Source organism: Ruixingdingia sedimenti (genome assembly GCF_031432425.1).
Lineage (GTDB): Bacteria > Pseudomonadota > Alphaproteobacteria > Rhodobacterales > Rhodobacteraceae > Ruixingdingia > Ruixingdingia sedimenti.
In genome coordinates, this window is record NZ_JAVKPH010000012.1 from 57,672 (window position 1) to 113,962 (window position 56,291).

At 68.2% G+C, this 56,291-nt stretch carries 52 protein-coding genes (1 of these 52 only partly in view); 22 read left to right on the plus strand and 30 right to left on the minus strand.

Features of this window, described 5'->3' with window-relative positions; genetic code table 11:
* The 9 genes from RGD00_RS11795 to RGD00_RS11835 all read left to right on the plus strand — a co-directional run.
* A protein-coding gene (locus tag RGD00_RS11795) for an MmgE/PrpD family protein (RefSeq protein WP_310457582.1) crosses the window boundary here: on the plus strand, positions 1–864 show its 3' portion. Its footprint begins 573 nt before the window's first position; 864 of the gene's 1,437 nt are visible here — the last part of the coding sequence; the start codon falls outside the window, past its left edge; the stop codon is at positions 862–864.
* Positions 865–917: 53 nt separating this feature from the next.
* The gene (locus RGD00_RS11800; protein WP_310457529.1) at positions 918–2,846 is read left to right on the plus strand and encodes an AMP-binding protein; all 1,929 of its coding nucleotides are present in this window, start codon (positions 918–920) and stop codon (positions 2,844–2,846) included.
* Between the two features lie 10 nt (positions 2,847–2,856).
* Positions 2,857–3,654, plus strand: a complete 798-nt coding sequence (locus tag RGD00_RS11805) for an enoyl-CoA hydratase/isomerase family protein (protein ID WP_310457530.1) — start codon at positions 2,857–2,859, stop codon at positions 3,652–3,654.
* Between the two features lie 12 nt (positions 3,655–3,666).
* A complete protein-coding gene (locus tag RGD00_RS11810; RefSeq protein ID WP_310457531.1) occupies positions 3,667–5,061 on the plus strand; it encodes an MmgE/PrpD family protein in 1,395 nt (464 codons plus the stop codon).
* Between the two features lie 263 nt (positions 5,062–5,324).
* A complete protein-coding gene (locus RGD00_RS11815) occupies positions 5,325–6,194 on the plus strand; it encodes a MaoC/PaaZ C-terminal domain-containing protein (protein WP_310457532.1) in 870 nt (289 codons plus the stop codon).
* 14 nt (positions 6,195–6,208) lie between these two features.
* On the plus strand, positions 6,209–7,261 hold the full coding sequence (locus RGD00_RS11820) for an acyl-CoA dehydrogenase family protein (protein WP_310457533.1): 1,053 nt from the start codon (positions 6,209–6,211) through the stop codon (positions 7,259–7,261).
* A 1-nt stretch (position 7,262) separates the two neighbouring features.
* The gene (locus RGD00_RS11825; RefSeq protein WP_310457534.1) at positions 7,263–8,426 is read left to right on the plus strand and encodes an acyl-CoA dehydrogenase family protein; all 1,164 of its coding nucleotides are present in this window, start codon (positions 7,263–7,265) and stop codon (positions 8,424–8,426) included.
* Positions 8,427–8,444: 18 nt separating this feature from the next.
* Positions 8,445–9,359, plus strand: coding sequence for an SDR family NAD(P)-dependent oxidoreductase (locus RGD00_RS11830; RefSeq protein WP_310457535.1), 915 nt, complete (start codon positions 8,445–8,447; stop codon positions 9,357–9,359).
* 34 nt (positions 9,360–9,393) lie between these two features.
* Positions 9,394–10,590: an acetyl-CoA C-acetyltransferase gene (locus RGD00_RS11835; RefSeq protein WP_310457536.1), complete on the plus strand. Its 1,197-nt coding sequence runs from the start codon at positions 9,394–9,396 to the stop codon at positions 10,588–10,590.
* Between the two features lie 19 nt (positions 10,591–10,609).
* Here the strand turns inward: RGD00_RS11835 and RGD00_RS11840 are convergent, their stop codons facing one another.
* From RGD00_RS11840 to RGD00_RS11895, 12 genes are all read right to left on the minus strand, one after another.
* Positions 10,610–11,854 carry an acetyl-CoA hydrolase/transferase family protein gene (locus RGD00_RS11840; protein WP_310457537.1) on the minus strand — a complete coding sequence of 415 codons (1,245 nt, stop codon included), beginning with the start codon at positions 11,852–11,854 and terminating at the stop codon, positions 10,610–10,612.
* 185 nt (positions 11,855–12,039) lie between these two features.
* The gene (locus tag RGD00_RS11845; protein ID WP_310457538.1) at positions 12,040–12,825 is read right to left on the minus strand and encodes an SDR family NAD(P)-dependent oxidoreductase; all 786 of its coding nucleotides are present in this window, start codon (positions 12,823–12,825) and stop codon (positions 12,040–12,042) included.
* Between the two features lie 7 nt (positions 12,826–12,832).
* Complete coding sequence (locus RGD00_RS11850) at positions 12,833–14,332, minus strand: aldehyde dehydrogenase family protein (RefSeq protein WP_310457539.1); 1,500 nt, start codon at positions 14,330–14,332, stop codon at positions 12,833–12,835.
* A 328-nt stretch (positions 14,333–14,660) separates the two neighbouring features.
* Positions 14,661–16,211: a sugar ABC transporter ATP-binding protein gene (locus RGD00_RS11855; protein WP_310457540.1), complete on the minus strand. Its 1,551-nt coding sequence runs from the start codon at positions 16,209–16,211 to the stop codon at positions 14,661–14,663.
* Positions 16,208–17,287 (minus strand): NHL repeat-containing protein, encoded by a 1,080-nt coding sequence (locus RGD00_RS11860; RefSeq protein WP_310457541.1) that lies wholly within the window; start codon positions 17,285–17,287, stop codon positions 16,208–16,210. The genes RGD00_RS11855 and RGD00_RS11860 overlap by 4 nt, the downstream gene beginning before the upstream one ends.
* Positions 17,284–19,434, minus strand: a complete 2,151-nt coding sequence (locus RGD00_RS11865; protein WP_310457542.1) for an ABC transporter permease — start codon at positions 19,432–19,434, stop codon at positions 17,284–17,286. The genes RGD00_RS11860 and RGD00_RS11865 overlap by 4 nt, the downstream gene beginning before the upstream one ends.
* Before the next feature lie 61 nt (positions 19,435–19,495).
* Positions 19,496–20,524, minus strand: a complete 1,029-nt coding sequence (locus RGD00_RS11870) for a sugar ABC transporter substrate-binding protein (protein WP_310457543.1) — start codon at positions 20,522–20,524, stop codon at positions 19,496–19,498.
* 44 nt (positions 20,525–20,568) lie between these two features.
* Positions 20,569–21,552 (minus strand): ABC transporter permease, encoded by a 984-nt coding sequence (locus RGD00_RS11875; RefSeq protein WP_310457544.1) that lies wholly within the window; start codon positions 21,550–21,552, stop codon positions 20,569–20,571.
* Positions 21,553–21,877: 325 nt separating this feature from the next.
* A complete protein-coding gene (dctP, locus tag RGD00_RS11880; RefSeq protein WP_310457545.1) occupies positions 21,878–22,945 on the minus strand; it encodes a TRAP transporter substrate-binding protein DctP in 1,068 nt (355 codons plus the stop codon).
* Positions 22,946–23,101: 156 nt separating this feature from the next.
* Entirely contained in the window at positions 23,102–23,719 is a 618-nt protein-coding gene (locus RGD00_RS11885; protein ID WP_310457546.1) for an ATP-binding cassette domain-containing protein, read from the minus strand.
* A gap of 32 nt (positions 23,720–23,751) precedes the next feature.
* Positions 23,752–24,132 (minus strand): hypothetical protein, encoded by a 381-nt coding sequence (locus RGD00_RS11890; protein ID WP_310457547.1) that lies wholly within the window; start codon positions 24,130–24,132, stop codon positions 23,752–23,754.
* A 423-nt stretch (positions 24,133–24,555) separates the two neighbouring features.
* On the minus strand, positions 24,556–25,548 hold the full coding sequence (locus tag RGD00_RS11895) for a LysR family transcriptional regulator (RefSeq protein WP_310457548.1): 993 nt from the start codon (positions 25,546–25,548) through the stop codon (positions 24,556–24,558).
* 479 nt (positions 25,549–26,027) lie between these two features.
* On the opposite strand from RGD00_RS11895, the gene RGD00_RS11900 reads away from it, so the two are divergent.
* The 5 genes from RGD00_RS11900 (at position 26,028) to ettA (ending at position 31,845) form a co-directional block, all read left to right on the plus strand.
* Positions 26,028–27,197 carry an acyl-CoA dehydrogenase family protein gene (locus RGD00_RS11900; protein ID WP_310457549.1) on the plus strand — a complete coding sequence of 390 codons (1,170 nt, stop codon included), beginning with the start codon at positions 26,028–26,030 and terminating at the stop codon, positions 27,195–27,197.
* A gap of 17 nt (positions 27,198–27,214) precedes the next feature.
* Complete coding sequence (locus tag RGD00_RS11905) at positions 27,215–28,090, plus strand: HpcH/HpaI aldolase/citrate lyase family protein (RefSeq protein ID WP_310457550.1); 876 nt, start codon at positions 27,215–27,217, stop codon at positions 28,088–28,090.
* A 70-nt stretch (positions 28,091–28,160) separates the two neighbouring features.
* The gene (locus RGD00_RS11910) at positions 28,161–29,414 is read left to right on the plus strand and encodes a CaiB/BaiF CoA transferase family protein (protein WP_310457551.1); all 1,254 of its coding nucleotides are present in this window, start codon (positions 28,161–28,163) and stop codon (positions 29,412–29,414) included.
* A gap of 42 nt (positions 29,415–29,456) precedes the next feature.
* A complete protein-coding gene (locus RGD00_RS11915) occupies positions 29,457–29,942 on the plus strand; it encodes a MaoC family dehydratase (RefSeq protein ID WP_310457552.1) in 486 nt (161 codons plus the stop codon).
* Between the two features lie 247 nt (positions 29,943–30,189).
* Positions 30,190–31,845 (plus strand): energy-dependent translational throttle protein EttA, encoded by a 1,656-nt coding sequence (gene ettA, locus RGD00_RS11920; protein WP_310457553.1) that lies wholly within the window; start codon positions 30,190–30,192, stop codon positions 31,843–31,845.
* Here ettA and RGD00_RS11925 read toward each other — a convergent pair.
* Positions 31,842–32,990 (minus strand): MFS transporter, encoded by a 1,149-nt coding sequence (locus tag RGD00_RS11925; protein ID WP_310457554.1) that lies wholly within the window; start codon positions 32,988–32,990, stop codon positions 31,842–31,844. The two genes, ettA and RGD00_RS11925, sit on opposite strands and share 4 nt — an antisense overlap.
* A gap of 118 nt (positions 32,991–33,108) precedes the next feature.
* Between RGD00_RS11925 and RGD00_RS11930 the strand changes: the two genes are divergently transcribed.
* On the plus strand, positions 33,109–33,705 hold the full coding sequence (locus tag RGD00_RS11930; protein ID WP_310457555.1) for a 50S ribosomal protein L25/general stress protein Ctc: 597 nt from the start codon (positions 33,109–33,111) through the stop codon (positions 33,703–33,705).
* A 91-nt stretch (positions 33,706–33,796) separates the two neighbouring features.
* Here RGD00_RS11930 and hmuQ read toward each other — a convergent pair whose 3' ends face one another.
* The gene (gene hmuQ, locus RGD00_RS11935) at positions 33,797–34,111 is read right to left on the minus strand and encodes a heme-degrading protein HmuQ (protein WP_310457556.1); all 315 of its coding nucleotides are present in this window, start codon (positions 34,109–34,111) and stop codon (positions 33,797–33,799) included.
* A gap of 120 nt (positions 34,112–34,231) precedes the next feature.
* Between hmuQ and pth the strand changes: the two genes are divergently transcribed.
* Positions 34,232–34,906 (plus strand): aminoacyl-tRNA hydrolase, encoded by a 675-nt coding sequence (gene pth, locus RGD00_RS11940; RefSeq protein ID WP_310457557.1) that lies wholly within the window; start codon positions 34,232–34,234, stop codon positions 34,904–34,906.
* A 65-nt stretch (positions 34,907–34,971) separates the two neighbouring features.
* Positions 34,972–35,343 carry a DUF2237 family protein gene (locus tag RGD00_RS11945; RefSeq protein ID WP_310457558.1) on the plus strand — a complete coding sequence of 124 codons (372 nt, stop codon included), beginning with the start codon at positions 34,972–34,974 and terminating at the stop codon, positions 35,341–35,343.
* Here RGD00_RS11945 and trpB read toward each other — a convergent pair.
* The 9 genes from trpB to ppk2 form a co-directional block, all read right to left on the minus strand.
* The gene (gene trpB / locus RGD00_RS11950; protein ID WP_310457559.1) at positions 35,340–36,572 is read right to left on the minus strand and encodes a tryptophan synthase subunit beta; all 1,233 of its coding nucleotides are present in this window, start codon (positions 36,570–36,572) and stop codon (positions 35,340–35,342) included. The genes RGD00_RS11945 and trpB overlap by 4 nt on opposite strands.
* 226 nt (positions 36,573–36,798) lie before the next feature.
* Positions 36,799–37,494: a phosphoribosylanthranilate isomerase gene (locus RGD00_RS11955; RefSeq protein WP_310457560.1), complete on the minus strand. Its 696-nt coding sequence runs from the start codon at positions 37,492–37,494 to the stop codon at positions 36,799–36,801.
* A gap of 3 nt (positions 37,495–37,497) precedes the next feature.
* Positions 37,498–37,857, minus strand: coding sequence for a lipopolysaccharide assembly protein LapA domain-containing protein (locus RGD00_RS11960; protein WP_310457561.1), 360 nt, complete (start codon positions 37,855–37,857; stop codon positions 37,498–37,500).
* A gap of 6 nt (positions 37,858–37,863) precedes the next feature.
* Positions 37,864–38,190 (minus strand): integration host factor subunit beta, encoded by a 327-nt coding sequence (gene ihfB, locus RGD00_RS11965; RefSeq protein ID WP_310457562.1) that lies wholly within the window; start codon positions 38,188–38,190, stop codon positions 37,864–37,866.
* A gap of 158 nt (positions 38,191–38,348) precedes the next feature.
* Entirely contained in the window at positions 38,349–40,031 is a 1,683-nt protein-coding gene (gene rpsA, locus RGD00_RS11970) for a 30S ribosomal protein S1 (RefSeq protein WP_310457563.1), read from the minus strand.
* 331 nt (positions 40,032–40,362) lie between these two features.
* Positions 40,363–40,971, minus strand: coding sequence for a (d)CMP kinase (locus RGD00_RS11975; protein ID WP_310457564.1), 609 nt, complete (start codon positions 40,969–40,971; stop codon positions 40,363–40,365).
* Complete coding sequence (gene aroA, locus RGD00_RS11980) at positions 40,968–42,317, minus strand: 3-phosphoshikimate 1-carboxyvinyltransferase (protein WP_310457565.1); 1,350 nt, start codon at positions 42,315–42,317, stop codon at positions 40,968–40,970. Before aroA ends, RGD00_RS11975 begins: the two co-directional genes overlap by 4 nt.
* A gap of 244 nt (positions 42,318–42,561) precedes the next feature.
* Entirely contained in the window at positions 42,562–43,164 is a 603-nt protein-coding gene (locus RGD00_RS11985) for a class I SAM-dependent methyltransferase (protein WP_310457566.1), read from the minus strand.
* A complete protein-coding gene (gene ppk2 / locus RGD00_RS11990) occupies positions 43,161–44,216 on the minus strand; it encodes a polyphosphate kinase 2 (protein ID WP_310457567.1) in 1,056 nt (351 codons plus the stop codon). The genes RGD00_RS11985 and ppk2 overlap by 4 nt, the downstream gene beginning before the upstream one ends.
* Before the next feature lie 179 nt (positions 44,217–44,395).
* Between ppk2 and RGD00_RS11995 the strand changes: the two genes are divergently transcribed.
* Both RGD00_RS11995 and parE read left to right on the plus strand, forming a co-directional pair.
* Positions 44,396–45,028, plus strand: coding sequence for a glutathione S-transferase family protein (locus RGD00_RS11995; protein WP_310457568.1), 633 nt, complete (start codon positions 44,396–44,398; stop codon positions 45,026–45,028).
* 91 nt (positions 45,029–45,119) lie between these two features.
* A complete protein-coding gene (gene parE / locus RGD00_RS12000) occupies positions 45,120–47,075 on the plus strand; it encodes a DNA topoisomerase IV subunit B (protein ID WP_310457569.1) in 1,956 nt (651 codons plus the stop codon).
* 7 nt (positions 47,076–47,082) lie between these two features.
* Here the strand turns inward: parE and RGD00_RS12005 are convergent, their stop codons facing one another.
* Complete coding sequence (locus RGD00_RS12005; RefSeq protein WP_310457570.1) at positions 47,083–47,304, minus strand: hypothetical protein; 222 nt, start codon at positions 47,302–47,304, stop codon at positions 47,083–47,085.
* Between the two features lie 224 nt (positions 47,305–47,528).
* On the opposite strand from RGD00_RS12005, the gene pgsA reads away from it, so the two are divergent.
* The 3 genes from pgsA to RGD00_RS12020 are packed head-to-tail and all read left to right on the plus strand — an operon-like array spanning position 47,529 to position 48,851.
* Positions 47,529–48,155: a CDP-diacylglycerol--glycerol-3-phosphate 3-phosphatidyltransferase gene (gene pgsA / locus RGD00_RS12010; protein WP_310457571.1), complete on the plus strand. Its 627-nt coding sequence runs from the start codon at positions 47,529–47,531 to the stop codon at positions 48,153–48,155.
* A 5-nt stretch (positions 48,156–48,160) separates the two neighbouring features.
* Entirely contained in the window at positions 48,161–48,406 is a 246-nt protein-coding gene (gene moaD / locus RGD00_RS12015; RefSeq protein ID WP_310457583.1) for a molybdopterin converting factor subunit 1, read from the plus strand.
* Between the two features lies 1 nt (position 48,407).
* Positions 48,408–48,851, plus strand: a complete 444-nt coding sequence (locus RGD00_RS12020) for a molybdenum cofactor biosynthesis protein MoaE (protein ID WP_310457572.1) — start codon at positions 48,408–48,410, stop codon at positions 48,849–48,851.
* A 17-nt stretch (positions 48,852–48,868) separates the two neighbouring features.
* Here the strand turns inward: RGD00_RS12020 and RGD00_RS12025 are convergent, their stop codons facing one another.
* From RGD00_RS12025 to RGD00_RS12050, 6 genes are all read right to left on the minus strand, one after another.
* On the minus strand, positions 48,869–50,065 hold the full coding sequence (locus tag RGD00_RS12025) for a UbiH/UbiF family hydroxylase (protein ID WP_310457584.1): 1,197 nt from the start codon (positions 50,063–50,065) through the stop codon (positions 48,869–48,871).
* Between the two features lie 154 nt (positions 50,066–50,219).
* Positions 50,220–51,278 (minus strand): hypothetical protein, encoded by a 1,059-nt coding sequence (locus RGD00_RS12030; protein ID WP_310457573.1) that lies wholly within the window; start codon positions 51,276–51,278, stop codon positions 50,220–50,222.
* A gap of 269 nt (positions 51,279–51,547) precedes the next feature.
* Positions 51,548–52,348 (minus strand): trypsin-like serine peptidase, encoded by an 801-nt coding sequence (locus tag RGD00_RS12035; RefSeq protein ID WP_310457574.1) that lies wholly within the window; start codon positions 52,346–52,348, stop codon positions 51,548–51,550.
* 51 nt (positions 52,349–52,399) lie between these two features.
* Positions 52,400–53,695 carry a glycolate oxidase subunit GlcF gene (glcF, locus tag RGD00_RS12040; protein WP_310457575.1) on the minus strand — a complete coding sequence of 432 codons (1,296 nt, stop codon included), beginning with the start codon at positions 53,693–53,695 and terminating at the stop codon, positions 52,400–52,402.
* 4 nt (positions 53,696–53,699) lie between these two features.
* Positions 53,700–54,857, minus strand: a complete 1,158-nt coding sequence (locus RGD00_RS12045; RefSeq protein WP_310457585.1) for an FAD-binding protein — start codon at positions 54,855–54,857, stop codon at positions 53,700–53,702.
* Positions 54,857–56,287, minus strand: a complete 1,431-nt coding sequence (locus tag RGD00_RS12050; RefSeq protein ID WP_310457576.1) for an FAD-linked oxidase C-terminal domain-containing protein — start codon at positions 56,285–56,287, stop codon at positions 54,857–54,859. The genes RGD00_RS12045 and RGD00_RS12050 overlap by 1 nt, the downstream gene beginning before the upstream one ends.
* Between the last annotated feature and the right edge of the window lie 4 nt (positions 56,288–56,291).

The following is a 56,291-nucleotide window of genomic DNA, read 5'->3' on the forward strand; positions in this document are numbered from 1 at the left end:
TCGCCGGTCAATTCGCAGGTGGCGTGGTTCCAGCATGCGCCGTCCTCGACGATCAAGTACCTGCATGCGGGCGTGCTGACCCAATCGGCCTTCACCGCGGCCTATGCGGCGGAACTGGGCCATCGCGGCGACATCCAGATCCTCGACGACGCGGAATTCGGCTATCGCCGCTTCATCGGCACGCGGCGCTGGTTCGCCGACAGGATGGTGGAAAACCTCGGCGAGGAATGGCGCTTCGTCCAGCTGTCGACCTTCAAGCCCTACCCGCATTGCCGCATCCTGCACGCGCTGATCGACGAGATGACCGAGATGCTCGACACCAACCGGATCGGGGTCGAGGAGATCGAGGGCATCAAGGTCTTTGTCGAGGGGATGGTGGAACAGCCCGTCTGGCTGAACCGCGAAATCCTGACCCCGCACGACGCGCAGTTTTCCATCGCCCACGGCATCGCGGTGGGCGCCCATCGCGTGCCCCCGGGGCGCGCGTGGATGGACCCCGGCCTGATCTTCGGCGACTCGGTGATGAACCTGATGAAGAAGGTCACGCACGAGGTGCACCCCGATTACGTCAAGCTGCTGACCGGCAATGCCGCCAGCCGCCCGGCGAAACTGGAAATCAGGGCGCGCGGCCAGATCTTCACCGGCGAACGGCGCTATCCCAAGGGGTCCAAATCCCCCGACCCGGCCAGCTTCATGACCGACGGGGAACTGATCGCCAAATTCCTGAACAACGTCGACGGCATCCTGCCCCGGGCGAATGCGGAACGGATCGTCGATCTGGCGATGAACCTCGCCAAGGTCGAGGACATGGGCGAGATCATGCGCCTGACCGCACCCACCCCGGGCACGGCCGCCGCCGCCTGACCTGACCCAAGGCGCGGCCCCGCCGAAGGGGCCCGCGCAACCGGAGACCCTGCATGAACGCGAGCCAATCCTGGATCCCGCAACAGCGCCATTTCGAAAAGGCCCATGTCCTCAGGCTGGCCGAAAGGCTCGGCGTGGCGGATTATGACGCGCTTCTGGCGCTGTCGGTCGAAAAGCCCGATGTCTACTGGCGGGCGGCCATCGACTTTCTGGGCATCCGGTGGAACCGCGCGCCCGATGATTATGTCGATCTGTCGCGCGGCAGGGAATTTCCGCGCTGGTTTCCGGGCGGGCGGCTGAACTGGGTCGATACCGTTCTGGCCCATGCCGAAACCGCCCCGGACCGCATCGCCGTGATCGACGAGGCAGAGGACGGTTCCGTCCGCCGCCTGACCTTTGCCGAACTTGCCGTCATGATCCGCCGCTTTGCCGCCGGGCTGCGGGCCGAAGGCATCGGGCGGGGCGACCGGGTGGGCCTGCTGTGCGACAACGGGATAGAGGCCACCGTTTCCCTGCTGGCGCTGGCCCATATGGGCGCGATCGTGGTGCCGCTTTTTTCCGGTTTCGGGGCAGAGGCCGTGGTGTCGCGGCTGGAACCGAGCGCGGCCAGGGCGGTGATCGCCACCACCGGCTTTTTCCGGCGCGGGAAATATGTGGACATGCAGCCGGTGATCCAGACCGCGCGGGGGCAACTGCCCTCGGTGCAGAAGGTGATCTGGAAATGTGCCCCGGGCGTGGCCGCGCCCCAGGGGGATCTGGACTGGACGGCCGTCGCCGCCACGGCGGACGACAACCGCCCGGCCGAGGTGATGGACCCGATGGATCCGTTCATGGTCATCTACACCTCGGGCACCACCGGCAAGCCCAAGGGGCCGGTGCATACCCATGGCGGCTTTCCGCTGCGCATCGCGCATGATTCCGCGGTGCATTTCAACGTGGGGCCGGGCGACGTGTTCTGCTGGCCCGCCGACATGGGCTGGATCGCGGGTACGCTGGTGCTGGCCACGGCGCTGCTGCGCGGGGCGACGCTGGTGCTCTATTCCGGCGCGCCGGATTTCCCCGACTGGTCGCGCATGGGCAAGCTGATCGCGGATCACCGCATCACGCATTACGGATCGGCCCCCACGCTGATCCGGGGCTTGGCCGCGAACGAGGCGCTGGCGCTGCGACACGACCGGTCCGGCCTGCAACTGCTGATCACCGCGGGCGAGGTCATCGACGCCGAACATTTCCTGTGGTTCCAGAACGTGTTCGCCGCCAACGGCAGCCCGCTGATCAACTATACCGGCGGGACCGAGGTGTCGGGCGCGCTGCTGTCCAGCGTGCAGGTGAAACCCATCGCGCCGGGCGGGTTCAACACCGCATCCCCCGGCATCGACGTGACCGTGACCGACGCCACCGGCAGGCCCGTCATGGGCGAAGTCGGCGAACTGGTGATCCGCGGCCCCTTCGTCGGCATGACGGCCAGTTTCTGGCAGGACGACGCGCGCTATCTCGACAGCTACTGGACCACGATCCCCGGCCTTTGGGTGCATGGCGATCTGGCGGTGAAAACGCCGGACGGCGGCTTTGTGATGATGGGCCGGTCGGACGATACGCTCAAGGTCGCGGGCAAGCGGCTCGGCCCGGCAGAGGTCGAGGAGGTCGTGCTGGAAATGTCCGAGATTTCAGAGGCCGCGGCGGTCGGCATCAGCGATGCGGTCAAGGGGCAGAAGCTGATCGTGTTCGTGCTGCCCATGCCCGGTTTCGCGGGCGACCGCGACGATCTGGCGAAACGGGCGGCCGATGCGGTGGGCGACCGCCTCGGCAAGCCCTTCAAGCCCGCGAAGGTGCATGTGGTGACGCAACTGCCCAAGACCCGTTCGGGCAAGATCATGCGCCGGTTGATCCGGCAGGCCTATGGCGGGGAAAAACTGGGCGACCTGTCCTCGCTCGACAATCCCGCGGCGCTGGACGAAATCGCCGCGCTCGGCACGCATTAAGGAGAGACCGATGGACGGCTATACCCATTTCACCGCGTTCCGCGCCGACATGCCCCATGACGGCGTGCTGCGCCTGACGCTGAACCGGCCCGAGACGCTGAACACCCTCGACAAGCGCGGCCATCAGGAAATCGCGGATGTGTGGAAACAGATCCACAAGGACGCCCGGGTGCGTTCCGTCCTGCTGTGTTCCGAGGGCCGGGCGTTTTCCGCGGGGGGCGACTTTTCGCTGGTGCAGGAACTGACCGAGGATTTCCAGGCCCGCGTACGCATGTGGCACGAGGCGCGCGAACTGGTGCACAACATCCTCGACTGCGAAAAGCCCATCGTCTCGGCCATCCAGGGGCCGGCGGTGGGGGCCGGGCTGGTGGCGGCGCTGCTGGCGGATATTTCCATCGCGTCGAAAACGGCACGCATCGTCGATGGCCACACCCGGCTCGGCGTCGCGGCGGGCGATCATGCGGCGATCATCTGGCCGCTGCTCTGCGGGATCGCCAAGGCGAAATACTACCTGATGCTGTGCGAACCGATGAGCGGGGAAGAGGCCGAACGCATCGGCCTGATCTCGCTCGCCGTGGAACCCGAGGAGTTGCAGGACCGCGCGCTGTCCGTCGCCGTGCGGCTGGCCGAAGGCGCGCCGACCGCGATCCGCTGGACCAAGCATTCGCTCAACAACTGGCTGCGCAGCGCCGGGCCCGCCTTCGACGCCTCGCTGGCGCTGGAGCTTCTGGGTTTCGGCGGGCCCGAGGTGAAAGAGGGGCTGGCCTCGTACCTCGAAAAACGCGCGCCGGATTTCAAATCGTTCTGATCCGAGGATCCCATGTCGAACATTCCCCCGCTTGAAGAGGCCGTGGCCCGGCTGGTCGTGGATCTGAGCCATGACAAGCTGCCGCCCGAGGCGCTGAACGGCGCGCGCCGCCTGATGCAGGACCAGCTGGCCGTGCAGATCGGCTGCGAAAGCCTGCCGTGGAGCCAGACGATCCTCAACCTCACCCGCCGCGCGCATGTGCCGGGCAAGGCGCAGGTCACGATGTCGCCCGACCGGATGAGCGCGGCCGACGCCGCCTTCGTCAACGGCACCTTCGGCCACGGGTTCGAATACGACGACGCCCACCGCGCCAGTTCCAGCCACCCGGGCAGCTGCGTGGTGCCCGCCGCGCTGGCCGTGGGCGAGGAAATGGGCGCGACCATGCGCGAGGTGCTGGAAGGCATCGTCGCGGGATACGAGGTCTACACCCGCATCGGCATCCTCGCCGCGCCGGAACTGCTGGAACGCGGTTTCCATCCCCATGCGGTCCTGTCGAACTTCGGCGCCGCCGCCGTGGTCGCCAGAATGCGCCGCTTCAGCCTGGAACGCACGGTCCACGCGCTGGCCATCGCGATGAGCCATTGTTCGGGCACCACCGAATACACGTCCTCCGGCGGGTCGGTGAAGCGCGTGCATGCCGGGATCGGCACCCGCAACGGCATCCGCGCCGCCGAAATGGCAGAGGCCGGGATCACCGGGCCCTTCGCCTTCCTGTCGGGCGCCAAGGGCTTCTTCCGTACCTTCATCGGCCGCCCGCCGGCCGCCAACGGCGCCGATGCCTTCGGCGCGGGCGCGCAATACGAGGTCGGGCGGCTCTGGATCAAGCCCTATTGCTGCTGCGGCATCAACCACGCCTATGTCGACGGCGCGCGGCAACTGGGCAACCGCGCGGGGCAGATCGCGGGGGTGGAACTGGGTATCCAGACCGGCGGCGACATCATCGTCGGCAATGCCAACATCAACGCCTATGCGCCGCAGCGGATCGAACATCTGCAATACAGCCTGCCCTTCCAGTTCGCGCTGTCGCTTCTGGGCAAGGGCAACGGGTTCGAGACGCATCAGGACTTCATGGAAGGGCGGCTCGACCTGTCGGAAGACAGCCCCGTGGCGCAGCTTGCGCGCAAGGTGAAGATCGTCAGGCGGCCGGAACTCGACACCAGCCATGCCGGGAAATGGGTCGGTGCCGTCGCCGTGCGGTACGAGGACGGCAGCACCGAGGATCTGTTCATCGCCGACCCTCTGGGCACCGCGGAAAACCCGATGTCGCAGGCGGATCTGGACGCCAAGTTCCACGACCTGACGGTCAGGCGGATGGGGGCGGAACGGTCCGCCGCGCTGCTGGCGGCGATCACCGCCTGCCCGCCCGGGATGCGTGCGGCGGATATGGCGGCGCTGTTGCGGGCGTGACGCGGCGCCGGGGGCGGGCGGGGCAAAGCCATAGGCTTTTCCTCTGCCACCTCAATGACTTCCTGCACGGCGATTCGCTGGCAAGCCCCCCGGCGGCATGACAACAAGACAGTACGGCCCGCGGCGGTCTGCGCCGCGGAAGCCATGGACGAAGATGGCCGCGCCCCTGCGGCCGCGAACAGAGGACATGTCGACGCGCCAGACGGGCCGGCCCCGACAGGCGGCCCCGCACCACCCCCGGCCCCGCGCGGACAGGAGAGACCATGCCCATCGACATCGACAAGCTGATGGCCTTCCGCATCCCCGAGATGCGCCAGATGCTGCGCCCCGACGACCTCGCCTTCTATGCGCTGTCCATCGGCATGGGGCGCGACCCGCTGGACACCCGGCAACTGGCCTATGTCGATCCGTTGCAGGGGCCCGTGGTCATGCCGGCGATGGTGCTGGTGATGGCGCATCCCGGCTTCTGGCTGGGCGATCCGCAATCGGGGGTGGACCCGACGGCGGTGCTGCATGCCGCGCAGGGGTTCGAGATCCTGGGCCCCATCCCCGCGCAGGGCGCGGTGGGCAGCCGCACCCGGGTGGTCGAGGTGCTGGACAAGGGCCCGGGCAAGGCCGGGCTGATCCTGTCGCAGACGGAACTGTCCGACGATACCGGCCGCATCTTCGCGCGGCTGGACCGGACGACCTTCATCCGCGACGGCGGCGGTTTCGGCGGCAGCGCCGAATCCGGCGGCCCCGCCGCCACCGCCAGCCCCCCCGACGGCCCGCCCGACCTGACCGTCGATCTGGCCACCGGGGCGGAACAGGCGCTGCTCTACCGTCTCAACGGCGATCTCAACCCGCTGCACAGCGACCCGGCGCTGGCGCGCAAACTGGGGTTCGAGCGGCCGATCCTGCACGGGCTTTGCACGATGGGGGTGGTGGCGCATGCGCTGCTGCGGGGCCTGTGCGATTACCGCGCCGGCGACCTGCGCGGGATGCAGTTGCGGTTTTCCAGACCCGTCTACCCGGGCGAGACGATCCGCACCGAAATCTGGACCGACGGCAGCTTCCGGGCCCTTGTCCCCGAACGCGGCGCGGTCGTGATCGAGGGCGGCATGGCCACGGTCGGCCTGCCCTGCCAAGCGTGAACGGAGCCGAGATGATGGACGCCGAAACCCTTTCCTCGCTGGAGATGATCCGCGACAGCGCGCGCGGCATCGTCAGCCGCGGCGACCTGTCGCGCATCCGCAAGCTGCGCTACACCACCCCCGGCTTCGACCGCGCGGTCTGGGCGGACATGTGCACCATGGGCTGGCCCGCCCTGCGCCTGCCCGAGGATCGCGGCGGCGTGGGTCTGGGGATGCAGGCCTATTGCGTGCTGGCCGAGGAACTGGGCCATGGTCTGGTGCCCGAACCGCTGATCCCGGCGGTGCTGGCCGCGCAACTGCTGGACGACGCCGCGCTGGACGGCCACCTGACCGGCGCGCGGCTGGTGATCCCGGCCTGGGCCGATGCGCGCGACACGCTCGGCCCGCAGGGGCCGCTGGCGGTGGCGGGCGGCAGGGTGACGGGGCGAAAGCTCTATGTGCCGATGGCGGCGGGGGCGGATGCGTTCCTGGTCCTGGGCAGCACCGGCGCGATGCTGGTGGACGCGGACGCCCCGGGCGTGGGCATCGAGACGTTCGAGACGCAGGACGGCGGTCATTTCGCCACCCTGACCCTCGACGCCGCCCACGGCACCCCGATCGCCGCCGACCCCACCCCCGCGCTGGCAGAGGCGACGCTGGCGACCGCCGCCTATATGCTGGGAATGATGGACGCGGCGCTGGACATGACGGTCGTCTATCTCAAGACCCGGGTGCAGTTCGGCAAGGCCATCGGCAGCTTCCAGATCCTCCAGCACATGGCGGTGGACCTGAAGCTGGAGATCGAGCTGACCCGCGCCAGCGTCTGGAACACCGCGCGGCTGTGGGACGAACAGGGCGACACCCGCGCCACCCGGGCGGCGGTGTCGCGCAGCAAGGCGCGCGCCTCTGCCGCGGCGCTGAAGGTGGGGCGCGACTGCATCCAGCTGCACGGCGGCATCGGGTTCACCGACGAACACGACATCGGCCTTTACCTGCGCAAGGCCATCGTCACCGCCACCCAGTTCGGCAGCGCCGGCCGGCACCGCGCCAATTTCGCCCGCCTGATGCCGCTGAAAGAGGAAGCCTGAGATGGCCTATGAAGAATTCCGGCGGGATGACTACAACGCGCTGACGGACGACGATTTCCGCGCGCTGGTGCGCCGTTTCCTGCACGAGAACCACCCGCCCGAGATCCGCCACCCGGCCAAGCGCCTGCACTGGGACGACGCCGGGCCCTGGTACATGATCCTGTCGGCGGCGGGCTGGCTGGCCCCCGCCTGGCCGCGCCGATACGGCGGCATGGGCCTGAGCCCCGCCAAGCACCTGATCTATGTCGAGGAATTCGAGCAGTTCGGCGCCGCACGCACCCCCGACCACGGGATGATGCTTCTGGGCCCGTTGCTGATCAACTACGGCTCCGAGGAACAGAAGGCCCATTTCCTGCCCAAGATCCTGTCGGGCGAACATATCTGGTGTCAGGGCTATTCCGAACCCGGCGCCGGGTCCGACCTTGCCAACCTGCGGACCGAGGCGGTGCTGGACGGCGACGAATGGGTGGTGAACGGGCAAAAGATCTGGACGACGCTCGCGGGCGATGCCGACTGGATCTTCTGCCTCGTGCGCACCGACAGGTCGGGCAAGAAACAGGAAGGGATCAGCTTCCTTCTGATCCCGCTCGACACGCCCGGCATCACCATCCGCCCGATCATCAACCTCGAACTCGACGACGAGTTTTCCGAGGTGTTCTTCGACAACGTGCGCGTGCCCGGGGGCAATATCGTGGGCGAGGTCAACAAGGGCTGGACGATGGCCAAGAACCTTCTGGGGTTCGAACGCATCTTCCTCGGCGGCCCGCGGCAGGCGGCGAACGCGCTGGCCAAACTGCGCCGGTTGGGCGAGGTCTATGGCCTGCTGGACGATGCCGCCTTCGTGGACCGCTACACCGGCTTCCTGATGGAGCTGGAGGACCATAAGTGCCTGTTCGAGGGCATCGCCGACAAGCTGCGCCGGGGCGAACACCTGGGCCCCGAGGTGTCTTTCCTCAAGCTCAACCAGACCGGGCTTTACCAGCGGATCACCGAATACGGGCTCGACCTCATGGCAGAGGACGGCGGGCTTCTGCATCCGCTGAACGGCAACCGCGACCTGGCGATGACGACGCAGTTCCTCAACGCCCGCGCTACGACGATCTACGGCGGCACCACGCAGGTGCAGAAGAACATCCTGGCCAAGGCCGTTCTGGACCTGCCCTGACAACGCGAAGGAGCGAAGATGACGAACATTCTCGAAGGCAAGGTCGCTCTGGTCACGGGCGCGGGCGGCGGCATCGGCAAGGCGATCGTGACCGCGATGGCCCGGGCCGGCGCGGCGGTGGTGATCAACGACATCGGCGTCTCGCTGTCGGGCGAGGGCGGATCGGCCAGCCCCGCCGAGGAAACCAGGGCGGAAATCGAGGGCTTCGGCGGCCGCGCCGTGATCAGCACCGATTCCGTATCGGACTGGGACGCGGCGCAGCGCATGGTGGCGCTGGCCAGGGACACCTTCGGCCGGCTCGACATCGTGGTCAACAACGCCGGCATCCTGCGCGACGCGATGTTTCACAAGATGTCGCCGGAACAATGGCTGTCGGTGCTGAACGTGCACCTGAACGGCGCCTTCTTCGTCAGCCGGGCGGCGGCCGAGGTGTTCCGCGAACAGGAAACCGGCGCCTTCGTGCACATGACCTCGACCTCGGGGCTGATCGGCAATATCGGGCAGGCGAACTATTCGGCGGCCAAGATGGCGGTCATCGGGTTGTCGAAATCCATCGCGCTGGACATGAAACGCTACAACGTGCGGTCCAACTGCATCGCGCCCTTCGCCTGGGGCCGGATGACCGGCAACATCCCGGCGGAAACGCCCGACCAGATCGCACGGGTGGAAAACCTCAAGAAGATGACGCCGGAAAAGAACGCGCCGCTGGCGGTGTTCCTCGGGTCCGACGCAGCGAAGGATGTGACCGGACAGGTCTTTGCCGTGCGCCGGAACGAGATCTTCCTGATGGGGCAGAGCCGCCCGATCCGGTCCGTCCATACCGGCGGCGACTGGACGCCCGAAACCGTGCGCGACCACGCCATCCCCGCGCTGCGCCCGTCGTTCTACCCGCTGGACCGCAGCCAGGACGTGTTCAGCTGGGACCCCTGCTGAGCCCCTGCCCTTCCCTGTCGTCAAGGAGTTTCCCATGCGCCGCGCCGCCATCGTCAGCCCGCTTCGCACCGCCGTCGGCGCCTTCGGCGGCGCCCTGCGCCCCGTCCCGGTAGAGGTTCTGGGCGGCACCGTCACCAAGGCGGTGCTGGAAAAGACCGGCCTCGACCCTGCGCTGATCGAGGATGTGGTCTTTGCCCAGTCTTATGCCAATTCCGAAACCCCCTGCGTCGGCCGCTGGATCGCGCTGGACGCCGGACTGCCGGTCGAGGTGCCGGGCCTGCAGACCGACCGGCGCTGCGGCGGGGGGCTTCAGGCGCTGGTGACGGCGGCGATGATGGTGCAGACCGGCGCCTGCGACGTGGTGCTGGCGGGCGGCGTGGAATCGATGTCGAACATCGAATATTACACCACCGACATGCGGTGGGGCGCGCGCGCGGGCACCACCAAGTTCTACGACCGGCTGGACCGGGGCCGCGAACGGTCGCAGCCGGTGCATCGGTTCGGCTATATCTCGGGCATGATCGAGACGGCCGAAAACCTTGCAAAGGATTACGGCATCACCCGCGAAGAGGCCGACGCCTATGCCGCCGAAAGCCACCGCCGCGCCGCCGCCGCCTGGGATGACGGCCGTTTCGCCGCCGAGGTCGTGCCCGTCGCCGTGCCGCAGCGCAAGGGCGACCCGGTATCCTTCGCCCGCGACGAGGGCATCCGCCCCGACACCACCCCGGATTCGCTGGCGAAACTGCGCGTGATCCAGAAGGACGGCACCGTGACCGCCGGCAACGCCGCGCAGCAGAACGACGCCGCCGCCGCCTGCCTGATCGTGGCAGAGGACCGGCTGGCCGACCTGGGCCTGACGCCCATCGCCTTTCTGAACGGCTGGTCCGCCGTGGGGTGCGACCCCTCGCGCATGGGGATCGGGCCGGTGCCCGCCACCGCCAAGGTGCTGAAGAAAACCGGGCTGAAAATGGCCGACATGGGGCTGGTGGAAATCAACGAGGCGTTTGCGGCGCAGGTTCTGGCCTGCCTCAAGGGCATGGACTGGGACGACCGCGCGCGGCTGAACGTCAACGGCTCGGGTATTTCCCTGGGCCATCCCATCGGCGCCACGGGCGTGCGCATCATGACCACGCTGGTGCACGAGATGCAGCGCCGCGGCGTCCGCTATGGGCTGGAAACCATGTGCATCGGCGGCGGTCAGGGCATGGCGGCGGTGTTCGAACGCGCCTGAGCGACCCCGGGGGCGGGGTTCACCCCCCCTGCCCGTGGGCGGCACGGGCCAGCGCCTCGCGGTGGTCGGGATGGGCCACGGCGATCATGCGCGGGATGCGTTCGGCCAGCGTCAGCCCGCGCAGATCGGCCACGCCGTATTCGGTGACGATCACGCAGGCGTCGCTGCGCGGCACCGTCACCGGGCCGGTCAACCGCGGCACGATGCGGCTGGCCGCCCCGGCGGTGGCGGGCAGCGCGACGATGGGCACGCCGCCATCGCTGAACCCCGCCGCGCGCAGGAAATCGACGATGCCGCCGACGCCCCCCACATAGGTGCCGCCCGCGACTTCGGAATTGATCTGGCCGGTCAGGTCCACCTCGACCGCGGAATTGAGCGCGACGAAGTTGCTGATCTGCGCCAGAACGCGCGGGTCGTGGGTGTATTCCGTCCCCCGCATCTCGACCGCCGGGTTGCGGTGGACGAAGCGGCGCAGGACCGATCCGCCCAGCAACACGCCGCCGATGGTGACGCCGGGGTCGATGCTCTTGCGGGCATTGGTGATGACGCCGGCCGCCTGCAACCGGGCAACCCCGTCGCCGATGCTGCCCGAATGCACGCCAAGGTCGCGCCGGTCCGCCAGTTGCGCCAGCGCCGCATCGGGCACCGCGCCGACCCCGGTCTGGATCGTCGCGCCATCCTCGACCAGGGCGGCGACATGGCGGCCGATCGCCTCTTCCACCGGGCCGATGCGGACGGGGGCGTCGGCGGGGGTGGCGGCGTCCGAATCCACCAGCAGCGCGAAATCCTCGCGCCGCAGGTAGGGGCCGCCGTGGGTCCAGGGCACGTCGGGATGCACCTCGCCGATGACCACCCGGGCGCGCGACAGCGGTTCCACCAGATATTCCCGCGCCATGCCCAGGCTGTAGCGCCCCTGATCGTCGGGGGGCGACACCTGCAACAGCAGCACATCCACCCGCAGCGCCCCCGCCCGCACCAGCCGCGGCAGTTGCGCGTAATGCACCGGCAGGATGTCCAGCACCCCGGCCCTGGCCAGCGCCCGGCTGGTGCCGCCGCCGCAGTAGGAAAAGAAGTCGATGGCATCGGCATGTTCGGGCCGCATCAGGCCCGACAGACCGATGCCGGTGAAGGCGCGCACCCGGGCGAAGGCATGGCGCTGTTCGGCCAGCAGGCGCAGCAGCATCTGCGGTTCCGCCTGCGACTGGCCCCACATCAGCGTGTCGCCCGGCCGGATCAGCCGCGAAAGATCAACCTGCTGCGCCATGCCCGGCCCTCCCTGTCCCGTCCCGCCGCTTTACCGCAGCGGCGGGGCAAGGGAAATCCCGCCGCGCCAAGGGAAGGCGGGGCGTCCTATAGGAAAGCCCTATGTTATGGGGTGGATCGGCTTCACTCCGCCGCCGATCCTCATCGCTCCGGCTGGCGAAGGACAGGACGGACAGCCGATCCGCCCTACCCCTCCACCGAGGAATGCGAATTGCGGTGCAGCGTCAGCCCGCCATCCACCGGCAGCACCACGCCGCTGACGAATTCCGACATGTCCGAGGCCAGGAACAGCGCCGCATCGGCGATATAGCGCGGGTTCCCGGCTATGGGCAGCGGCTGCATCCGGGCGAAGTTGTCCGCCGCCATCATCCCCTGCCCCAGATCGTGCTTTTCCCACAGCGCGGTCTTGAACGCGCCCGGCACGATGGTGTTCACCCGGATGTTGTGCCGGCCCAGCTTCAGCGCCGCATAGCGCCCCATCATGCAGACCGACGACTTGGCGATGGTATAGGCATAGGGCCCCGACCCGCCGAGCGCCACCCCCGCGGCCGAGGAGGTGAGGATGATCGACCCCTTGCCCCGCGCCTTCATCGGCGCCACCGCGACCTTGATCGCGATCATCGTCGCGGTCTGCAACATCTCCATCGCGGCGTTCCAGTCCTCGACGGAAATCTCGTCCACGCCCCCGGCGCTGCCGACGGTGCCCGCGTTGTGATACATCACGTCGAGCCCGCCGAACTGCGTCACCGCCACGTCCACCGCCGCGCGCATGTCCGCCTCGCGCCGCACATCGGCGCGCACGAAGCGGACGGCACCGCCCAGTTCGGCCTCGACCGCGCGGCCGGCATCCTCGTGGATGTCCACCACCACGACCCTCGCCCCGTTGGCGACGAATTTCCGTGCCGATTCCAGGCCGAAGCCCGCCGCGCCGCCGGTGATGACGGCGACCTTTCCCTGCATCAGGTCAGACATGTTTCCCTCAGGCATCCAGATTGATGTTGATGGTCTTGAGCTCGGTGAAGGCCTCGATCGTGGGCCAGCCGCCTTCGCGCCCGATGCCCGACCGCTTGATGCCGCCCATCGGCGCATTCGGCACGCTGGCATAGTTGTTGATGCCGATGGACCCCGACCGCACCGCCCGCGCCACGCGGAAGGCGCGGCTGATGTCGGTGGTGTAGATCGCGCCGGCCAGCCCGTAGTCGCTGTCGTTGGCGATGGCGATCGCCTCTTCCTCGGTCTCGAAGGGGATCACGCTCAGGACCGGGCCGAAGAATTCCTGCCGGGCGATGGTCATGTCGTTGCGCACATCGGTGAACAGCGCCGGGTTGATCCAGTTGCCGCTCGCCAGATCGCCGCCCGGCTGATCGCCGCCGAACCGCAGGGTCGCGCCCTCGCCCACGCCCTTGGCGATCAGGCCCAGAACCTTGTCCACCTGCCGCCTGGAAATCATCGGCGCGGCATTGGTCGCCGGGTCGAACGGGTTGCCGAAGCGCACGGCCTTGACCTGCGCGCTGGCATGTTCGACGAATTCGTCGAGGATCGAACGGTGCACGATGGCGCGGCTCGGCGTCGAACAGACCTGCCCCGACAGGAAGGTGGAACAGAGCCCCATCAGCGTCGCCGCCGTGGTCGCCACGTTGCGCGTGTCGGGGAACACGATCCCCGCGCTCTTGCCGCCCAGTTCCAGCGACAGCCGCTTCATCGTGCTGGCACCCGCGGCATAGACCCGCTCGCCCACATCGGAACTGCCGGTGATGCTGACCTTGTCGATGCCCGGATGCGCCGACAGCGGCCCGCCGGTTTCGCCCGCACCTGTGACCATGTTGAACACGCCCGGGGGCAGGTCGGCCTCGGCAAAGATCTCGGCCATGCGCTGCGCGCAGAGGTTGGTGTATTCCGAAGGCTTCACCACCACCGTGCAGCCGCAGGACAGCGCCGCGCCCACCTTGGTGCCGAAGGTGAACAGCGGCCCGTTGTAGGGCAGGATCGCGCCCACCACGCCCACGGGTTCGCGGAAGGTCATGTACTGCATGTTCGAGGCGGCAGAGAACACCGGATAGGTCTCGCCGTTGATCTTGTCGATCCAGCCCGCGTAATGGTCGAAGATGTCGGCCGCCGCCTTGGCGCCCACGCGGGTGCCGCGCGACATGTGGTAGGGCATGCCGTTGTCGAGGCATTGCAGGCGGTGCATTTCCTCCTCGGCGGCATAGATCCCGTCGATGACGCGCTGCATCACCCGCTTGCGGTCCTGCGCGCGCATCCGCGGCCAGGGGCCCTCGTCGAAGGCGCGCCGCGCGGCGGCCACCGCCATGTCCACGCCGCGCTGCCCGGCGACGGGAAAGCTGCCCATCACCTCGTTGGTGGCGGGGCTCAGCTGCTCGAACCGCTCGCCGTCCCAGTCGATCCACCGGCCGTCGATGTAAAGCCGCCCCGGGCGCGGGTTGAGCGCGGCAAGCTCGGGCAAAAGGCTGAAGGACATGTTCATCTCCATATATGACCGGCCCGCCGGGGACGGCAGGCGCACAGGTTTGGCGCCAGTCTGCGCCCGCGGGGGCGGCGGTGGTATATAGGAAATTCCTGCACCCCGCCCCGCCCGCCCCTATGGCGGCGGCGCAGGCCCCCCCTCGGGCGCCGGGATGGCACGGATCGTCCCCGCAAGCCGCACCGCTCTTTCCCAGGAAAGACACCCGTCTTTCACCGTGAAAGAAATATCCCGGGCGCGCAGGGTGGTGCGCCACTGGTTCGAGAACCAGCCGGCGCGGGGCTGGCCCCCGGCGCGGCCCTATCCACCCGCACCACGGGCGGCCTCAGTGCACCGCCGCGAACATGATTTCCTTCTCGCTCGCCCCCGCGTCGAATTCCGCCGCCACGCGCCCGGCCTGCGTCACCAGGATCCGGTCGGACAGGTTGATGATTTCCGGCAGGTAGGACGAAATCACCACCACCGCCATGCCGTCGTCGGCCAGCCGGTTGATCAACTGGTGGATTTCCGCAATCGCGCCCACGTCCACGCCGCGCGTGGGTTCGTCGAAGATGATCAGCTTGGGCCGCTGCAACAGCGCCTTGGCGATCACCACCTTCTGCTGGTTGCCGCCCGACAGTTCGATCACCTTCACCTCGTCGTTCAGCGCCCGGATCGACAGTTGTTTCTGCCAGACCTCGTACAATTGCCGCGCCTCGCCCATGCGCAGGATCGGCACCGCATGCCGCGCGGCCGCCAGATGCGCGATCAGCAGGTTTTCCCCGATCGACATCGTGTCGAAGAAACCTTCCAGCTTGCGGTCCTCGGTCACGTAGATGATGCCGTCGCGCACCGCCTGCCGGGGCACGCGGTAGCGGATCGGGCGGCCCTCCAGCAGGATCTCGCCGCCATAGAAGAAGTCGCGCTTCAGGATCCCGGCGATGACCTTGGCGGTTTCCGTCCGGCCCGATCCGATCAGGCCGAAGATGCCGGTGATCTGCCCGCGCGCGACGGTGAACGATGTGTTGCGCACCGCCTTGCCCATCGACAGGTTTTCCACGCTCAGCACCACCGGCCCGCGCTTGCGCGCCTGCGCCCTGCCATGCGCGCCATGGATTTCTTCCGACAACTGCCGGCCCACCATCGCCGCCACGATCCGGTCGCGGTCGAAACTGGCCGCGTCATCCGTCACCACCAGTTCGCCGTCGCGCAGGATGGTGATCCGGTCGGCCACGTCCAGCGCCTCTTCCAGCGCGTGGCTGATGAAGATGATCGACACGCCCGCGCCGCGCAACCGGCGGACGAGGGCGAAGAAATGCTGCTTTTCCTCGGGCGTCAGGGTGGCGGTCGGTTCGTCGAAGATGATGACGCGGGCGTTCTGGCGCACGGCGCGGGCGATCTCGATCATCTGTTTCTTCGCCGCGCCGAGCGTCGCCACCTGCGCCCAGGGATCCACGTCGAAGTTGAGCGAACTGAAGAACACCTGCGCCTCGACGTAAAGCGGGCGGAGGCGGTTGAAACCCTTTTCGTCGCCCAGAAACAGGTTCTGCGCCACGGTCATCGAGGGCACGAGGCTGGTTTCCTGAAACACCATCGCCACGCCCAGATCGCGCGCGGCGACGGGCGAGGGGATCTCGACCAGCCGGCCGTCGATCTCTATCTCGCCGCTGGTGGGCTGCATGGCGCCCGCCAGCAGCTTGGTCAGCGTCGACTTGCCGGCGCCGTTTTCACCCAGAAGCGCATGGACCTCGCCCTTGCGCAGGGTGAAATCGACCGATTTCAGCGCCGGTACGCCGTGGAATTCCTTGGTCACGCCGCGCATGATCAGGAATTCCGACCCCGGGGCGGGGGTGGTGGCGGCGGCGGGCGTGGCGGGGGTTGGGGCCTGAATGTTCATCGCTGATCCACGGGAAGGCTGACGACAAAGCCGCAATGGCTGGTGGCAAGCAACCGGCCGTCATGTTCGGCGGCGCTGGTGAAGCCGTGGCGCTTGCCGTTGGCGCGGCTGTGGTGGCTGAAGTCGGGCACGAAATCCGCCCCGATCCGCGCCACCAGCCCCCAGGACAGCGAGCTTCCCCAGGGCTTGGGCTCGGACCCGCTGACGCGCTGCACGCCCTTCAGCATCGGGTCCAGCGGCTGGTCGGACGGGCGCAGCATCGGCGCGATCCAGTATTCGGGATCAAGTTCCGCGACCATCCGGCCGCGGAAGGCGCGGTCGCGCAGCACCAGTTCGATCAACTGGTTGCGGGGCGCAAGGAAGGCCACCCAGCAGCCGCCCCCCGTCGCGGGCGCGATGCGCCAGGGATAGGCCGGCAGGCCCGACAGCACCGGCGCGGGCGCCCCCTGCCCCACCGTCACCAGACGGCTGGCCCAGGTTTCCGACACCACGAACCGCCCCGGCCCGGCGGGCGCGATGCCGCCGGCGTAACGCAGCCCCTCGGCCAGCCGTTGCGGCGCGGCCCCCGACAGGGGCGCAAGCCAGACCGAGCCGCTTTGGCCCGGATGCATCAGGTCGTGCCGCCAGTCCGCCGCGCGGAACCGCGCCGACCCCACGGCCAGCGCCAGCGCGCCGTCATCGGCAAAGGCCATGGCGGTGATGTCGGCCATGCCCGCGCCATAGATACGCCCCGCGCCGCGGCCCTGCGGGTCCACCGCCAGCACCGCGCCCGCACCCGACCGCGCCACCGCCAGCGTGCCGTCGGGCAGGCCCGCCATGGCGGTCACGGGGGCGTCGCCATCCGCCGCCACCTCTGCCGTGCCCGGCCCGGTCAGCGCCAGCACCCGCGCACCCGAGGACAGGTAGACCCGCCCGCCCGCCACGGTCACGTTGTCGGGCCGGTCGCAGGCCAGCGCCACGGGCGCCTCTTCGAGGTTCTGGTTCGGACGGAACGCCCCGTCCATCGAGGGCACGGACAGCGCCGCCGCCCCCGCCCCGCGGAAATCGTCCCAGAGGGACCGGATCGCCTGGATCATTTCTGCCCCCAATAGTCGTTCCAGCCGCTCCAGCCCGGATCGGCGCCCGGCAGGTCGAACACGCCCACGCGATCGTTGTGGAACCCGCCCAGATACATCTTGCCCTTGTGTTCGCGCACCGAGGTGATCTGCGGATGATCGCCCCCCTGCCGGTCCCACAGCACGTCGATGATCCGGCCATCGGCGTCGAACTTCACCAGACAGCCCATCAGCGCGTTGGGGTAAAGCCAGCTGTCGGGTGCGACGCGATCCACCATCTTCTTGCGGAAGGCGGGCATCGCCAGCGCCAGGTCGAAGGCCGGGGACCGCATGCCGACAAGCGCGGCCCAGTAATAGCCATCGGAACTGCGGTTGATGTTGTCAGGATAGCCGGGCAGATCCTCGATCAGCATTTCCAGCTGGCCCTTCTTGGGCCCCGCGATCCAGTACTTGCGGATCCGCGCCGACCAGGTTTCGGCCACCAGGATCGCCTGCCCGTCGCGGGTGACGCAGATGCCGTTCGGGAAGGTCAGGCCCTTGATCGCGGTATGCGACCTGCCGGTCGCCGGATCATAGCAGATCACCCGCCCGTCGCCGCGGTTTTCCAGCGCCACGGTCAGCCATTCGCTGACCTCGTAGCGCGTCGTCGGGTCCGAGAAATAGATCTTGCCGTCCGGCGCGATGTCGCAGTCGTCGGCCAGCCGCACGCGGCTGTCGTCGATCACCGACAGGCCCCGGTTGGTCTGGGTGGACAGCGGGATCACCTGCCGGTCCATCGTCAGCCGGTAAAGCCCCATCCCCGCGATGCAGACGACCAGCGATCCGTCGCGGTCCAGCGCAAAGCCCAGGGGGCGGCCCCCGGTATGGGCAAAGACCTCGTGGCGCGTGTAGTCGGGCGCGAAGAAGCGGTAGACGTCGCCCGTGCGCGTGCCGCAATAGAGGTTGTCGTCCTCGTCGAGGATCATGTCCTCGGGCCCGTCCACGATGCCGAGGCCGATGGGCCGGGTTTCCGCGATGCGGTCGTTGCGCGCATAGGGCGAGGCCGAGCCCCGTTCGATCGACACGCGGGGCGGCATTTCCACCAGCGCGGGCGAGACATAGGCGCGGTTCAGCAGCTTGTGGCGGTTCTTGTTCCAGCGGATGTCGAACACCACCGCCGCCAGCAGGATCAGCCCCAGCATGATCGAGCTTGCACCCGATTCCAGCCCCATCCGCAGCATGCCGTTGTAGATGCACATCACGATCAGGATGCCCAGAACCGCCTTGGTCACGGTGCCGCGCCCGCCGCCCAGGCTGATCCCGCCCAGAACCACGCCGGTGATCACGATCAGTTCCATCCCCAGGCCCGTGGTCGCCCCCGCAGAGGTCAGCCGCGCGGCGTAGAAATAGGCCGCCGCCCCCGCCAGCGCGCCCGAGATGGCATAGGTCAGGAACACCGTCCGCCGCAGGTTGATGCCGGCGGAAAACGCCGACCGGCGCGAGCCGCCGACCGCGATGATATGCCAGCCGAGCCGCATCCGGGTGAGCAGGATGTAGAACAGCACGCTCGTCCCGATGGCGAAGATGAAGCTGGCGGGCAGGCCGAACAGGTCGCCGTCGCCCATGAAGGTCAGGATGTCCTCGCCATGCACGGCATAGTCGCCCAGAAGCCGCGCGCCGTAGTTGGTCGAGATCAGGTTGGCGATGGACCGGAAGATGATCAGCGTCACCAGCGTGGTCAGAAACGCCCGCAGCCGCAGATAGCCGATCAGCACCCCGTTGACCGCCCCGAGCGCCGCGCCGGCCACGATGGTCAGCACCATCGCCAGCAGCACCGGCACCTTCAGCGTGAACATCAGCCACAGTGCGAAGAAGTTGCACAGCGCGAACATCGACCCCACGCTGAGGTCGATCCCGCCGCCGATGATGACCACCGCCTGGCCGATGCCCAGAAGGATGTATTCCCCCGTCACCCGCGCCAGCGGCGACAGGCTGGCCGGGGAAAAGAACCCCGGCAGGATCACGGCAAAGACCGCCAGCACCACGGCCAGCAGCACCGCCGGGATCGCGGTGTCGATCCAGGATTTCGCAAGAACCTCGCCCAGCATATGCGTGGGCAGGTATTTATAGCGAAGCGCGGTCCAGAAACCGGCGCGCTGCGCGGGCGGGGGGGTGTCGGTCGCAGCCATCAATCCGTTCCGTCAGGGAAAGGGGCGGCCGGGGATCCGGCCGCCGTTGTGCAGGGGCGGCTCAGTAGACGCGCTGGCCGACCTCGGCCACGGACCAGCAATGCGTCTGGGCCACGGTGTCGGGCGTGATGACGCGCATGTTGACATAGGCCGCAAAGGGCTTTTCGCCCGCCGGGGGTCTGGTTTGCAGCAACTGGACGATGGCGGTGTTCAGCGCCACCACCTGCGCGCCGATGTCATGGCTGATATAGGCGTGGTACGACCCGTCCTCGACCTTGGCGCAGGCGGTTTCATGCGAGCCGCCGCCCGAGGTGATCACCGCCACCTTGCCCTTGAGCCCGGCATCGGCCACCGCGGGCGGGATGCCGATATCCTCGCCGTCCCACTGGCCGATGATGGCGCAGAGGTCAGGATGCTGTTTCAGCACCGTGTCGGAAATGGACTTGGCCTTGTTGGCGTCGGCCTCGGCGCTCTGTTCCGCGACCAGTTGCAGTTCGGGATGGTCCAGCAGCCCGTCCTTGATGCCCGCCGCGCTGGCCAGGATCGCCTGGTTGTTCGACGGCCCCGCGACCATGGCGATCTTCTTGACCTCGCGGTCGGCGCAGTATTGCGCAGCGATCTCGACCTTGGTGCGGCCCACCTGATAGTGGTCGGCACCGACGAACACGTCGCCGCTCGGCCCGCCCTTGATATTGGCCCAGAGCCAGTAGATGCCCTCGTCCTGCGCCTTCTTGACCAGACGGTTCATCGCCTGCGCATCCAGCGGGTGGGCCACGATCACATCCACCTTTTCCGCGATCAGCTGCTGCACCGCCTGCACGCCCTGTTCCACGCTCCAGTTCGGGTCGCGGACGACGAGTTCGTAGCCGATCTTGTCGGCCTGCGCCTGAAGCCCGGCGACATAGGCCTGCGCGATGTCGAAGCTCATCGCGATGGGCACGATGCCGACCTTCTTGCCCTGAAGCGCATCGCGGTACTGTTCGCGCATGCCGTCGGTATAGCCCGACTGCTGCGCCATGGCAGGCGCGGCCGCCAGTACGCCGGCCATGGCGCCGGCCGCCAGCGCGGCCCTGAACAGGCTGTGGATCATGTCGTTCCTCCCTTGGTTGCGGGTGCACGCGGCCCCGCGGTTCTTCAGATGTCGCCCTGTTGCGAGGTCAGTTCGTCGCGGGGGTTCAGCATGCTGTCGGCGATGATCGCCGCCAGAAGGATGCCGGCCTTGATCAGGCTCTGGACCTCGATCGACAGGTTGAGGATGGTCATGCCGTTGGTCATGATCCCGATCAGGATCGTGCCGACCAGCACGTTGGACACGCTGCCCTTGCCGCCGCCGAGGCCCACGCCCCCCAGCACCACGACAAGGATCACGTCGTAGATCATGGTCGAGTTGAACAGCCGCGTATTCACGCTTTCGACCGAGGCCGACAGCACCACCCCCGCGGCAAAGGCGGCCAGCGCGCTGATGACATATTGCAGCACGAGGATCGGCCGCGACGGCACGCCGGTGGCGCGCGCCGCCATCGGGTTGTCGCCGATGGCATAGACATAGCGCCCCCAGACGGTGAACCGCAGGAACAGCCAGCACACCAGCGCCACCAGCAGCAGGAACAGCACGATATTGGGAATGCCGAACGTCCCGCCCTGCACCAGCGCGATGAAGCCCTCCAGCCGTTTCGGCAGCGGGATCACATCGTTGGACACCGCCAGATACTGCATGGTGCCGTACATCAGCGTGCCCGTGGCCAGCGTCGCAAAGATCGCCGGCACCTCGACATAGGCGACCAGCCAGCCGTTCAGCACGCCGAGCGCGATGGCGGCGAGCCCGGCATAGGCCGCCGCCTCTGCCATCGGCACCCCGGCCTGGATCTGGTACATCATCCATGCGGGCGGCATGACCAGCACCGCGATCTGCGACAGGTCGATGCCGCGCCCGATGATGACGATGGCCATGCCGATCCCCAGCACCCCGATGGTCGCCACCGCCTGCAACAGCGACAGCGCGTTGGACGCGGTGGCAAAGCCCGGCAGCGTGAACGCGAACACGAGGCACAGCACGACGGCCAGCGCGAAGATGATCTTCTGCTGGTCGATGATCCTGCCGGACGAGGATTTCGCCATGATGCGGCTTTCCTTCTGATGAACGCCCCTGCGCCGGGCAAGACGATCCCGCCCCGCCCGGCGCAGGGAACGGGCGGCCTGAAACGGCGTGCTGTGGATGGATGCCTGCGCCGGTTCCGCCGGCGCGCGGGTCGCTATCCTTCGGTAAACACCGGAACCGTCATCTGCATGCTCCCTGCGTGCTTGCGCATTCTTTTGCCGACACCATACAGGCCCCATGCGGCGCTGTCGTATCGGAAGATCCTATGGCTGCAGCGGCTTTGCCTTGGGCTCTGGCCCGCATGGCCGGGCAGCGAAGGGCGGCCCGAGGGGCCGCCCGTCCCCGTCACATCCCGCCGGTATCGGCGTTGCGGAACGCCTCGACCAGCACCGCGCCGTCCTTGCCGGCCGATTTCATGTCGTCGAGCCAGCTATCGACCACGACCGACACCTTTTCCTCCCACAGCGCGATTTCCTCGGCGGGCAGGTCGATGACGGTCAGCCCGATGCGGTCGCGCACCTCGCGGTCGGAGGTTTCCTCCCACTGGCAAAGGTTGCGCGCGGCCTTCAGCGCCGCCTCCTGCATCACCTGCCTGAGGTCCTCGGGAACCTTGGCCCAGCTGGCCTCGGAGATGTTGTAGCTGATGCTGCCCGCCCCCAGGCGCGGGCCCTCGGCGGTGAACTTCATGTGGTCCTGAAGGTCGAAATCGGGGATGCCGATATAGCTGTAAAGCCCGCCGTCCACCGTGCCGCGGCCAAGTGCGTCGTACATTTCCGGCGCGGGCACCTGCACCGGCACCGCACCGAGCGCACTGACGGTCTTTTTCATCGCATTGCCGTTCGCCCGCAGCTTGAGCCCCGACAGCGCGGCAAGGTTTTCCGGCGCGCGCTTGGCCGTGGTGACGATGTGATAGGCCGGCAGCACGTTCACGAACAGCGGACGCAGGCCGCGGGGGGCGTATTCCGCCTCTGCGAGCATGCCGCCGGGTTGCAGGATCGCCCACAGCTTGGCCGAACCGTCGCAGGCGTTTTCGTACATCCCCGGCAGTTCCGCGACGGAAGACAGCGGCAGCTTGTCGGGCGAATACGACGGCACGACGATCGCGATATCCGCCAGCCCCGATTCCAGCGTCGACACCGTGTCCTTGCCCAGTTGCGCCGAAGGATAGATCTCGAACTTCAGCCGCCCGTTGCTGGCCTTTTCGGCCTCGTCGACGAAAACCTGCCCGCCGTGTTTCCACAGGTAAAGCTCGTTGTTGAACAGATGCGAAACCTTGAGCGTGATCACATCCTCGGCCGCGGCAGGGGCCACGGCGCAGGTCGTCACCGCCAGCGCGACCGCCGCGCGGCGCAGCATCGCGCCCGGTTCCGTCAGGGTGCCGACCCGGCCAAGGGTCAAGGCGGAAAGTCTCATGTCGTCCTCCCCTGCGCATGTCGCGCATGTTGTCGTCTGGATTGCGGGCGGCCACCCCGACCCGCCACGGGCATCATTCTGGGCCGGTGGCCCCCGCTGCGGCAATCGCCGTGACCATCGCGAAAACCTGTGGCTGCCATCGGCGGCGCCATGGGATCAGTGCACCGCGGCGTACATGATGCGTTCCTCGGTCGCCCCGGCGGCGCGCATCTCTTCCACGATCTGGCCCTGACGGGCGACGAGGATGCGGTCGGACGGCGCGAGGATTTCCGGCAGGCAGGACAAAATCACCACCACCGCGATGCCGCTGTCGGCCAGCCGGTTGATGAAGTTGTGGATTTCCACGATGGAGCCCACGTCGCCCCCGCGCGTGGGTTCGTCGAAGATCACCAGCCGCGGATTCTGGACCAGCGACTTGGCGATCACCACCTTCTGCTGGTTGCCGCCCGACAGTTCCAGCACCTTGGCATCGGCGCCGATGGCCCGGATGTTGAGATCCTTCCACCAGCTTTCGGCAAGCTGCTGCGCCTCTGCCATCGACACGAGGCCGAGCGGATTCGACCCCATCGCCAGATGGCCCATCTGGATGTTGCGCGCGATCGACATGGTTTCGAAGAACCCGTCGAGCTTGCGGTCCTCGGTCACATAGACGATGCCGTCGCGCACCGCCTGCCGGGGCACGCGATAGCGGACGGAACGGTCGCCGAAACGGATGTCGCCGCCGTAGAACAGGTTGCGCTTCAGCGCGCCGGCCAGGACATGTCTGGTCTTCATCGTGTTTCCTCCCTCAAGGATAGGATGCGGCTTCAGATGTCGCCCTGTTGCGGGGTCTGTCCGTCGCGCGGGTTGATGAGCGTCTCGGCGATCAGCGCGGCCAGAAGGACCAGGCTCTTGATCGGGTTCCGGGTGGTGCAGGACAGGTTCATGATCGTCATGCCGCTGAACAGCGTACCCACCAGCAGCACGTCATAGACCAGCGTGGAGTTGTAAAGCCGTGTGTTGAGGCCCGAGTTCGAGGCGACGATGACCAGCCCCGCCAGATAGGCGACCAGCCCGCTGATGACATATTGCGCCACCGTGACCGGGCGCACCGGCATGCCGGTCAGCCGCGCGACGACGATGCCTTCCTGCGTGATGGCGAGGCGTTTGCGCCGCCCGGCGGCGCCTGCCGCGGTCTGGTCCTGCATGCCCGAAATCCTCCTCTGCCAGCCGACGCTGGACATGCGCCACCGGCAGGCCCCGCGGGGCCCCTGCACATGCCGTCGATGTCCGGTGTCCGGTCCGTCTTGTCTTTAACGGATGTCAGAAAACGCGGGGCGGTCTGGATAGCCGCGGCGCTATCGCCTTTTCGAACCGCAGGTAGAGGCCGGGCCTAGACCATATCCCCCGGGCCCCTCGGGGCCGATGGGACATGCCGGGGCAGGCCCCGGCCTGCGGGCGCAGGGCCTTTCCTCCGGCGGTTGGCCGGGTGGAGAGATGCGCCTCCGGCGGGGATATTTGGGGACAGAAAGTGGAAGGGCGCGCCTTTTCCCGAAAGGGGGCGCCCCGCATCTTCAGGCTGGCCCGAATATCCCCGCGCGGCGCACCCCGCACGACCGGCCGGGCGGCGTCTATTTCGGCTGCGGCTTGTGCGGCTCGACCAGCTTGGCGTTCAGCTGGTAGCGTTCCACCATCTCGCGGATGATCTTGAGCACGGTCTTTTCCACCGTCAGGCTGACCATGGACACCGGTCGCGCGCGCTTGCGCGTCAGATAGACGGTGCGGAAGAACGAGGGTTCCTTGATGCGGATCAGCGCCAGCTTGCCCGCCGCCACCGCATCGGCGACCGAGGCATGCGGCAGCACGGTGAAGGCGCTCGCCCGCGCCACCATTTCCACGATCTGCGGCAGCGAGTCGATCTCGACGATGACGTTGAGGCTGAGCCCGTTGGCGCGGGCGAACCGTTCGATGGCCAGCCGGGCGCTGTGCGGCAGGCCGGGCATGACCAGCGGCAGTTCGCCAAGGCGGGACGCCTGGATCGTCAGATCGCCGTTTTCGTCTGGTTCCACCGGCAGGTTGTCATGCGCGGCGATGACGAAGATTTCCTCTTCCAGCACGGGTTCGGTCTGGAAGCTGGTGCTCGGCGGGTTGGAATAGACGAAGCCGAGGTCGATGCGTTCCTGATCCAGCCAGTCGAGGATATGGCCCGAAAGCCCCTCGGTCAGGTGCAGGCGGATGCCGGGGTTTTCCACCCGGATCGTTTCGGCCAGCGGGATCGAGACCAAAAGGCTGAGCGAGGGCGGCAGGCCGATGGACACGCCACCCTGCAATTCCTGCCCCATCTCGCGGATGCTGTCGGTCAGCGACCGCGCGGCGTCGATCAGCGTATGGCCTTCGCGCGCGAGGAACCGGCCGGCCTCGGTCAGGGTGATGCCGCGCGGGCCGCGGATGGCGAGCTTGGTGTTCAGCCGCGCCTCCAGCCGCGCGACATGTTCCGACAGCGACGGCTGCGCAAGCCCGAGCGCCAGCGCCGCCTTGGAGATAGAACCATGCTTGGCCAGCATCAGGAAGTAATAGACATGCTTGATGTCGATGTCGGGGGCCTGCGTTCTGGATCGCGCCACGGTCGAAGATCCTTGTGCTGAGCGGTATGCGCTGCCTGCCGTTGCCATAGGTTGGTGTGATACGTCGAGAGGGGGAAAAGTTCCAGCATTTTTTGGTCAAGCGTTAGGTAGATTTCAGGGTGCTGCGATCCTTCTCTCGCCCGACACCCCTATCCGCCTGTTTCCCCACGGCTTTCATATGTCCCTGCTCTTTGGCCGGCCCCGGCGGTGGGCGACCACACGCCATGCGGCGGGGCGGCGACTCAGCTGCGGGTGCGGCGATGCGGGACTTAAGGGCGGATACTACAGGGCGCGCCTATGTCCCGGCAAGCGTGTCACGATACCCCAGAGCGCGGGGCTGGAGCGGAAAGCGTTTTGGGTCAAGGTTTTGCCGTGGCGGCGGCAGACTGCGGCAAACGGGACCCCGCGGCCGTGCTTGACGCAACGCGATGATTCTGCCTAATGGCTGTTAGGTTTTGCTGCCGAGGTGAGGAAGAAACATGGGCTACCGGCTGACGGACGACCAGCGCGCGATCGTGGATGCGGCACAACGGATCTGCGACAGGTTCCCGCTGGACTACTGGCTGCGCAAGGACCGCGAGCACGAATTCCCGCATGAATTCTTCCAGGCCGTCGCCGAGGGCGGGTGGCTGGGCATCTGCATGCCCGAGGAATACGGCGGCGCGAATCTGGGCGTGACCGAGGCGGCGCTGTTCCTGCGCACGGTGGCGTCGAACGGCGGCGCGCAGGCGGCGGCCTCGACCATCCACATGAACATCTTCGGGCTTCAGCCGGTGGTCCATTTCGGCACCGAGGACCAGAAGCAACGCTGGCTGCCCGCCTTCAGCCGCGGCGAAACCAAGGCCTGCTTTGCCGTGACCGAACCCGACACCGGGCTCGACACCACCAAGCTCAAGGTCGTGGCCAAGAAACAGGCGGACGGCAACTATCTGATTTCCGGCAAGAAGGTCTTCATCTCGACCGCGCAGGTGGCCGACCACATGCTGATCCTGGCCCGCACCACGCCGATCGAAGAGGTCACGCGGCATTCCGACGGGCTGAGCCTGTTCTACACCAGGCTCGACCGCGACTATGTGGACGTGCGCGAGATCGACAAGCTCGGCCGCGGGGCGGTGGACACGAACGAATTGTTCATCGACAACCTGCCGGTGTCGAAGGACAGCCTGATCGGCGAGGAAGGCAAGGGCCTCAAGTACATCTTCCACGGGATGAACGCGGAACGGGTGTTCGTGGCCGCCGAACAGGTCGGCATCGGCCAGGCCGCGCTGCGCCATGCGGTGGAATATGCCAAGGAACGCAAGGTCTTTGGCCGTGCCATCGGGCAGAACCAGGGCATCCAGCACCCGCTGGCGCACAGCTGGGCCGAACTGGAGGCCGCGAACCACATGATGATGGCCGCCGCCGACCTCTATGACCGGGGCGAGCCCTGCGGGCCCGAGGCGAACGCCGCCAAGCTGCTGGCGTCGGAGGCTTGCATGCGGGCGTGCCAGACCGCGATGCTGACCCATGGCGGCTTCGGCTATGCCAAGGAATACCATGTCGAACGCTACATGCGCGAAGCCTGGATCGGCTACATCGCCCCGGTGACGCCGCAACTGGTGCTGTCCAACATCGCCGAGCGCAAGCTGGGCCTGCCGAAATCCTACTGATCCCCGGAGAGTAACCGATGAAACCGATCCGTTCGTTCCTGTTCGTGCCCGGCAACAAGGAATCGATGCTGGACAAGGCCGCCTTCGCGGGCGCCGATGCGCTGATCCTCGATCTGGAAGACAGCGTGCCCCCGCCCGAAAAAGCCGCTGCCCGCGAACTCGTGGCGCGCAAGATCCCCGAACTCGCCGCCGCGGGGCAGCGCATCTGGGTGCGCATCAACCGCACCGCGCATATCTACGACCTCGACGACCTGCTGGCGGTGATCCAGCCCCAGACCGAGGGCATCTATATCTCCAAACCCTATGGGCCCGAGGATGTGCACATGGCCTCGGCCATGATCGCAGAGGCCGAAACCCGCGCGAACATCCCGGTGGGGACCGTCCGGCTGATCCCGCTGCTGGAAACCGCGCGCTCGATGCAGCTGTGTTTCGAGATCGCAGAGCATCCGCGGGTCATCGGCATCGTCGGCGCCACGGCCAAGAACGCCGACATGTCGCGCGCGCTCAACTTCATCTGGACGGCGGAGGGGCGCGAATCCGACTACCTCAAGGCGCGGGTCGTCATGGCGGCGCGGGCGGCGGGCAAATGGCCCATCGGCGGCATCTGGCAGAAGATCAAGGATCTGGACGGGCTGGCGAAATCCTCGCAACTCGACCGCCAGTTGGGCATGGCGGGCGAACTGGCGCTGCATCCGATGCAGGTCGAGACGATCAACCGCAGCTACACCCCGACCGACGACGAGGTGGCCTATTACCAGGGCATGATCGACGCCCTCGACGGCGCGATGGCGCAGGGCCGGGCCTCGGTCATGTATGACGGCGAACATATCGACATCGCCCATGTGAAGACCGCGCGCGAATTCATCGCGATGGCGCAGGCGCTCAAGGACTGAGGGCCGGGCGGCCCCGCCCGCGACCGGGCGGGGCCGCATGGCGACAAGGGGTGACAAGGGGGGAAGGAACGTGAATACCCGGAACGATACCCGCCGCGGGCCGCTGGAAGGCATCCGCGTGCTGGACCTGACGGTCGCCCTGTCGGGGCCCTATTGCACGCTGCTGCTGGCCGGGCTCGGCGCCGAGGTCATCAAGATCGAATCGCCCACCGGCGGCGACATCGCGCGCTTCAACCCGCCCTTCTACGGCAAGGACGGCATCCATCTGGGCAGGATGGAAGAGGGCGACCTGTCGCTGTCGAACCTCGCCCGCCAGCGCAACAAACGCAGCCTGTCGCTGGACCTCAAGTCCGACAAGGGCCGCGCGATGTTCCACGACCTTGCCCGGCATGCCGACGTGATCGTGGAAAACATGAGCGACGGCACCGTGGACCGGCTCGGCGTCGATTACGAGACCATCCGCAAGATCAACCCCGGCATCGTCTATTGCTCGATCACCGGGCTTGGCCGGCCCAGCCCCTATCCGGGCGTCAAGGCGATGGACATCACCGTCCAGGCGCTGAGCGGGGTGATGGACGTGACCGGCGAGACGGACGGCCCGCCGATGCGCTTCGGCCTGCCGATCAGCGACCTGCTGGCGCCGCTTTACGGCACCATCGGCATCCAGGCGGCGCTGCGCCAGCGCGAGGCGACGGGCGAGGGGCAGAACATCGTCATCTCGATGCTGGATTGCGTCGCATCGCTGCTGCCGTTCGAACATTTCGACGTGTTCCAGCGCGAGGGCTTTCCGCCGCGGTCGGGCAACCACCAGACGCGGCTGGCGCCCTTTGGCATCTTCAAGACCCGCGACGGCTATGTCTCCATCGCGGCGGCGAACGACAAATGGGCCGGGCTGATCTTCGAGGCGATGGGCCAGCCCGACCTGATCAAGGACCCCCGCTATGCCACCCGGGGCCCGCGCGCGGTCAACGCCGATGCCGTCAACCGCCTGATCGAGGACTGGACCAGCGGGCACAGCACCGACGAGGTGCTGGAGGAACTGCAGGCCAAGCGCGGCGTGCCCTGCGTGCGCGTGCGCACCGCGCTGGAAACCATGAGCGACCCGAGCCTCTTCGCCAGCGGCGCGCTGCAAAAGCTCGTCCACCCCGAGGCGGGCGAGATCGACGCCGTGGGCTCCGGCGTGCCGATCCGCATGTCGGCGGGCAAGGTCGGGCTCGACCGGCCGGCGGCGCGGCTTGGCGCCGACAACGCCGACATCTACGGCCAGCTTCTGGGGCTGACCGCCGACGACCTCGCCCGGCTGCGGGCCGAGGGCATCATCTGACCCCGGCCCCCGGGCCCCCTGTCTGACACGAGGAGAGAAACCATGCCCGCCAACTACAAGGAACTTGCAACCGGCAAGTATTACGAGGAACTGAACGTCGGCAACGTCTACCGCCACGCGATCACCCGCACCGTCTGCGAGGCCGACAACCTGCTGTTCAGCGCGCTGACCTACAATTCCGCCTGGCTGCACACCGACGAGGAATATTCCAGATCGGTCGGCCATCCGGGCCGTCTGGTCAACAGCCTCTTCACCCTGTCGCTCGCCTGCGGCGTGACGGTGGCGGACACCACGCTCGGCACCACCACGGGCAACCTGGGCTTCTTCGACGTGAAGTTCCTGACCCCGGTCTATATCGGCGACACGCTGCGCAGCGAGACCGAGATCATCTCCAAGCGGGAATCGAAGTCGCGCCCGAATTCCGGCATCGTGGAATTCGAAACCCGCAGCTACAACCAGCGCGACGAGGTGGTGCTGACCTTCCGCCGCACCGGCATGATGCTGAAGAAGAACCCGCCGCAGGCCTGAGGCCCGCCCCCGGCCCGGCGCCCCGCGCAGGACCATTTCAGGACAGACGAAGGCGCGCGCCCTTTCCACCGGGCGCGCGCCTTCCTCACTTTCTGTCCCCAAATATCCCCTTCCGACAGCAAACACGGGCACCGCCGCCGGGCGGGGGGCGAAACTCTGCCCGGGCAGCCCTTTCAAATCGGGGCGCGAGCCTGTATCTAGCCCCTGATCTTCTATCCCCCTGATCTTCCAGACGGCGAGTGTGCGCATGGCTTCCTATCAGTACGTCTACCACATGGATGGCGTCTCCAAGACCTATCCCGGCGGCAAGAAATGCTTCGAGAACATCCGGCTGAACTTCCTGCCCGGGGTGAAGATCGGGGTCGTGGGGGTCAACGGGTCGGGCAAATCCACCCTGCTGCGCATCATGGCCGGGATCGACAAGGATTTCGGCGGCGAGGCTTGGGCCGCCAAGGGCGCGCGGGTGGGCTACCTGCCGCAGGAACCGGAACTCGACCCCACGCTCAACGTGCGCGGCAACGTGATGGAGGGCGTGAAGGCCAAACAGGCCAAGCTCGACCGCTACAACGAACTCGCCATGAACTACTCGGACGAGACGGCCGATGAAATGGCGCGGTTGCAGGACGAGATCGACGCCGAGAACCTGTGGGATCTGGACAGCCAGGTCGACGTGGCGATGGAGGCCCTGCGCTGCCCGCCCGACGACGCCGATGTCACCACGCTGTCGGGCGGCGAAAAGCGGCGCGTGGCGCTGTGCAAGCTGCTGCTCGACGCGCCCGACATGCTGCTGCTGGACGAACCGACCAACCACCTCGATGCGGAAACCATCGCCTGGCTGCAAAAGCACCTGATCGAATACAAGGGCACGATCCTGATAGTGACCCACGACCGCTATTTCCTCGACGACATCACCGGCTGGATCCTGGAGTTGGACCGCGGCCGCGGCATCCCCTACGAGGGCAACTATTCCGCCTGGCTGGAACAGAAGGCCAAGCGGCTGGAACAGGAAGCGCGCGAGGACAAATCGCGCCAGAAGGTGCTGGAACGCGAACTGGAATGGATCCGCGCCGGGGCCAAGGCCCGGCAGGCCAAGCAGAAGGCCCGGATCAACGCCTACGAGGAAATGGCGTCGAAATCCGAACGCGAAAAGATCACCAACGCCCAGATCATCATCCCCAACGGCCCGCGCCTCGGCGGCCGTGTGATCGAGGTCGAGGGGCTGCAGAAGGCCTATGGCGACAAGCTTCTGATCGAGAACCTGACCTTCAGCCTGCCCCCGGGCGGCATCGTCGGCGTGATCGGCCCGAACGGCGCCGGCAAATCGACGCTGTTCAAGATGCTGACCGGGCAGGACACGCCCGACGCCGGCACGATCGGCTATGGCGACACGGTGAAGCTTGCCTATGTGGACCAGAGCCGCGACGCGCTCGACCCCAACAAAACGGTGTGGGAAGAGATTTCCGAGGGGCTCGAGGTGCTGGAACTCGGCGACGCCACGATGAACAGCCGCGCCTATTGCGGGGCGTTCAACTTCAAGGGCGGCGACCAGCAGAAGAAGGTGGGCCTGCTGTCGGGCGGCGAACGCAACCGGGTGCATCTGGCGAAACTGCTGAAATCCGGCGGCAACGTGCTGCTGCTCGACGAACCGACCAACGACCTCGACGTGGAAACCCTTCAGGCGCTGGAAGCCGCGCTGGACGATTTCGCCGGCTGCGCGGTGATCATCAGCCACGACCGCTTCTTCCTCGACCGGCTGTGCACCCATATCCTGGCGTTCGAGGGCGACGCGCATGTGGAATGGTTCGAGGGCAACTTCGAGGCCTACGAGGAAGACAAGATCCGCCGCCTCGGCCCCGACTCGGTGGAACCGAAGCGGGTGAAGTACAAGAAGTTCACCCGTTAGGGGCGCCGCGCCGGCGCCGCCCGCACCATCAGCGGCGCCAGCGCCAGCACCGCCAGCAGCAATGCGGCGGCAAAGACGAAGGCCACCCGCAGCCCGAACGCGCCCGACAGAAAGCCGAGCGCGGGCGGGCCGAAGAAATAGCCGAAATAGCCCAGCAATGTCGCCCGGGCCACGGCGCGGGCGCGGGCATCCGGCCGGGCCATGCGGCCGACCAGCGAAAAGGCCGTGGGCGCGATGACCGATGCGCCCACCCCCATCACCACGAAGCCCGCATAGGCCATCGCCGGGCCCGTGGCCGCCGCCGCCACCAGCGCCCCCGTGGCCGCCACCAGCGCACCGCCGGACAGCAACGCCACCGGCGCGATCCGCGCCACGCCCCCCTGCCCCGCCAGCCGCGCCAGCCCCATCGTCAGCGCCAGCGCGGCAGGACCCATCGCGCCCTCTGCCGGCGATCCCCCGAGGGTCTTTTCGATATGCAGCGCCGACCAGTTTTCGGCCGCGTTCTCGGTCATGAAGGCGATCAGCACGATGCCGCCGCCGATCACCGGCACCAGCCCCAACCCCGCGCCGCCCCCGCCCCGCGGGCGGGCAAGGCCGCGGATGGTGCCGTCGCGTTCCAGCGTCAGCGCCGCGCAAAGCCCCGTCACCCCCGCCGCGACCGTCATCACCACGCCGGGTCCATGCCCCGCCGCCCGCAGCGCGCCGGTACCCACCGCCGCGCCCGCATAGGCCAGCGAATAGGCGGCGTGGCAGAGGTTCATCAGATGCAGGCCCCGGTCGTTTTCCAGCACCGCCACGCGGGCGTTCATCAGCACATCGGTCAACCCCGTGGTCGCCCCGCAGACCAGCATCGCCAGCGCAAAGGCCCAAGGCACGCCCGCCTGCCCCGGCAGCACGAACGCCGCCGCCATCGCCCCCGCCGCCACCGGCAGCGCCACCCGGCCCAGGGCCGCGCCGACCGCCGGGGCCAGCAGCATCGTCCCCACGGCGGCGACCGAGGTTCCCAGCAGCAGCAGGCCCAGTTCGGCCTCTGCCACCCCCAGCCCGGCCTTGATCCCCGGCAGAACGGCGGCAAAGCTGCCCCACAGCACGCCCATCGCCGCAAAGGCCGCCACCGGCGCGCGCGCGATCCGCAACATGGCCATGCCCCGCCCCCCTGCCCCACCAATTCGGGCTTCCCTTCACCGCGATTCCCCGCTAAGGGCAGCGGGTCGCGCCGCGCACCCTTGGAGGGCGGCGGACATCAACGCAAGGAGAACCTCTATGGCGCGTGAGATCCCGGATCTTGTGGCCGAGGTACGGACGGGGACAGGCAAGGGGGCCGCTCGTCAAGCTCGTCGTGAGGGCAACGTACCCGGTGTTATCTATGGCGGCGGCAAAGACCCGCTCGCGATCAACATCAACTACAACTACCTGCTGAAGCGCCTGAAGGCCGGCCGCTTCCTGTCGACGCTGTTCAACCTCAAGGTCGAGGGCCAGCCCGACGTGCATGTCGTCTGCCGCGGCGTGCAGCGCGATGTGGTCAAGGACCTGCCGACGCATATCGACTTCATGCGCCTGCACGACGACAGCCGCATCAACCTGTTCATCCATGTCGAGTTCGTGAACCACGACGCGGCGCCGGGCCTGAAACGCGGCGGCACGCTGACCGTGGTCCGCCCGGAAGTGGAACTGGAAGTCACCGCAAGCGACATCCCGAGCCACATCACCGTGGACCTGGCCGGCAAGACCTTCGGCGACGTGATCCACATCAACGATGTGGTCCTGCCCGCCGGCGCGAAACCGACGATCGACCGGAACTTCGTCATCGCCAACATCACCGCGCCTACCGGGCTCGCGGCGGCGGCCGAAGAAGAATAAGCAGCCCCCGAGGGCCGATGGAACGCGGGGGGCGCTGCCTCCCGCGTTTTTCGTCGGGGCCCGAACATCTTTCGGCGAAAAACCTTCCGGCTCAGCGCCCGATCTGCTGGACGGAGGTGAACACCTCCAGCTCGGGGTGGCCGGCGTAGATGTCGGCATGCCCGCCCGCGCCGCGATGGGCGGACCGGAACGCCTCGGATTTCGTCCAGGCGGTGAAGGCATCCTCGCTTTCCCAGAAGGTATGCGAGGCGTAGAGGCGATAGCCGTCCTTTTCGGGGCCCTTCATCAGGTGGAACGAGACGAAGCCCGGCACCTGCGGCAGATGGCTGTCGCGGCCGGTCCAGACGGCCTCGAACACGGCCTCCTGCCCGGGTTTCACCTTGAAGCGATTCATGGTCAGATACATCCGGCATCCTTTCGCACGGGGTCGGGGCTGCTGGCTGGATCGCGCGAAGGCCCGCACGGTCTGGCGTCGGGGCGAAAATCGGGGCATTGAGGGGGCGGGTCAAGGCGGAAAGGAAGGCGCATGCGGCTTTTCGTGGGGCTGGGAAACCCCGGCGCGAAATATGCCGGCAACCGGCACAACATCGGCTTCATGGCGGTGGACCAGATCGCCGCCGACCACGGCTTTTCCCCCTGGAAGCGCGGCTTCAGGGGAATGGTGGCCGAGGGCCGCCTTGGCCGCGAAAAGGTCGTGCTGCTGAAGCCCGAGACCTTCATGAACCTGTCGGGCGAATCCGTGCGCGCGGCGGTGGATTTCTACAAGCTCGACCCCGCCGATGTGGTGGTGTTCCACGACGAACTGGATCTGGCCCCCGGCCGCTGCCGGGTGAAGCAGGGCGGCGGGCATGCGGGGCACAACGGCCTGCGGTCCATCCATGCCCATCTGGGCGAGGGCTACGGGCGCGTGCGGCTCGGCATCGGGCATCCGGGGCACAAGGATGCGGTGTCGGGCTATGTGCTGCACGATTTCGCCAAGGCCGACCGCGGCTGGCTCGACGATCTTCTGCGCGGCATCGCCGACGGCGCCGCGGCGCTGGCGGAAGGCGACGCCACGCGCTTCATGAACGCCGTCAGCCTGCGCACCGCGCCGCCCCGGTCCTCTGCCCCCGCAGAGGCGCCCGCGAAACCCGCCGCCCCCGCCCCGCAAGACCCCGACCCGCGCAACCCCCTGCAACGGCTGGCCGACCGTTTCCGCTGAACCCGGGTTGCCCCGCGGCCGGGCCCGGCCTAGGCTTGGCCATCGGCGGCAGGGCGGAACCAACCATGCGCGAACCTTCGATCAATGTTCTGGGCGGCCCGCTGGAAAGCTGTTCCACCGCGCCCATGACGGGCTTTTTCCGCAACGGCTGCTGCGATACCGGGCCGGGGGATCTGGGGCTGCACACCGTCTGCGCGGTGATGACGGCGGAATTCCTGGCGATGTCGAAATACCTCGGCAACGACCTGTCGACGCCGCGCCCCGAATATGGCTTCGCCGGGCTGAAACCCGGCGACCGCTGGTGCCTGTGCGCCGCGCGCTTCCTTCAGGCGCACGAGGAAGGCGCGGCGCCGCGCCTGCGGCTGGCGGCGACGCATCGCACCACCCTCGCCGTGGTGCCGATGGCGATCCTGCGCCGCTATGCCGTGGACGGCTAGCCCGTCATCTCCACGCCCAGATGGCGGGCGACGGTGAAGATGTCCTTGTCGCCGCGGCCGCACATGTTCATCACGATGATATGGTCGCGCGGCAGGCCGGGGGCGATCTTCATCACATGGGCCAGCGCGTGGCTGGGTTCCAGCGCCGGGATGATGCCTTCCAGCGCGCAGGACAGCTGGAACGCCTCCAGCGCCTCGGCATCGGTGATCGAGACATATTCCGCCCGCCCCACATCGTGCAGCCAGGCATGCTCCGGCCCGATCCCGGGATAGTCGAGCCCGGCGGAAATCGAATGCCCTTCAAGGATCTGGCCATCCTCGTCCTGCAACAGATAGGTCCGGTTGCCATGCAGCACCCCGGGCCGGCCGCCGGTCAGGCTGGCGCAGTGCTGCATCTGCGCATCCACGCCCTTGCCCCCGGCCTCGACCCCGATGATCCGCACCGAGGGATCGTCGAGGAACGGATGGAACAGCCCCATCGCGTTCGACCCGCCGCCGATCGCGGCGATGACGGTATCGGGCAGCCGCCCCTCGCCTTCCAGTTCGGCCAGTTGCCAGCGCACTTCCTTGCCGATGATCGACTGGAAATCACGCACCATCGCCGGATAGGGATGGGGGCCGGCCACCGTGCCGATGCAATAGAAGGTGTCGCGCACATTCGTCACCCAGTCGCGCAGCGCGTCGTTCATCGCATCCTTCAGCGTGCCGCGGCCCGAAGTGACGGGCACCACCTCGGCCCCCAACAGCTTCATGCGGAACACGTTGGGCGCCTGCCGCTCGACATCATGCGCGCCCATGTAGACCACGCATTTCAGCCCGAACTTGGCGCAGACGGTGGCCGTCGCCACCCCGTGCTGCCCCGCCCCGGTTTCCGCGATGATCCGCGTCTTGCCCATGCGGCGGGCAAGGATGATCTGCCCCAGCACGTTGTTGATCTTGTGCGCGCCGGTGTGGTTCAGTTCGTCCCGCTTGAGGTAGATCTTCGCCCCGCCCAGATGGTCCGTCAGCCGTTCCGCGAAATAGAGCGGCGAAGGCCGGCCCACGTAATGCTTCCACAGCCAGTCCATCTCGGCCCAGAAGGTCGGGTCGGTCTTGGCATGTTCGTATTGCGCCTCCAGTTCCAGGATCAGCGGCATCAGCGTCTCCGACACGAACCGCCCGCCGAAGATGCCGAACCGTCCGGCCTCGTCGGGGCCCGTGGTGAAGCTGTTGATCAGATCCTCGGCCATGTCGCACTCCCTGCTGGATGCCCCGATGTACCGCCCTTGGCGGGCCGGGGAAAGGGGGGCATTCTGCCCCCCTCTTGGCTGCGCCAATTCACCCCCCTGAGGATATTTTCGGACAGAAAATGAAAAAGGGCCGACCCATTCCACTTTCTGTCGCCAAATATCCCCGCCGGAGGCAACCGGAGCCTGCGCGGCCCCGGCCGCGCGGGCGACAGAAAGGCTTGCGCCGTCAGGCGCGCAATTCGGTAGCGGCGGCGACGAAGGCGGCGATCAGGGCGGGGTCCTTCACCCCCGGCGCGCTTTCCACGCCCGAAGACACATCGACCTGCCGCGCGCCGGTCAGCCGCACCGCCTCGGCCACGTTCGCGGGCGTCAGGCCCCCGGCCAGCATCCAAGGCCGCCGCCAGACGCGCCCCGCGATCAGCCGCCAGTCGAAGGCCAACCCGTTGCCCCCCGGCAGTGCCGCGCCCTTGGCCGCCTTGGCATCGACCAGCAGCATGTCGGCCACCTGCGCGTAAAGGTCGAGCGCGGGCAGGTCGTCGGCCGTGGCCACGCCCACCGCCTTCATCACCGGCAGGCCGAACCGCGCGCGGATCGCCGCCACCCGTTCGGGGCTTTCCCGTCCGTGCAGTTGCAGGATGTCGACCGGCACCGCGGCCAGGATCGCCGCCAGCGCCGCGTCGTCGGCATCCACCACCAGCGCCACCTTGGCCAGCCCCGGGGGGGCGGCGACCGCCAGCGCGCGCGCCTCGGGCAGGGACAGATGGCGGGGGGATTTCTCGAAGAACACCAGCCCCGCATAGGCGGCGCCCGCCCGTGCCGCGGCCTCCAGATCCGCGACCCGGCGCAGGCCGCAGATCTTGACCCGCACGCCCGCGCCCTGCGGCGGCGGGGCGCCGCCGGTGGTGATGATCCGCGCGGGCATGGGTCAGCCCGCCTTGCGGGGGGTGTCGATCAGGGCCACGATTTCATCGGCGGGGGTTTTCTGCGACACGCCGGCCTGTACGGCCTCGGCCCGCAGGCGCATGACCTCGCGCGCGCGGGTCGCGGCGGCGGCGCGGTGTTTGTGTTCGCGCAGCCATTCCCAGACGAAGCCGATCAGGATCCCCGCGACCACGCCGCCGAAGATCACCAGGAACAGCGGCAGTTCGACCGACCAGGAAAAGCCGGTCAGCGCCGCCAGATCCGCGGGCAGGGCATTGACCACCACCGGCGCGCGGTTGGCGATCGCCACCACCACCAGCGCAAGCGCGATCACCCCCAGGATCAGGTAGCGCAGATATCGCATGTGGGCCTAGCCCTCCGTATCCTCGATGCCGTTCAGCCGGTCGCGCAAAAGCTTGCCGGTCTTGAAGAAAGGCACCCGTTTTTCCTGGACCTCGACCGATTCGCCGGTGCGCGGGTTGCGGCCGGTGCGCGCGTCGCGTTCCTTGACCGAGAAGGCGCCGAAACCGCGCAGTTCCACCCGGTCGCCGCGGGCCAGCGCCTCGATGATCTCGTCAAAGACCGTATCCACGATCCGCTCGGCGTCGATCAGCGAGGCCCGTTTTCCGGCCTTGCCATCTGTCTGGTTGCGCAGAAGGTCCTCGTAGATCTTCTGGATCAACTCCGATCGTATCATCCCGTCCCGTCCCCCGTCATCGCGGCCTCTTGGCGGGCCGGGGGCGACTATAAGACGGAAATCCCCGTACACAAACAGGAATCCCCGCCCCTGCCGGGCAAAGAAAGGGCCCCGCGCATGGCGGGGCCCCGGGTCGGCGGGCTTCCGCCCGGCCGGGATCAGTTGCGGTCGCCGCGCAGCGCCGCGCCGAGGATGTCGCCCAGGCTCGCCCCCGAATCGGAGGAACCGTACTGTTCGACGGCCTCTTTCTCTTCCGCGATCTCGCGCGCCTTGATCGACAGGCCCAGACGGCGGGTCTTGGGGTCGATGTTGGTGACGCGGACGTCAACCTTGTCGCCGACCTGGAACCGCTCGGGGCGCTGTTCGGAACGGTCGCGCGACAGGTCCGACCGGCGGATGAACGACTTGGCGCCGTTGTATTCCACCTCGATCCCGCCATCCTCGATCGCCGAGACGGCGACGGTGATGACCGAGCCGCGCTTCACGCCATCGACCGCCTCGGTGAAGGTGTCGTCGCCAAGCGCCTTGATCGAGAGCGAGATGCGCTCTTTCTCGACGTCGACGTCCGACACGACCGCCTTGACCACATCGCCCTTGCGATAGTTCTGGATCGCCTCTTCGCCGCGCTGGTCCCACGACAGGTCCGACAGGTGGACCATGCCGTCGATGTCGCCTTCCAGCCCGATGAACAGCCCGAATTCGGTGATGTTCTTGACCTCGCCCTCGATGGGGGTGCCGGCCGGGTGGGTTTCGGCGAAGACTTCCCACGGGTTGCGCTGCGTCTGTTTCAGACCCAGGCTCACGCGGCGCTTGGCGCTGTCGATTTCCAGCACCATCACATCGACCTCCTGCGAGGTGGACACGATCTTGCCGGGGTGGACGTTCTTCTTGGTCCAGCTCATTTCCGAGACGTGGACCAGACCCTCGACGCCCGCTTCCAGTTCCACGAAGGCGCCGTAGTCGGTGATGTTGGTCACGCGGCCCTTGTGGACCGAGCCGATCGGATAGGCGCGTTCCACCGCATCCCACGGATCGGACTGAAGCTGCTTCATGCCCAGGCTGATGCGGTGGGTGTCCTTGTTGATCTTGACCACCTGGACCTTCACGGTCTCGCCGATGTTCAGGATCTCGGACGGATGGTTGACGCGGCGCCAGGCCATGTCGGTGACGTGCAGCAGGCCGTCCACACCGCCCAGGTCCACGAAGGCCCCGTATTCGGTGATGTTCTTGACCACGCCGTCGACGACCATGCCCTCGGACAGCTTGCCGATGATCTCGGCGCGCTGTTCGGCACGCGATTCTTCCAGGATGGCGCGGCGCGACACCACGATGTTGCCGCGGCGGCGGTCCATCTTGAGGATCTGGAACGGCTGCTTCATGCCCATCAGCGGGCCGGCGTCGCGCACCGGGCGCACGTCAACCTGGCTGCCCGGCAGGAAGGCCACGGCACCGCCCAGATCGACGGTGAACCCGCCCTTGACACGGCCGAAGATGGCGCCTTCGACGCGCTCTTCCTTGGCATAGGCTTTTTCCAGCCGGTCCCAGGCGGCTTCGCGCTTGGCTTTCTCGCGGCTGATGACGGCTTCGCCGCGGGCGTTTTCCACGCGGTCCAGATAGACCTCGACCTCATCGCCGACATGGATGTCGGGCGCTTCGCCGGGGTTTGCGAATTCCTTCAGATCGACGCGGCCTTCCATCTTGTAGCCGACGTCGATGATGGCCTGGCCCGCCTCGATGGCGATGACCTTGCCCTTGACGACCGAACCCTCTTCGGGGGTGTCGATCTCGAAGCTTTCGTTGAGGAGGGCTTCGAATTCCTCCATCGTCGCTTTGGCGCACATGCGGTTCAGTTTCCTTATGGTCTGTTTCACTGGCCATGCGGTTGGCTCCGCCGGTCTTTGATGGCCCCGCTGCGGAACGCACAGGCAGCCCGGTGAACCGGGGCGGCGCGCGACTCTGCCTCAGGATGGGGGGCCTATACCGGGTTCACGCGCCGGTGGCAAGGAAAAGCCCCGTGCCCGGCGGCGGTGCCGGGGGAAAGGTCGGCGGCCTCCGGCGGGGATATTTAAGGACAGAAAGTGAACAGGGGCGCCCTTCCTCACTTTCTGTCCTTAAATATCCTCAGGGGGTGAATTGGCGCAGCCAAGAGGGGGCAGAATGCCCCCTGCCCGCTCACCGCTGCAACCGCGCGGCGACAAGGGCGATGGCGCGGGCCGCGGCGGTTTCGGCATCCATGCCGCTGGTGTCCAGCACCACCGCATCCGCGGCCGCGCGCAGCGGCGCATCGGCGCGGCCCCTGTCGCGCGCGTCGCGCTCGACCACCTGCGCCAGCACTGCCTCATAACTCTCGGGCCCGGCCTCGCCGCCCGCTTCCAGCCAGCGGCGGCGGGCGCGGATCTCGGGGCCGGCGGTCACGAACAGCTTCACCTCGGCCTCGGGGCAGATCACGGTGCCGATGTCGCGCCCGTCCAGCACCGCGCCGCCGGGGCGGCGGGCGAAATCGCGCTGAAAGGCGACCAGCGCCGCGCGCACCTCGGGGATCGCGGCGACACGGCTGGCCGCCTGCCCGGCGTCGAGCGTGCGCAGGCCGTCGCGCGCCAGATCGGCGGGCACCAGCCCCCGCGCCGCCGCCACCGGATCGCCGCCCTTCGCCCCCACGGCACGGTAGAGCAGCCCGGTATCCAGATGCGCAAAGCCGAAATGCGCCGCCACCGCGCGCGCGATCGTGCCCTTGCCGGCCGCCGCGGGCCCGTCGATGGCAACGGTGAACGCGCCTGTCACGCCGGGGTCCGCGCGATGTCGGCGCCGAGCCCGGTCATCAGCGCCTCGAACCCGGGGAAGGAGGTGGCAATGGGGCCACCGTCATCCACGCTGACCGGCGCCCGCGCCACGAGGCCGAGGGTGAGGAAACTCATCGCGATGCGGTGGTCGAGATGCACCGCGCAGGTCGCGCCCCCCGGCACGCCGCCCGGCCCCATGCCGTGGACGATCAGGGTGTCCTCGTCCTCATCGATGCGCACGCCGCAGGCCTCGAGCCCCCGGGCCATCGCGTCGATCCGGTCGCTTTCCTTCACCCGCAGTTCCTTGACGCCGCGCATCACCGTGACACCTTCCGCACAGGCGGCAACCACGGCCAGCACCGGGAATTCGTCGATCATGCTGGCGGCGCGGCCGGGCGGGGTCTCGACCCCCTTCAGCACCGAATGGCGCACGCGCAGGTCGGCCACCGGCTCGCCCCCCTCCTCGCGCGGGTTCTCGAAGGCGATGTCGGCGCCCATTTCCAGCAGCGTGACATAGAGCCCGTCGCGCGTCGGGTTGCGGCTGACCCCGGGCACGAGGATCTCGGACCCCGGCACCAGCAGCGCGGCGCAGACCGGAAACGCGGCCGAGGACGGATCGCGCGGCACCGCCACGCGCTGCGGGCGCAACTCGGGCCGGCCGGTCAGCGTGATGACGCGGCCCTCGGCGGTATCCTCCACCCCGATCCCGGCGCCGAAACCCGCGAACATCCGTTCGGTATGGTCGCGCGTCGCCTCCTTCTCGATCACCACGGTCTCGCCCGGCGCATTGAGGCCCGCCAGCAGCACGGCGGATTTGACCTGCGCGCTCGGCACCGGGACGGTGTAGCGCACGGGAAGCGGATCGGCCGCGCCCACCACCGCCATCGGCAGCCGCCCGCCCGCGCGCCCGAAAGCCCGCGCGCCGAACAGCGACAGCGGCTGCGTCACCCGCCCCATCGGGCGCTTGCGCAAGCTGGCGTCGCCGGTGAACACCGCCGTCATCGGCGTGGTCGCCATCGCGCCCATGATCAGCCGCACCCCGGTGCCGGAATTGCCGCAGTCGATCACATCGGCGGGTTCGGAAAACCCGCCCACCCCCACGCCCGCCACGCGCCAGTCGCCGGGGCCGAGCCGTTCCACATCCGCCCCGAAGGCGCGCATGGCGGCGGCGGTATCGAGCACATCCTGCCCTTCCAGCAGCCCCGTCACCCGCGTCTCGCCCACCGCCATCGCGCCCAGGATCAGCGCACGGTGGCTGATCGACTTGTCGCCCGGCACCTCGGCGCGCCCCCGCAGCGGGCCCGAGGCGCGGGCGGTCATCGGAACGGGTTCGGCATGGGCGGACATGGCGGTCTCCTTGACGGTCGGGCCGAGGCTTAGCGAATGCCCGCGCGCCGGTCCACAGCGAAAACGCCCCCGCCCGGTGGTGGCGCCGGGGGAAAGGTCGGCGGCCTCCGGCGGGGATATTTAAGGACAGAAAATGGTCAAGGGGCGCGCCCTTCTTCATTTTCTGTCCGAAAATATCCTCAGGGGGTGAATTGGCGCAGCCAAGAGGGGGCAGAATGCCCCCTGCCCGGTGGACACATGCACCTCAGCCGGGTTTGCGCGCCACGAAATCCACCAGCGCCGACAGGCCGCGATGCGCCGCGCCCTCGGCCACCTCGGCGTCGAAGTCGCGGGCGGCCAGCACCTCCCACCCCGGGAAATCGGCGCGCAGGCCGTCGAGCGTATAGAGGTTTTCCACCGCGCCCGGCCCGCCGGTGCCATAGCCCACCTGCCGCGGCGCATAGCCGTGCAGCAGCACCAGCCCGCCAGCGCGCAGCGTGCGGGCGATGCCGGCATGGATCCGGTCGCGCAAGGCAGGGGGCGCGAACTGGATGAAGATGCCGGCCACGGCGTCGTAGGTTTCTGGCCGCCAGTCCCAGTCCTCGATCCCGGCCTGGTGCAACGTCACCTCCACCTCCCGGGCACGGGCGAGCACGCGGGCCTTTTCCAGCGCGGGGGCAGAGGGTTCCATCGCCTCTGCCCGCAGGCCCTGTGCCGCGGCCCAGGTGGAATTGCGCCCCTCGCCATCGGCAAGAAACAGCACCCGCGCCCCCGGTGCCAGCAGGGGGGCCGCCCGGCGCAGGAAATCGGCGGGTTCGGTGCCGAAGAGGTAATCCGCGCCGCGATAGCGGTCGTCCCAGAAGCTCATCCCCGCCCCTCCGCCGCCGCGGTGCGGCGCAGCGCGCCGGGCGTCGTGGCGTTCAGGATCCGGGCGGAATGGTCGATCACATTCGCCGCCCGGCCCACGATCAGCGGGTCGGGACGGCCCACGGCCTCGGCATCCTTGTCGGGATAGTCGATGGTCGACAGGAAATGCCGCATGCAGTTCAGCCGCGCGCGTTTCTTGTCGTCGGATTTCACGATGGTCCAGGGCGCATCGGCGGTATCGGTATAGAAGAACATCGCCTCTTTCGCCTCGGTATAGGCGTCCCATTTGTCGAGGCTCGCCTTGTCTATGGGCGACAGTTTCCACCGTTTCAGCGGATCGGTCTCGCGCGCGAGGAAACGTTTGCGCTGTTCCTCCTGCGTGACCGAGAACCAGTATTTGTAAAGCCGTATGCCGGAGCGGACGAGCATCCGTTCGAACTCCGGCGCCTCGCGCATGAATTCGAGGTATTCCTTGGGCGTGCAAAAGCCCATCACCCGTTCCACCCCGGCGCGGTTGTACCAGCTGCGGTCGTAGAACACCATTTCGCCCGCGGTCGGCAGATGGGCGATATAGCGTTGCAGGAACCATTCGCCCCTTTCCTTGTCCGAGGGCTTGGTCAGCGCCACCACGCGGGCATAGCGGGGGTTCAGGTGTTCCATGAACCGCTTGATCGTGCCGCCCTTGCCGGCGGCGTCGCGGCCTTCGAACAGGATCACGAATTTCTGCCCGGTATCCTGCGCCCAGATCTGGACCTTGAGCAGTTCGGCCTGCAACCGGGCCTTTTCGGCCTCGTAGGGGGCGCGGCCCATCAGGCGGGGATAGGGATAGCGGCCGCTTTCGAAACTGCGGCGGATGGTGGCGGCATCCGGCGTCAGGCGCGGCAGGGTCGGCTGCGGGGCCCCGGGCGCGGGGGCGGGCGCGGCTTCGGGTGCGGGCGCGGCCCCGGGCGCGGCTTCGGGTGCGGGCGCGGCCCCGGGCGCGCCGGGGGTCGGGCCGGTCGTGGGGGCGGCCGGTTCGGCCTCGGGCCGGGGGGCGGGGGCGTTCGCGGTCATCGGCTCCTCGTGCTGCGGGCAGACATCTGGACATCATGACACATAACCGCCCGCGGCGCGTTGATCGGCGTCAAGCCGATCACAAAGCCGTCATCCCCGTGCCATGAGGGGCGCAGAATCCGCTTTCACCCGCCGCACCCCGCGCCTAACCTGCCCGTGACGTAGCGGGGAGGAACCGGATGCTTACGGTCTATGGCGTATACCGATCGCGGGCGACGCGGCCGATCTGGCTTTTGGGCGAAATCGGGATGGAATGGCGCCATGTGCCGGTGATCCAGACCCGGCGGCTGGCCAGCGCGGGGGCGGGCGAAGCGCCGCTGCACACCACCTCGCCCGATTTCGCCGCGCTGAACCCGATGTGCGAGATCCCCTGCATCGAGGACGACGGGATGGTGCTGACCGAATCCCTCGCCATCACCTGGTACATCGCGCGCCGCTATGGCGGCACCTTCGGGCCCCAGACCCAGAAGGAAGAGGCCCAGATGGCGCAGTGGATGCTGCTGGCCGGAACCACGATCGAACCCCCGGCGCTGACCATCCTCGGCGCCAGCGACGATGCCGCGCGGGACAAGGGGACGGCGCAGCTGGCGAAACCCTTCGCCTGGCTCGACCGGCATCTGGCGGATCACCGCTGGCTGGTGGCCGACCGTTTCACCGTGGCCGATGTCATGCTGGCCGAATGCGTGCGCTATGCCCAGGGCCATCCCCCCGCGCTCGCCCCCTATCCGCATCTCGCGGACTGGCTGGCGCGGTGTCAGGCGCGGCCCGCATGGCAGGCGATGTGGGCGCGGCGCAACGCCGAACCGGCCTGATCCCCCCCCGCCCCACCCCAAAGTCTTGCGCCCTGCCGGGGCGGATGGTCTATTGCTGCCCTGATACCCCAGAACAAGAATCGAGCAGCCGATGCCGAACGACCTTCTTTCCGGCCATGTCGAAGCCTATGACGCCTCGTCCATCGAGGTGCTGGAGGGACTGGAGGCCGTGCGCAAGCGCCCGGGCATGTATATCGGCGGCACCGACGAACGGGCGCTGCACCACATGGTGGCGGAAATCCTCGACAACGCGATGGACGAGGCCGTGGCGGGCCATGCGACAAGGATCGAGGTGGAACTGCACGCCGACCATTCCGTCACCGTGCGCGACAACGGCCGCGGCATCCCGATCGACCCGCATCCCAAGTTCCCCGGCAAATCGGCGCTGGAGGTGATCCTGTGCACGCTGCACGCGGGGGGCAAGTTTTCCAACAAGGCCTATTCGACCTCGGGCGGCCTGAACGGCGTCGGGTCGTCGGTGGTGAACGCGCTGTCCGATCTGATGCGGGTCGAGGTCGCGCGCAACCGCGAACTGTTCGCGCAGGAGTTTTCGCGCGGCAAGCCGCAGGGACCGGTGGTCAAGGTCGGCCCCGCCCCCAACCGGCGCGGCACGGCGGTGACGTTCCATGCGGATGCCGACATCTTCGGCTCGCTCCACCTCAAGCCCGCGCGGCTGTTCAAGATGGCGCGGTCCAAGGCCTATCTGTTTTCCGGCGTCGAAATCCGCTGGAAAACGGCCGTCGACGATGGCGAAACGCCGCTGGAGGCCGTGTTCCACTTTCCCGGGGGTCTGGGGCAGTATCTGGGCGACACGCTCGAAAAGACGATGACCTATGCCGAAAGGCCCTTCACCGGAAAGGTGTCGTTCGAGGAAAAATACGGCGTCCCCGGGTCGGTCGAATGGGCGATCAACTGGACACCGATGCGCGACGGCTTCATCCAGTCCTATTGCAACACCGTCCCCACGCCAGAGGGCGGCACGCATGAATCCGGCTTCTGGGCGGCGATCTGGAAGGGCATCCGCGCCTATGGCGAGTTGTCGAAGAACCGCAAGGCCGACCTCATCACCCGCGACGACCTGATGGCGGGGGGCTGCGCGCTGCTGTCGATCTTCATCCGCGAACCCAGCTTCGTCGGCCAGACCAAGGACCGCCTGTCGACCGAAGAAGCCGCGCGGTGGGTCGAGGGCGCGGTGCGCGACCATTTCGACAACTGGCTGGTGTCGGACCCGAAATCCGCCGGCGCGATCCTCGATTTCCTCGTGCTGCGGGCCGAAGAACGCCTGCGCCGCCGGCAGGAAAAGGAAACCGCGCGCAAATCGGCGACGAAGAAACTGCGCCTGCCCGGGAAACTGGTGGATTGTTCGGCCGCCAACCGCGACGGCACCGAACTGTTCCTGGTCGAGGGCGACAGCGCCGGCGGCAGCGCCAAGATGGCGCGCGACCGGCAGAACCAGGCGCTGCTGCCGCTGCGCGGCAAGATCCTGAACGTTCTGGGCGCGGCCTCGGGCAAGATGGGGGCGAACCAGGAAATCAACGACCTCTGCCAGGCGCTCGGCGTGCAGATGGGCAGCCGGTTCAATGTCGAGGATCTGCGCTACGACAAGGTCATCATCATGACCGACGCCGATGTCGACGGCGCGCATATCGCCAGCCTGCTGATGACCTTCTTCTTCACCCAGATGCGGCCCCTGATCGACAAGGGGCACCTCTATCTGGCCTGCCCGCCGCTTTACCGCCTGACGCAGGGCGCGCGCCGCGTCTATTGCCTGGACGAGGCGGAAAAGGATGCATGGCTGCAAAAGGGTCTGGGCGGCAAGGGCAAGATCGACGTCAGCCGCTTCAAGGGCCTGGGCGAGATGGACGCCAAGGACCTCAAGGACACGACGATGAACCCGGCCACCCGCAAGCTGATCCGCGTCAGCATCGACGAGGACGAACCGGGCGAGACCGGCGATCTGGTGGAACGGCTGATGGGCAAGAAACCCGAACTGCGGTTCCAGTACATCCAGGAAAACGCGCGGTTCGTGGAGGATGTGGACGTGTGAAGCCCCTTCACACGGCGATCAGGATCGCAAGCGCCGCAAGGAAAATAGCCAGCTTGGCCAGAACCAGTCTGGCCAGCCCGATCCTGTCGCCCGCAAGATCGAGGCCGAACGTCGATCCCAGCACGACGACAGCAGCACCCCCGTAGACGCCATAGCAGGCGAGAGGCACATCCATCCCGCAGGCATTCTTCCATGTGAAATAGAATGGCGCGAATGCCATGAACAGCATGGCGGAAAGCAGATTCAGCAGCGGGACGAAAACTCTCAAACCAATTCCTCCGCGCAGGCCAAGATACCTCTGCGCCGGTACGCAGTGATATGCCCCGCTTTTCGTTGTGACAACGCCGCTCGCCCGCCTTTCCCTTGCAAATCCCCGCCCCTCGGCCAGGGGGCACCCGGCCGCGACGCGGCACCCCCTTCCCCCCTGCCCCGTCATGGGCTACGACTTCGGCCATGGTCTGGAACATCCCCAATATCCTGACGCTTCTGCGTCTGCTCGCCGCGCCCGGGGTGGCGGTGATGTTTCTCTATTTCAGCCGTCCCTGGGCCGACTGGCTGGCGCTGGCGCTGTTCGTGGGCGCGGCGATCACCGACTGGTTCGACGGCTATCTCGCGCGGCTGTGGAAACAGGAATCCCGCTTCGGCGCGATGCTCGATCCCATCGCGGACAAGGCGATGGTGGTGATCGCGATCATGGTCATCACCGGCTATTCCGGCATGAACCCCTGGCTGATCCTGCCGGCCACGGTGATCCTGTTCCGCGAGGTGTTCGTCTCTGGCCTGCGCGAATTCCTGGGCGACCGGGCGCATCTTCTCAAGGTCACGAAACTGGCCAAGTGGAAGACGACGGCGCAGATGGTGGCGATCGCGGTCCTTTTCCTCGGCACCGGCCTTGCCTATCTTGAATCCGGGCGCCCGCCGCTGGCGGGCGAGGGCGAGTTGCCGCCGGGCGTCACCTATGCCTCCATCGCCACCGGGGCGGGGCTGGTGCTGATCTGGATCGCGGCGGCGCTGACCTTTGCGACGGGATGGGAATACCTGCGCAAGGCGATGCCCTATCTGCGGGACGATGCGCGATGACGGTGCTGGATGTGCTTTATTTCGCCTGGGTGCGCGAACGGGTGGGCGCCCCGCGCGAACGGGTGGAAACCGCGGCGAAGGACGTGGCCGCGCTGATCGCCGAACTGCGCGCGCGGTCCGACGGGCACGAAGCCGCCTTTGCCGACACCGCCGCCCTGCGCGTGGCCATCGACCAGGAACTGGCGGAATTCGACGCACCCTTGGCCGGCGCGCGCGAGGTGGCGTTCTTTCCGCCGATGACCGGGGGCTGAGATGGACGTGCGGGTGCAGGCCGAACCCTTCGACCCGGGGACAGAGGCCGCCGCCTTCACCGCCGCGCAGGGCGCACGGGCGGGGGCTGTCGTCACCTTCACCGGCATGGTGCGCGATGCCGAAGGCCGGCTCGACCGGATGGAGATCGAGCATTACCCCGGCATGACCGAACGCGCCATCGCCGCCATCGTGGCGCAGGCTGCGGAACGCTGGCACCTGCTGGACGCGCTGGTGATCCACCGCCACGGCGCGCTGCGGCCGGGCGCGCCGATCATGATGGTCGCCACCGCCGCCGCCCACCGGGCCGAGGCCTTCGCCGCGGCGGAATTCCTGATGGACTACCTGAAATCCCGCGCGCCCTTCTGGAAGAAGGAAGTCACCGCGGCAGGCGCCGCCTGGGTGGCGGCGAAGGCTGACGACGAGGACGCATTGCGCCGCTGGTAGCCTGCCGGGGCGGGCCCCTACCGCATCCCCATGCCGGCCCGCATCAGCCCCCGCCGCACCGGCGCCGCGGAATAAAGCGCGTTCAGCACCCCCGCCCGCAAATCGCGCAACGCCGGCGCGCCGATCATCGAGGCGCGGTTCAGCAGGTCGATCCCCCGCACCCGCAGCGCGATTTCCCCGTGGCGGCGGCGGGCATAGGCATCCAGCATCGCGCGATCCCCCAGCCGGCCGGGCGCGGTGGTGGCCAGTTCCAGCAGCACGCGCAGATCGGCAAGGCTCATGTTCAGCCCCTGCGCGCCGATGGGCGGGACGACATGCGCCGCCTCTGCGATCAGGGCGGTGCGTTCGGCGGTCATCCGGTCGGCGATCTGGCTGATGATGGGCCAGACCGTGCGGCGCGTTTCCAGCCGCAGGGGGCCGAACAGGCCGCAGGACCGCTCGGTCATCTCCGGCTCGAATGCCTCCACCGGCAGGGCGGCCAGCCGCTGCGCCTCCGGCCCCCGTTCCATCCAGACCACGGCAGAGGCCGGGCGGCCCTCGCGGTCCGGCAGGGGCACCAGCGTGAACGGCCCGCCGGATCGGTGGATTTCCGTCGACACATTGTCATGCGGCACCGGATGGGTGACGGCAAAGGCCAGCGCCTTCTGGCCATAGCGCGTCACCCGCGCCCCGATGCCGAGCGCGCGGCGCACCGCAGAATCGCGCCCGTCGGCCGCCACCAGCAGCCGCGCCGAAACCCGCGTGCCGTCCGACAGCGTGACCAGCGCCGCGCCCTCGCGCGTCAGCACATCCGCCGTCGCCACCCCGGGGCGGAAGGTGACACCCGGCAGATCGTCGAGCCGCGCCACCATTTCCCGCCGCAACAGCCAGTTGGGCAGGTTCCAGCCGAAGGGCTGGTCGGAAATGTCGGCGGCGTCGAAATCCTTGACCACCCGCGGTTCCGGCCGCGGCCCGCCGGCATCGACGATGCGCATCACCCGCAGGGGCATCGCATGCGGCGCCAGCCGGTCCCACAGCCCCGCCGCCTGAAGCACGGGGATCGAGGGTTGCAGGAAAGCCGTGCTGCGCAGATCCGCACCCGCGTCGCCCTCTGCCGTCACCGGGGGGGCCGGGTCTACCACCAGCACCGAAAACCCCGCCGCCCCGAAAGCCGCCGCCGCCGAAAGCCCCGCGACCCCGCCGCCCGAGACCAGAACGTCCACCTCTGTCCGCATCGCCGCCTGCCCTTCCTGCGCCCGCCCGGCCCCGCCGCCGATCGCAGGCACGCGCGGCGCCCCGGGAACGGGCCGCCCCATCCTAGGCCCGGCCCGCGCGCGGGGAAAGGTGCAAAGCCCGGCCGTCCGCGCGGCGGGATCGCCCCGGCGATATTCAGCCCCGCCCGCGGCGCGTTTCCAGAAACGCCAGAAAGCACCGCGCGACGACAAGCGCCGGATCCGCCCCGGGCGCCGGGATCTTCCGCCCCGGAATGAATTCGTCGCGCAGGATCCGCAAAGTCGCCTCGCGCGGTGTCGACAGGAATTGATCGAGGCTCCGCCAGCCGTCATCCGCAGGGGCCGGGGCGATCGCATCGCCATAGTCGATACCGGAAACGGATTTCAGCCAGGCCACATCCCCGGCGTCGACGGAGGGGGCCAGAAGATGCGCGGGAACGTGGAAGGGGCCGGGGAAAAGGGCGCGGATACGTTCGACGAAGATCCACCGCGCTTCCCGCATCTGCCGCCCCTCCCCGAAGGCAGAGACGAATCCGTTCAGAAGATGGATGATCCGGACCGCCTCGACCGACAGGGTTTCATTGGTGTTCTCCGGCGCCTTCGGCGCCGCGCAACCGACGATGGCGGCGAAATCCGAAACGATGTCACGATCCTTCAGTTCGGATCGCGCATAATTGCGGATGACGAGATCGTCCTTTCCGGCGATCTTCAGAAATTTCTCGATGCGCTGGCGATAGCCGGAACTCGGCGGGGTGCCCCTGTAGGTGTCGGCCTTGATGACCTCCTGCAACCTGCTCGCGGCAAGCGATACGGGATCGCGGACATATACGATCACGATCACCTTCCTGTCGTTGCGCGCCAGCGCCCCGAACATCCCGGAAATGCCGGGCGGGGGGATCATCGATATGTCCTCGCCGGAAACGATGATGTCGTCCCCGGAATGGGCGTCGAAATAGCTGTCGATCAGATGCGCGAACTCTTCCTTCTTCCCGTCGGCCTGCGCGGGCGTCAGCCCGGCCGCCTCCCAGATGTGATAGGATTGGTGACGCCCGGAATAGGCGGTGTAAAAGGGAATGGAATGGTTCCGATAGCCGAGCTCCGCATACCGGACCCCATCGCCCCGATACCCCTCGAAGGCCGACTGGATCGCGGTGGTGCCGGTCTTGTGCAATCCGACATGCAGGTAGATGGTCTGTGGTTTCGCTTTCCTTGCCATCAGATCACCTCTTGCGCGCGCACCGCTGGTTTCCGGTAAAGGGCGTATCGACCGCCGGCACATACAGCCCCGCACCCATGACGCGGCGCAACGGCAAGAACATACAGGACCAAGGCCCTGTTCCAGACAATGCCGCGGCATGGTCCCTTACCCCATGGCGGGGTTCATAATGGAGCGCCGGTGCCTTGCCAAGCGCCTCCATCCGTGCCTGTCCGGGACATGAGCGATCCGCCGCTCCGCCCGCGCCGCAGGCAGGCAGGCAGGCCGTCTCAGGGCCGCACGAATTTCGCCCCGCCCGGCGTGCCGCCGCCCGTGCCTTCGCGCAGGGGCGGGCGGGCGCGGTGCATCACGGCGTCTTCCGCCTCGAGCGCCGCGCGCAGTTCCTGCAAGGGCCCGCCGATCATCGTGCCGAGCGCGACCTTGCGCCCCGTCAGTTCCGCCTTGGCCGACACGACGGAAACGACCTGCGCCACCCCGTCCTCGCCCGTGGTGAAGATCGGCGCGCCGGACGATCCGAAATCGACGTTGCACGACAGCACCAGCACCCCCGGCTGGTGGCCCAGCACATGGCAGACCTCTTGCAGCGCGGGCGCCTCTGCCCGGTCGCGGGCGTAGGAGACGACGCCGACCGCCTGCCCCGTGCCGGGGTTCCCGGCGGTTTCGAACGGGCGGATCGAGGGCAGGCGGATCGGCTGGTCGAGTTCCACCAGCGCCAGATCGCTCGCCACCCGGCCCAGATCGTCATCCGCGCCGAAACGGTAGCCCGGATGCGGCACCGCGCGCCGCGCACCGCGATAGGCGGCGGCGCGGCCGTTGCGCCAGCCGGCGAGGAACTGGATGTCGCCGGCCGCGATCCGCTTGCCGGCCTTGTCGAACAGGCAATGCGCCGCGGTCAGCACCAGTTGCGGCGCGATCAGTGCCCCGGTGCAGAACCCCCGCCCGGCCAGTTCCAGCCGGCCCACGGCCTCCCACCCCCGGCTGTCGGTGCCGGTGTCGAGCCGCTTCAGCCCCTCCTGCGCCGTGGCGGCGGGCGCGGCGAGGGCAAGGATCAGGGCGAGGATCAGGCGCATCGGGGGCTCCGGTCGGGTCTTTGCCGGGCGTAGCCCCGGGCTGCGGCAGGATTATGGCCCGGATGCGGCCAGCGCGCGGGGTTTCGGCCCGCCCGTGGCCCAGTCGAGCAGTTCCACCGTATGCACCACCGGCACCCCGGTGCCCGCGCCGATCTGCATCATGCAGCCGATGTTGCCGGCGGCGATCACATCGGGCTTGCGCGCCTCCAGCGTCGCCACCTTGCGGTCGCGCAGCTGGCGCGAGATTTCCGGCTGCATCAGGTTGTAGGTGCCCGCGGACCCGCAGCACAGATGGCTGTCCACGGGCTCCACCACCTCGAACCCGGCGCGTTTCAGCAGGTCCTTGGGCGCGGCCTTGACCCGCTGCCCGTGTTGCAGCGAACAGGCGGCGTGATAGGCGACCCGCAGGCCCTTGGGCGCGCCTTCCTGCAGGCCGAGGCGGACCAGCAGTTCGGTCACATCCAGCGCCAGTGCCGACACCTCTGCCGCATCCGCCGCCAGCGGATCATTGCGGAACATATGGCCGTAGTCCTTCACCGTCGTGCCGCAGCCCGAGGTGTTGATGACCACCGCGTCGAGCCCCCCCGCCCGCTTTTCCCCCATCCATGCGGCGATGTTGCGCGCCGCCGCCGCGTGGCTTTCGCCCACCCGCCCCATGTGATGGGTCAGCGCACCGCAACAGCCCATGCCGCGCGCGATCACCACCTCGCACCCCAAGCGGCGCAAGAGGCGGATGGTGGCGTCGTTGATGTCGGTGTTCAGCGCCCGTTGCGCGCAGCCCGTCATCAGCGCCACCCGCATCCGCCGCGCGCCCTGCGCGGGAAACACCTGCGGGTCGTCGTTGCGGCTGACCGGGGGGATATGCACCGGCGCCATGTCCAGCATCGCGCGCAGCCGCGCATCCGGCATCAGCCGCGCGAAGGGCCGCCCCAGCTTCGCCGCCGCCAGCGCCAGCCGGAACCGCCCCGGATAGGGCAATATTCGCGCCAGCACCCACCGCAGCGCGCGGTCCATGGGCGGGCGGCGGTAGGTCTTTTCGATATAGGCGCGGGCCTCGTCCACCAGATGCATGTAGTGCACGCCGCTCGGGCAGGTGGTCATGCAGGACAGGCAGGACAGGCAGCGGTCGATATGCTTCACCGTCCGCGCATCGGCGGGGCGGCCCTTTTCCAGCATGTCCTTGATCAGGTAGATGCGGCCCCTCGGGCTGTCCAACTCGTCGCCCAACACCTGATAGGTCGGGCAGGTGGCGGTGCAGAAGCCGCAATGGACGCAGGTCCGCAGCACCTCGTTGGCGCGCGCGATGCCGGGATCCTGCAACTGCTCGGGGGTGAAGTTCGTCTGCATCTTTCTACCCCATCAGCCCCGGATTGAGGATCCCGCGCGGGTCGAACTGCGCCCGCAGCCCGGCGGCCAGCGCCGCCACCGCCGGGGGCTGCGGCTGGAACAGCGGCACGTCGCCCACAAGGTCCGCCCCCTTGACCAGCGTCGCATGCCCGCCCGCCTGCGCCGCCGCCCGGTGCAGCGCCGACAAGAGCCGCCCGGCGCCGCCCCCGTCCAACCCCTCGTCCGCCGCGACCCAAGCCAGCCCGCCGCCCCAATCCAGCAGCGCCGTACAGGGATGCGCCCGCGCCACCCCGGCCATCATCCCCGCCACCTGCGACGGACGCAGCGAGAGGCGCGCGACGAAGGGCATGTCATGGAACGCCGTCACATCGCGCAGCCCGCGCCACAGCGCGGCGGACGCCGCCGGGTCGCGGTCGATGTCGGCGATGCCGTGCGCCGTCAGCAGATGCGCCAGCCGTTCGGCCCGATAGGCGACCGACCGCGAAAATCCTTCGATCCGCAGCAGAACCTCGCCCGGGTTGCCCCAATGCGGGGTGGTGAAGGCCGCCCCCGTGACCTCGTAGGGCGAGCCGAGCGCCGCCGCCATCGCCGCGACCGCCGCCGCCTCGCCCGGCACGGTCAGGCGCAGCGTCGCCTCGGTTTCCGGCACCGGCAGGACCTTGAAGGCCACCTCGGTCAGCACGCCCAATGTGCCGTGGCTGCCCGCCAGCAGCTTGACCAGATCGTAGCCGGTGACGTTCTTCATCACCCGCCCGCCATTGGCCACCGCCATGCCCGCGCCATCGACGAACCGCACCCCCAGCATGTAGTCGCGGCACGCCCCCGCCTGCACCCGCCGGGGGCCGGAGGCATTGGCCGCCGCCACGCCGCCGATGGTGGATGCGCCCCCGCGCCCCAGAAGCCCGCGCAGATCCGGCGGCTCGAACGCCAGCCGCTGGTTCTCGCGCGCCAGGGCCGCCTCCACCTCTGCCAGCGGCGTGCCCGCGCGCACCACCAGCGTCAGCGCGCCGGGCTCGTAAAGCGTGATCCCCGACAACCCCCCGGTCTCCAGCACCGTCCCGGCCAGCGCGCACGGCACCCGCGTGCCCCCGCCCCGCACCGCCAGCGGGCCCTCGGCATCGCGCAGCATGGCGGCCAGTTCGGCCTCGTCCCCCGGGCGCATCATGCCCGCCGCCCCTCGGTCAGATGCAGCGGGAACACCTTGGCGGGGTTCAGCAGCCAGCGGGGGTCGAACACGTCCTTGACGCGCAACTGCGCCTCGATGTCGTCGCGGGTGAACTGCACCTCCATCAGGTCGCGCTTTTCCACCCCCACGCCATGTTCCCCGGTCAGGCAGCCCCCCGCCCGCACGCAAAGCCGCAGGATATCGGCGCCCAACGCCTCCGCCTTGTCCAGATCGCCGGGCCTGTTGGCGTCGAACAGGATCAAGGGATGCATGTTGCCGTCGCCCGCATGGAACACATTGGCCACGCCCAACCCGTACCGGCGCGCCAGATCGCCGATGCCGCGCAGCACATCCGGCAGGGCGGACACCGGGATCGTGCCGTCGAGGCAGATGTAATCCGCGATCTGCCCCATCGCCCCGAAGGCCGACTTGCGCCCCAGCCAGATGCGGCGGGCCTCGTCCTCGTCGCCTGCCTCGCGCAGTTCCAGCGGCGCATGGCGCAGCGCGACCTGCTTGATCAGCGCCAGTTGCTCGTCGATCTCGCCCGCGCTGCCCTCGACCTCGACGATCAGCAGCGCCTCGCAATCGGGATAGCCGGCCTTGGCGAAGGCCTCGCAGGCCTCGATGCAGGGGCGGTCCATGAACTCGATGGCGACGGGCAGGACACCGGCCTTGATGATGTCGGACACGCAGGCCCCCGCGACCTCGTTGGCGGCAAAGGCCATCAGCACGGGCCGCGCGCCCTCGGGTTTCGGCAGGATGCGCAGGGTCGCCTCGGTCACCACGCCCAACTGCCCCTCGGACCCGCAGACGACCCCCAGCAGGTCGAGCCCCCCGGGATCCATCGCGCCCCCGCCCAGATCCACCACCGTGCCGTCCATCAGCACCATGGTGACGCCCAGAAGGTTGTTCGTCGTCACCCCGTATTTCAGGCAATGCGCCCCGCCCGAGTTCATGGCGATATTGCCCGCGATGGCACAGGCCAGCTGGCTGGACGGGTCGGGGGCGTAGAAGAACCCGTCGCCCTCCACCGCGCCGGTGACGGCAAGGTTGGTGCGCCCGGTCTGCACCCGGATCAGGCGGTCGGCATAGTCGACCTCCAGCACCGCGGTCATCCGCGCCACGCCGAGGATCACCGCATCCGCCGTGGGCAGCGCGCCGCCCGCAAGGCTGGTGCCCGCGCCGCGCGGCACGACCGGCACACCCTCGTCATGGCAGATGCGCATGACGGCGGAAACCTCTGCCGTGCTGCGCGGCAACACCACGGCCAGCGGCGGGCAGCGATAGGCGGTCAGCGCGTCGCATTCATAGGCGCGCACCTCTTCTTCTGCATGGATGACGGCATCGGCAGGCAGCGCCGCCTGCAACCGCGCCACGATCCGGCCCTTGCGCGACAGGATCTCGGGGTTGGGCGCGGGCATCTGCATGGCG

What these genes read in the sequence shown, in the direction of transcription:
- RGD00_RS11800 (WP_310457529.1), top strand. Translation starts at nt 918, where the DNA reads ATGAACGCGAGCCAATCCTGGATCCCGCAACAGCGCCATTTCGAAAAG.
- RGD00_RS11805 (WP_310457530.1), top strand. Translation starts at nt 2,857, where the DNA reads ATGGACGGCTATACCCATTTCACCGCGTTCCGCGCCGACATGCCCCAT.
- RGD00_RS11810 (WP_310457531.1), top strand. Translation starts at nt 3,667, where the DNA reads ATGTCGAACATTCCCCCGCTTGAAGAGGCCGTGGCCCGGCTGGTCGTG.
- RGD00_RS11815 (WP_310457532.1), top strand. Translation starts at nt 5,325, where the DNA reads ATGCCCATCGACATCGACAAGCTGATGGCCTTCCGCATCCCCGAGATG.
- RGD00_RS11820 (WP_310457533.1), top strand. Translation starts at nt 6,209, where the DNA reads ATGGACGCCGAAACCCTTTCCTCGCTGGAGATGATCCGCGACAGCGCG.
- RGD00_RS11825 (WP_310457534.1), top strand. Translation starts at nt 7,263, where the DNA reads ATGGCCTATGAAGAATTCCGGCGGGATGACTACAACGCGCTGACGGAC.
- RGD00_RS11830 (WP_310457535.1), top strand. Translation starts at nt 8,445, where the DNA reads ATGACGAACATTCTCGAAGGCAAGGTCGCTCTGGTCACGGGCGCGGGC.
- RGD00_RS11835 (WP_310457536.1), top strand. Translation starts at nt 9,394, where the DNA reads ATGCGCCGCGCCGCCATCGTCAGCCCGCTTCGCACCGCCGTCGGCGCC.
- RGD00_RS11840 (WP_310457537.1), bottom strand. Translation starts at nt 11,854, where the DNA reads ATGGCGCAGCAGGTTGATCTTTCGCGGCTGATCCGGCCGGGCGACACG.
- RGD00_RS11845 (WP_310457538.1), bottom strand. Translation starts at nt 12,825, where the DNA reads ATGTCTGACCTGATGCAGGGAAAGGTCGCCGTCATCACCGGCGGCGCG.
- RGD00_RS11850 (WP_310457539.1), bottom strand. Translation starts at nt 14,332, where the DNA reads ATGTCCTTCAGCCTTTTGCCCGAGCTTGCCGCGCTCAACCCGCGCCCG.
- RGD00_RS11855 (WP_310457540.1), bottom strand. Translation starts at nt 16,211, where the DNA reads ATGAACATTCAGGCCCCAACCCCCGCCACGCCCGCCGCCGCCACCACC.
- RGD00_RS11860 (WP_310457541.1), bottom strand. Translation starts at nt 17,287, where the DNA reads ATGATCCAGGCGATCCGGTCCCTCTGGGACGATTTCCGCGGGGCGGGG.
- RGD00_RS11865 (WP_310457542.1), bottom strand. Translation starts at nt 19,434, where the DNA reads ATGGCTGCGACCGACACCCCCCCGCCCGCGCAGCGCGCCGGTTTCTGG.
- RGD00_RS11870 (WP_310457543.1), bottom strand. Translation starts at nt 20,524, where the DNA reads ATGATCCACAGCCTGTTCAGGGCCGCGCTGGCGGCCGGCGCCATGGCC.
- RGD00_RS11875 (WP_310457544.1), bottom strand. Translation starts at nt 21,552, where the DNA reads ATGGCGAAATCCTCGTCCGGCAGGATCATCGACCAGCAGAAGATCATC.
- dctP (WP_310457545.1), bottom strand. Translation starts at nt 22,945, where the DNA reads ATGAGACTTTCCGCCTTGACCCTTGGCCGGGTCGGCACCCTGACGGAA.
- RGD00_RS11885 (WP_310457546.1), bottom strand. Translation starts at nt 23,719, where the DNA reads ATGAAGACCAGACATGTCCTGGCCGGCGCGCTGAAGCGCAACCTGTTC.
- RGD00_RS11890 (WP_310457547.1), bottom strand. Translation starts at nt 24,132, where the DNA reads ATGCAGGACCAGACCGCGGCAGGCGCCGCCGGGCGGCGCAAACGCCTC.
- RGD00_RS11900 (WP_310457549.1), top strand. Translation starts at nt 26,028, where the DNA reads ATGGGCTACCGGCTGACGGACGACCAGCGCGCGATCGTGGATGCGGCA.
- RGD00_RS11905 (WP_310457550.1), top strand. Translation starts at nt 27,215, where the DNA reads ATGAAACCGATCCGTTCGTTCCTGTTCGTGCCCGGCAACAAGGAATCG.
- RGD00_RS11915 (WP_310457552.1), top strand. Translation starts at nt 29,457, where the DNA reads ATGCCCGCCAACTACAAGGAACTTGCAACCGGCAAGTATTACGAGGAA.
- ettA (WP_310457553.1), top strand. Translation starts at nt 30,190, where the DNA reads ATGGCTTCCTATCAGTACGTCTACCACATGGATGGCGTCTCCAAGACC.
- RGD00_RS11925 (WP_310457554.1), bottom strand. Translation starts at nt 32,990, where the DNA reads ATGGCCATGTTGCGGATCGCGCGCGCGCCGGTGGCGGCCTTTGCGGCG.
- RGD00_RS11930 (WP_310457555.1), top strand. Translation starts at nt 33,109, where the DNA reads ATGGCGCGTGAGATCCCGGATCTTGTGGCCGAGGTACGGACGGGGACA.
- hmuQ (WP_310457556.1), bottom strand. Translation starts at nt 34,111, where the DNA reads ATGTATCTGACCATGAATCGCTTCAAGGTGAAACCCGGGCAGGAGGCC.
- pth (WP_310457557.1), top strand. Translation starts at nt 34,232, where the DNA reads ATGCGGCTTTTCGTGGGGCTGGGAAACCCCGGCGCGAAATATGCCGGC.
- RGD00_RS11945 (WP_310457558.1), top strand. Translation starts at nt 34,972, where the DNA reads ATGCGCGAACCTTCGATCAATGTTCTGGGCGGCCCGCTGGAAAGCTGT.
- trpB (WP_310457559.1), bottom strand. Translation starts at nt 36,572, where the DNA reads ATGGCCGAGGATCTGATCAACAGCTTCACCACGGGCCCCGACGAGGCC.
- RGD00_RS11955 (WP_310457560.1), bottom strand. Translation starts at nt 37,494, where the DNA reads ATGCCCGCGCGGATCATCACCACCGGCGGCGCCCCGCCGCCGCAGGGC.
- RGD00_RS11960 (WP_310457561.1), bottom strand. Translation starts at nt 37,857, where the DNA reads ATGCGATATCTGCGCTACCTGATCCTGGGGGTGATCGCGCTTGCGCTG.
- ihfB (WP_310457562.1), bottom strand. Translation starts at nt 38,190, where the DNA reads ATGATACGATCGGAGTTGATCCAGAAGATCTACGAGGACCTTCTGCGC.
- rpsA (WP_310457563.1), bottom strand. Translation starts at nt 40,031, where the DNA reads ATGTGCGCCAAAGCGACGATGGAGGAATTCGAAGCCCTCCTCAACGAA.
- aroA (WP_310457565.1), bottom strand. Translation starts at nt 42,317, where the DNA reads ATGTCCGCCCATGCCGAACCCGTTCCGATGACCGCCCGCGCCTCGGGC.
- RGD00_RS11985 (WP_310457566.1), bottom strand. Translation starts at nt 43,164, where the DNA reads ATGAGCTTCTGGGACGACCGCTATCGCGGCGCGGATTACCTCTTCGGC.
- ppk2 (WP_310457567.1), bottom strand. Translation starts at nt 44,216, where the DNA reads ATGACCGCGAACGCCCCCGCCCCCCGGCCCGAGGCCGAACCGGCCGCC.
- RGD00_RS11995 (WP_310457568.1), top strand. Translation starts at nt 44,396, where the DNA reads ATGCTTACGGTCTATGGCGTATACCGATCGCGGGCGACGCGGCCGATC.
- parE (WP_310457569.1), top strand. Translation starts at nt 45,120, where the DNA reads ATGCCGAACGACCTTCTTTCCGGCCATGTCGAAGCCTATGACGCCTCG.
- RGD00_RS12005 (WP_310457570.1), bottom strand. Translation starts at nt 47,304, where the DNA reads ATGCTGTTCATGGCATTCGCGCCATTCTATTTCACATGGAAGAATGCC.
- pgsA (WP_310457571.1), top strand. Translation starts at nt 47,529, where the DNA reads ATGGTCTGGAACATCCCCAATATCCTGACGCTTCTGCGTCTGCTCGCC.
- RGD00_RS12020 (WP_310457572.1), top strand. Translation starts at nt 48,408, where the DNA reads ATGGACGTGCGGGTGCAGGCCGAACCCTTCGACCCGGGGACAGAGGCC.
- RGD00_RS12025 (WP_310457584.1), bottom strand. Translation starts at nt 50,065, where the DNA reads ATGCGGACAGAGGTGGACGTTCTGGTCTCGGGCGGCGGGGTCGCGGGG.
- RGD00_RS12030 (WP_310457573.1), bottom strand. Translation starts at nt 51,278, where the DNA reads ATGGCAAGGAAAGCGAAACCACAGACCATCTACCTGCATGTCGGATTG.
- RGD00_RS12035 (WP_310457574.1), bottom strand. Translation starts at nt 52,348, where the DNA reads ATGCGCCTGATCCTCGCCCTGATCCTTGCCCTCGCCGCGCCCGCCGCC.
- glcF (WP_310457575.1), bottom strand. Translation starts at nt 53,695, where the DNA reads ATGCAGACGAACTTCACCCCCGAGCAGTTGCAGGATCCCGGCATCGCG.
- RGD00_RS12045 (WP_310457585.1), bottom strand. Translation starts at nt 54,857, where the DNA reads ATGCGCCCGGGGGACGAGGCCGAACTGGCCGCCATGCTGCGCGATGCC.
- RGD00_RS12050 (WP_310457576.1), bottom strand. Translation starts at nt 56,287, where the DNA reads ATGCAGATGCCCGCGCCCAACCCCGAGATCCTGTCGCGCAAGGGCCGG.